The sequence below is a fragment of the Streptomyces ureilyticus genome (assembly GCF_011045025.1).
In the GTDB taxonomy this organism is placed as follows: domain Bacteria; phylum Actinomycetota; class Actinomycetes; order Streptomycetales; family Streptomycetaceae; genus Streptomyces; species Streptomyces ureilyticus.
The window spans coordinates 1-50,832 of the sequence record NZ_JAAKZX010000051.1 but is presented as its reverse complement, the minus strand read 5'-3'; the positions used below and the strand labels follow the sequence as shown (position 1 = coordinate 50,832).

Sequence of the window (50,832 nt, the reverse complement as noted above, 5' to 3'; positions counted from 1 at the left end):
CCCCCGCGCAAGAAACCCGCCCCTACGCCGGAGGCGCCCCGTACGGCCCCTGCGCATACGCATCCGGCTCAGGATCCCGCGGCCCGAACAACGCCGTCAGCCCCAGATGACCCACCAGCGCCGCCAACGACCACGCCAGCAACGCCCCCTTCGCCCCAAGCTCCAGCGGCGCCGCAAAAGTGACCCCCCGGCCCACCTCCCGCGCATGGGCCGCCACATCCTGCGTAGGCCCGAGCCAGATCCCCAGCCGCCAGGCAAGCAACGAACCGAGCACACCCCCGACCGTGAGCGCGACAACGATCGGAATCCCTCCACGCCGCCGCAGCACGAACACGACCAGCGCACTCACCAGCCCGAACCCGAGCGCAAGCAGAATGAACGTCCCGTCCACCCCGATGGCCTGCTCCCCCTCCGTGTCCTTGAGATAGACCGCGGACGAGTCCGAGACCAGTGGCACCTCAGGCGCGAGCCACCACCACAGCACCCCGAGCAACACCCCACCGACCGCCATGGCGAGCGCGATGACAGCGGCCTCCCGCACTTCGGTCTTCATCCCGGGGCCGTCCTCCTGATAACCGACGGATCCGCCCGCACCAGCGGCGGCGTGCGGCGACGCCTGCCAGGCAGGGTGCGGCGACTGGTACTCCGGAGACTGCTGATCCGGGGACTGCTGATCCGCAGAGGGACGATGCGGCGGCTGGGGCGGAGTAAGCGGTGCGGTCACCCTGACATCGTGCCAGGCTCGCGTGTCAACCGCGTCATCGGACGGCAGCCCGACGATAGGCCCAGGTCGCGATGGCCAGCGAGACCACCCCGACCCCCGCGCACACGGCGAGGTCGAGCACGACGACCCCCCAGTCGGGATGCGCCTCGAAGGTCAGCCCGAAGGCTTCGACACCGTACGTGGACGGCAGCAGGTCCCGCGCGTACTGGACGACCGTGGGCAGCCGGTCCGCCGGCAGCACCCCGAGCAGCAGAGCCGCCGACATACCCAACTGCCCGAGCAACGTGGCGAGTTCGGGCCGCGGCGCCAGCAGCCCGAGCGCAGCTCCGAGCCCGGCGAGCGCCGCGCCCGCGAGCGGGATCACGGCGGCGAGGATCCACAGATGAGCCATCGGCAGGCCGAACAGCACGCACCCGAAGACGGCGGTGACCACGGTCCCCGGCACGGTGAAGGAGGCGTACGCGCCCGCCGCACCCAGCACCACCGCCGCCGGCGGCACCGGCAACGTCGCGTAATGATCGAGCCCGCCGCTCGCCCGCAGCTGCCCGAAGTACTGGGCGAGCAGGTTCAGCGCGACGAAGGCGACGACGAGCACCGACGAGCCCGCCACCACGGCCCGCGCCTCGCCTCCGCCGTCCACCACCCCGCGCATCAGGACCATGATCCCGATCGACTGGAAGGTGGCCACGAACAGCAGCGGAATCCGCGCGACCCGCGCCCGGGACAGCTGAGCCCGGTACACGGCGCACAGCGCGGGCCACAGCCGGGCACGCGGTCCGAGCTCGGCGGCTTGTTCCGCGACGGCGTCCTCGACGGGGAGGGCGCGGCCCGGCAGGACCTCGGCGGGTACGACACTCACGTCGAGCGGCTCCTGTTCGCTTCAGCTGTCGTCCTGTTCCGTACGGCCAGAGCGGCCCGAACACTCACGCTTTGACCAACCCCCGTACATTGCCGGCGCTCCCGCCCAGCGCCAGATACACGTCTTCGAGGCTCGGTGTGGCGAGCGTGAAGTCGTCCAGGGCGGCGAACGCGGCCCCGCCGGTGACGGCGGCGACGGCCGCGCGGGCCTCCTCGGGGGCCAGGCGCAGCGCCCAGCGGCGGCCGGACTCGACGGCACGGTCGCGCAGCGCGGCGACCTCGGGAACATCGAGGGGCGCGCGCTCCCGCCAGACGAGTTCGAGGCGCACCTCGCCCGCGACCTGCTCCTTCAGCCCGGAGGGAGTGTCGCAGGCGATGACACGGCCCTGGTCCATCACGGCGACACGGTCGAGAACCGTCTCGGCCTCGATGACGTTGTGGGTGACCAGCAGAACCGTCGTGCCGTTCTCGGCCCGGCGCCGGTCGACGGCGCCCCAGACGGCACGACGGGCGATCGGGTCCATGCCGGCGGTCGGCTCGTCGAGCACGAGCAGCGGACGCTCACCCACGAGCGCGGCGGCGAAGCAGGCGAGCCGTCGCTGCCCGCCCGACAGTTTCCGCAGCGGTCGTGAGGCGAGGGCGGCGAGGCCCAGCTCCTCGAGGACGGTGTCCCGCTCGGCCCGCGCGCTGCGCACGTCCAGCCCGCGCAGCCGCCCGGTGGTCTCCGCGGCGAGCGACACCGTCAGCTCGTCGAGCGCGGTGGACTCCTGTCCGAGGTACGCGAGGATCCGCGCCGCCCGCTCGGGATGGCGCACGATGTCGTGCCCGAGGATGTCGACGCTGCCGCGGTCGGGGCGCATCAGTCCGGTCAGCTGCCGTACGAGTGTGGACTTCCCGGCCCCGTTCGGCCCGAGCAGCCCGAAGATCTCGCCACGCCGGATATCGATCCGCACGCCGTCGGTGGCCCGCACCTCGGGTGTCCCGGGTGCCCCGCGCCGTCCACGCACCGCCGGATAGGTCTTGGTCAGATCCCGCACCGCGCACACGACATCCCCACCGTGCCCCTGCCGGGCTGCCTGTGCGGTGCGCGTACTCACGAGGCACGAGCCTACGGGGTCTCGGGTACCGATTTGCGCCGGGGGCACTGCCCGAGCCCCGTCAGGGGCGCGGGGCTGTGACATCTGCGGCTCCGCCGCGATGGGGGCCCCGCTCAAGCGAAGCCGAGAGTGGGGGGGGGAGCGACCAGCCACAACGAACCCGCAGCCGCCTACGAACAAAGCGCCCGAGCTACTAGGCGCTCGTCCCCGCGCGAGCGTGCTCCGCGCCCCATCAGGGGCGCGGGGCCGTGACGTATGCGGCTCCGCCGCGATGGGGTCCCCTCGCTCGAGCGAAGCCGAGAGTGGGGGAGCAACAAGCCCCCACCCGCCCGCGGGTTTGTCACCGTTCTCCCAGCGGAGCGCTCACGCACTCACTCCCCCGCGGGCGCGTGCTCCGCAGCCGTGCGCACATCGATCTCCCGCCAGAACCCCGCCCGGATCGCGTACCGATCATGCTCATCGATCTGGTCGTCCTTGTGCGCGAGCAGCCCGAACCGCGCCGCGTACCGCAGCAACTCCCCGTCGATCCGGTGCGGCACCCGCGGATACATCGTGGACAGCTTCTGCACATGCGCCGGGTCGGACAGCCGCCCCATCCAGCGCCGCGCGAACACCTGCCCGACCTCGTACGGATCCCCGCCCACCGTCGTGATGTCCTCCTCCCGGTCGGCCCACCGCTGCTCGGCCGTGGTGAGCTGCGCGAGCGTCGGCAGCGAGGCGGCGTCCGCGGACTCGGCGGCGCCGGGCCGGTCGACCCACCCCTTGTCGGACGACCACCGCAGCGTGGCGTTCGCGGGATGCTGGGTGGCCTGCGCACCGGGCGCGCGCAAGGCCGCCAGATCCTTCGGCGTCGGCACCCCCTTCGCGGCTGGCCCCCGCTCCTGCGTGCCGTTCTCACTCGGCGCCGGCTGCGGGTGCTGCGGCTCCCGCGCGCTCCGCTCGCTACCGGAGGGCAGCCCGGACTCGGGCAGCGGCGCGGAGAGGATCGCGGCGATCTCGGGCCGCGGCGCGGGCGGCGTCGCGCAGATCCCGCCGAACTCCTTGGCCCGTACGGCCTTGGTGATCCACGTCCGGTCCAGTACGCGGCGCTCATCGGCCTCCGCGACCAGGTCCTCGGACTGGTTGTAGTCGCCGTCGGCGGCCTGCACCGCCCACAGGTGAACAGCGACGCCGTGCTCCTTGGCGGCCATCATGCCCGGCAGCAGATCCCCGTCACCGGTCACCAGGACCACGTCGGAGCAGGCCCGGTTACGCGCCAGCTCCGTAAGCTCGGCGTGCATGGCGGCGTCGACGCCCTTCTGCGCCCACCGCCCGTCACTGCGGGTCAGCGCACCCAGACGTACGGTCACCCGAGGCATTACACGCAGCCTTCGGTGCTCGGGCTGCGGCACGCGGTCGGGGGCGCCGTCGAACCAGTAGATGCGCAACAAGGGCCGTTCCGTGTCGGACTCGGCGCGCTCGCGCAGCCCCTGGATCAGGGCGGCGTGGTCGACGGTGATCCGGGACCTCGAAGGCTCCCCGGCGAGAAGACTGGCGGCGGCCCCGAGCAGATACCCGGCGTCCACCAGGACGATGCAGCGGTCCACGCGATCCACCCTCTTTCCGGGAGGTTTGCTTCGGGCTTCCTTCGAGTCTGCCCGACTGCGCGGAGGTTAACGGCCGGAACTCGATCTTCGGCGTGGCGTATCCGAGGTTCACCCTCCGACAGGCCTTACTACGCACAGTAATTCTCTGACATGCGCGGCTTCTGCGCCTATGTGAATCTGATCCCGATCCTGACCCCTAGGCAATCCCAACAGGAGGCAGATCACCATGGCCAAGAACAAGAACCGCAAGCAGACCGGCCCGAAGCAGAGTGGCGCGCACGATCAAGCCCGGCGCGGAGCCGAGGAGTTGGCGCCGGCCGCCGAGCAGACCGAATCCGCGGCGAGCGCCGCCCAGTTCGCCTCCGGCGGCGGCAAGCGGCGGAAGAAGTTCGGCCACAACTAAGCGGCCTAGGGGCGGCACAGGGCGAGAGGGGCGCACCCGGATCGGGGCGCCCCTCGTCGTTTCCGTACGCCCTGTTGCGAAAGCGGTGTTGCGTACGCGCTGTTGCGTACGTCGTTTCCGTACGCGTCTGTTCAGCCGGCCAGGCAGGACGGGCCGAGCAGGACCTTCAAGTCCCCGAAGAGCGCCGGGTCCGGCTTCACGCGGTGGCGGTCGAGCCGTAGCACCGTCGTCTTGCGCGGGCCCTGGAGCTTGATGCGTACCTCGCTGTCGCCCTTGTGATGGCTGAGGATCTCGCCGAGGCGGCTGACCATGGGCGGGGTGACCTTCAGAGCCGGAATCGTCAGGATGACGGGGGCGTTGGTGCCCGCGTTCGACAGATCCGGGACCTGGAGCTCCATCGCGACGAGGCGGGGTACGTCCTCGCGCTTGTCGAGGCGTCCCTTGACGAACACCACGGCGTCCTCGACGAGCTGGGTGGACACCAGCTGGTAGGTGGCGGGGAAGAACATGCACTCCAGGGAGCCGGCCAGGTCCTCGACGGTGGCGATGGCCCAGGCGTTGCCCTGCTTGGTCATCTTCCGTTGCAGGCCGGAGATGATGCCGCCGATGGTGACGACCGCCCCGTCACCGAAGTCGCCGCCGGTGAGCTGGGCGATACCGGCGTCGGCCTTGTCGGACAGCACGTGTTCCAGGCCGAACAGCGGGTGGTCGGAAACGTACAGGCCGAGCATCTCCCGTTCCTGGGCGAGGAGGTAGGCCTTGTCCCACTCATCGTCGGTGAACGTGACGTCCATGCCGAAGCCGGGTTCGTCGGCGGCGTCGTCGCCCATGCCACCGAAGAGGTCGAACTGGCCCTCGGCCTCCTTGCGTTTGACCTGCACCACGTTGTCGATCATCGGCTCGAACTGGGCGGTCAGCCCCTTGCGGGTGTGCCCCATGGTGTCGAAGGCGCCGGCCTTGATCAGTGATTCGGTGGTGCGCTTGTTGCAGACGACGGCCTCGACCTTGTCGAGGTAGTCAGGGAAGGAGGCGTACTTTCCCTTGGCCTTGCGCGAGCGGATGATCGATTCGACGACGTTCGTGCCGACGTTACGGACGGCCGAGAGGCCGAAGAGGATCACGTCGTCGCCCTGCGCGGCGAAGTTGGACATCGACTCGTTGACGTTCGGCGGCAGCACCCGGATGCCCATGCGCCGGCACTCGTTGAGGTAGACGGCCGACTTGTCCTTGTCGTCCTTGACCGAGGTGAGCAGCGCGGCCATGTACTCGGCGGGGTAGTTCGCCTTCAGATACGCCGTCCAGTACGAGACGAGTCCGTACGCGGCGGAGTGGGCCTTGTTGAACGCGTAGCCGGCGAAGGGGACCAGCACGTCCCACAGTGCCTGGATCGCCTCGTCGCTGTAGCCGTTCTTGCGGGCGCCCGCCTGGAAGAGGACGAAGTTCTTCGCCAGCTCGTCGGGCTTCTTCTTGCCCATCACACGGCGCAGGATGTCGGCCTCGCCGAGCGAATACCCGGCGATGATCTGGGCGGCCTTCTGCACCTGCTCCTGGTAGACGATCAGGCCGTAGGTGACGGCGAGCACCTCTTCGAGGGGCTCCTCCAGCTCCTTGTGGATCGGTGTGATCTCCTGGCGGCCGTTCTTGCGCTCCGCGTAGTTGATGTGCGAGTTCATGCCCATCGGGCCCGGCCGGTAGAGGGCCGAGACGGCGGAGATGTCCTCGAAGTTGTCGGGCTGCATCTGGCGGAGCAGCGAACGCATCGGGCCGCCGTCGAACTGGAAGACGCCGAGAGTGTCACCGCGGCAGAGCAGTTCGAAGGTCTTGGGATCGTCCAGCGAAAGGGAGAGCATCTCCAAGTCGATGCCCTTGTTGGCCTTCACCATCTTGATGGCGTCGTCCATGATCGTGAGGTTGCGCAGGCCCAGGAAGTCCATCTTCAGCAGGCCGAGCGACTCGCACTGTGGGTAGTCCCACTGGGTGATGGTCACCCCGTCGGTGTGCCGCACCCAGATCGGGGCGTGGTCGACGATGGGCTCGCTGGACATGATCACGCCGGCCGCGTGCACACCCATCTGCCGGACGAGTCCCTCGACGCCCTTGGCGGTGTCGATGACCTTCTTCACGTCCGGTTCGTTCTCGTACATCCCGCGGATCTCGCCGGCCTCGCTGTAGCGGGGGTGCGAGGGATCGGTGATGCCGTTCAGGTCGATGCCCTTGCCGAGCACGTCGGCGGGCATCGCCTTGGTGAGCCGGTCGCCCATCGCGTACGGATAGCCCAGTACGCGCGCGGAGTCCTTGATCGCGTTCTTCGCCTTGATCTTGCCGTACGTGCCGATCATGGCGACCTTGTCGGCCCCGTACTTCTCCGTCACATACCGGATCACCTCCACGCGCCTGCGCTCGTCGAAGTCGATGTCGACATCGGGCATGGAGACACGCTCGGGGTTGAGGAACCGCTCGAAGATCAGACCGTGCGGGATCGGGTCGAGGTCGGTGATGCCCATGGCGTACGCGACGATCGAGCCGGCCGCGGAGCCTCGGCCGGGACCGACCGCGATGCCCTGCTCCTTGGCCCACATGATGAAGTCGGCGACCACCAGGAAGTACCCCGGGAACCCCATCTGGATGATGACGTCCATCTCGTACTCGGCCTGCTTCTGGCGGTCCTCGGGGACACCGCCGGGGAAGCGGCGCTCCATGCCCCGGCGCACCTCCTCCTGGAACCAGGTGACCTCGGTGAAGCCCTCGGGGATCTCGAATTTCGGCATGAGGTTCTTGGCCTCGAACATGCCGGTGGTGTCGATCTGCTCGGCCACCAGCAGCGTGTTCGCACACCCCTGCTGCCAGGCGTCCGAGGAGTCGATGGCGTACATCTCGTCGGTGGACTTCAGGTAGTAGCCGGTGCCGTCGAACTTGAACCGGTCCGGATCCGAGACGTTCTTGCCGGTCTGGATGCACAGCAGCGCGTCGTGCGCGGCCGCCTCGTGCGGATACGTGTAGTGCGAGTCATTGGTCACCAGCGGCGGAATGCCGAGCTTCTTGCCCACCCGCAGCAGGTCCTCCCGCACCCTGCGCTCGATGTCGATGCCGTGGTCCATCAACTCCAGGAAGTACCGGTCCTTGCCGAAGATGTCCTGGTACTCCGCGGCCGCCTTCACCGCCTCGTCGAACTGACCGAGCCGCAACCGGGTCTGCAACTCCCCCGAAGGACACCCGGTGGAGGCGATCAAACCCTCCGACCACTGCGAGATGGTCTCCTTGTCCATCCGCGGCCACTTCTGCAGCCAGCCCTCCGCATACGCGTCCGAGGACAGCTTGAACAGGTTGTGCAGCCCGGTCTTGTTCGCCGCCCAGATCGTCTTGTGCGTGTAGCCACCGGAGCCGGACACGTCGTCCCGCTTCTGGTGCGGCTGGCCCCACTGGATCTTCCGCTTGTTGCGCCGCGACTCCGGCGCCACATACGCCTCGATGCCGATGATCGGCGTGACCCCGGCCTTCTTGGCGGAGTGGAAGAAGTCGTACGCCCCGTGCAGGTTGCCGTGGTCGGACATGGCGATGTGTGTCATGCCCATCTCGTTGCACGCGTCGAACATGTCCTTCAGCCGCGCGGCACCGTCCAGCAACGAGTACTGGGTGTGGACGTGCAGGTGCGTGAACGGCGGCTTTGACACGGCTTCGGCCTCCAAGGCGAACAGCGGTCGACGGGCTCCCGACAGGCTGCGAACAGTCTGGGGTCAGCGCCGAAGTCTATGCCTCGGCACTGACAATTCGAGGGGTCCCCCGCGTACGTTCACATGCGGAGAACGGGCACTCCCGCGTACCTTCGTCCGTTGGAAGAGGACGGGCGTTTTCCGTCCCACTTGTCATGCGTCACCCTGCACCTGGAGGCACCCCGCGATGTCGGATCCGCAGCTCAGCGCCGAGCAACGCGGCGAACAGATCCTCGCCGTCTTCGACACCGCCTTCGGCCAGTTGCTGGCCGCCGACCCGGCCGCGTTCCGCGTGAAGTTCCGGAAAATGGCGGCCTCGGCGTTCGCCTTCTACCGGGGCACGGCGTGCCTCTTCTACCACGACCTGGAGCAGGAGAACGCCGGGCGGGGTGGTGGGAGGATTCTGAGTGGACCGTACCTCGATGAGCGCACCTCGCGCGTGTGGATCCACGGCGACCTGCACGCCGAGAACTTCGGCACGTACATGGACTCCCAGGGTCGCCTGATCTTCAACGTCAACGACTTCGACGAGGCGTACGTCGGCCCCTTCACCTGGGACCTCAAGCGCCTCGCGGCCTCCGTGGCGCTGATCGGGTACGCGAAGGCACTCAGCGACGAGCAGATCACCGAGCTGGTACGGACCTACGCGGCCTCGTACCGCGACCGGATCCACGCCCTCGCGACGGGCGCCAAGAGCGACGAGGTGCCTCCCTTCACGCTGGACACCGCCCAGGGCCCGCTCCTGGACGCGCTGCGTGACGCCCGCTCGCTGACCCGCTTCGGGTTGCTCGAGTCGATGACGGAGATCCGAGACTTCGAGCGCCGCTTCGCGCCGGGCGGCGGCTCCATCGAGCTGGACGCGGCCACGCGCTACAAGGTGCTCGCGGCCTTCGACGGCTATCTGGAGACGCTGCCGGAGGCCTCCCTGGCCCGCCCGGACTCGTATCGCGTGAAGGACGTCGTGGGCCGCCGCGGCATCGGCATCGGCTCGGCCGGTCTCCCCTCGTACAACATCCTTCTGGAGGGCGCCACGGACGCTCTGGAGAACGATGTGGTGATCTACATCAAGCAGGCCCAGACTCCGGCCGTCTCCCGGCACATCACGGACCCGGCGATCCGCGAGTACTTCCAGCACGAGGGCCACCGCACGGTGATCTCGCAGCGCGCTCTCCAGGCGCACGCGGACCCGTGGCTCGGCTGGACCGAGCTGGACGGCTCGGGCCAGCTGGTCGCCGAGGTGTCGCCGTACGCGGTGGACCTGGACTGGGGCGACATCGACGACCCGGAGGAGATCGCGGCGGTCGTCGCCGACCTGGGGCGGGCCACGGCCACCATGCACGCGGCGGCGGACGACGAGAGCGGCCACTCCGAGCTGGTGCCGTTTTCCACGGAGCGGGCCATCGACGCGGCGATCGCGGCGGACGAGTCCGGCTTCGGGGACCTCCTGGTGGACTTCGCCCATGCGTACGGCGCACGCGCGCGTGCCGACCACCAGATCTTCGTGGACCTGTTCCGCAACGGACGGATTCCGGGGCTGTAGACCGGTGACCGCCCACTCACGCACAGGGAGCTTTTTAGCGCTCCCTTACAGGAGTACGTGACACACTCTCCACTGCTATGGACACATCCGGGACCCAGCTGAGAGCCGTACGCGCGGCACTGTTCACGGCACTCGTCGTGACACTGTCCGTCGCGTCGCACGTGCTGCTGTCCCGGGCCCCGCTGCCGCTGGCCACCGTGGCCGCGCTCACCGCCGCCGTCTTCGTCATCGCGTACGCGCTGGCAGGCCACGAGCGCGGCTTCGGGCGGATCGCCGCCCTGCTGATCCCGCTGGAGCTGGCCGCCGACACGCTGTTCACAGCGGGTCAGCACGCCTGTTACGGCAAGGCGGGCGGCCCAGTGGCGGGCCCACTGCGGTCGGTCGGCCTCGACTTCCTGTGCGCGGGCGAGGTCGGCACTCCGCTGGCGCAATTCAGCGGGGGCGGCGCGCAGCGCCTCTATGAGGGGCGGTGGTCGGGTGACGGGTGGGCGCGCGAAGGCGACGGTGCCGCCGCGCTTCTCGCCCACGCCGATCCGGCCGCCGCCTGGCTGCTGCTCGCCGCACACGTCGGCGTCGGCCTCCTCGCGGCCGCTTGGCTGCGGCGCGGCGAGCGGGCTCTGACCCAAGTCCTGTGCGCGGCCGTCGCGTCCACCTTCCGGCCGCTGTTGCTCGCCGTCACCGCGGTGACCGTGCGGCCCGCGCGCGTACTCCGGCTCCCGCGCCCCGTGCGGCGCACGAGCGCACCCCGCAGCCACTTCTTCGTGCACTCCCTGAGACGGCGTGGACCGCCGTGCTCGCTTGTTGCCGCCTCAATGGCGTGAACCGCAGCTGAGCACAGCAGTCCACATCCCCATGCCTTCACACGGAGAAAACGATCATGAGCAAGAGGAACAGCCAGTCGGCCAAGACGGCGGCCCGTGAGCGGCTGCGCGCCGAACGCGAGCGCCAGGCCAAGCGCGCCAAGATCAAGCGGCAGGTCATCGTCGCCTGCTCCGTCGTCGGTGTTCTCGCGGCGGCAGGCGGCATCAGCTACGCCGTCGTCCAGGGCAACAAGCCGGGCCACTGGGAGGCCGCGCAGGACGACAAGCTCGTCAAGCCCGCCCACACCACCGGAGAGAACGGCACGACCGTCGTCATCGGCAAGAGCAGCGCCAAGAAGACCCTGGAGATGTACGAGGACCCGCGCTGTCCGATCTGTGCCCAGTTCGAGCAGGCGGTCGGACCGACGGTCGACAAGGGCATCGAGGACGGGACGTACAAGGTCCAGTTCATCGGCGCCACGTTCATCGACAAGAGCACCCAGGGCGAGGGCTCCAAGAACGCGCTCAGCGCGATGGGCGCCGCCCTCAACGTCAGCACGGACGCCTTCCTGCAGTACAAGGCGGCGCTCTACTCAGCGAAGTACCACCCCGAGGAGACCGAGGACAAGTTCAAGGACGACTCGTACCTGATCGAGGTGGCCGACACCGTCGACGCACTGAAGGACAACAAGAGGTTCCAGACGGCGGTGGAGAACGGCACCTACGACAAGTGGGCGCTGCTCATGTCGGAGAAGTTCGACGACAGCGGTGTCCAGGGCACGCCGACGCTGAAGATGGACGGCAAGACGCTCACCGGCTCCGACGGCAAGAACGCGCCGATGACCGTCGCCGATTACGAGGCGGCGATCAGCAAGGCGCTGGCGGCCTGAGCCACCCGGAGAGCACTCAGGGTCCCGAGCGAAGGGCCTGAGCGAATCCGCGTCAAAGAGCGGGCGAACTTTACGAGTTCGCCCGCTCTCGCCATGTACTGATCAGTAATCTGAGCGCCTGTGACCAGTCGCATCAGATCCCACACCGATCCCAATTCTCCCAAATCCCTCAACTCGCCCGCCCCGCGCCGCCGTACGGTCGTCAAGGCGGCAGCGGCGACCGCCGCACTCGCGGGCCCTCTCGCCGCCGCGATACCCGCCCGGGCCGTAGCCGAGGCCCCCGCGTTCCTGCACGGTGTCGCCTCCGGTGACCCGCTGCCCGACGGCATCCTGCTGTGGACCCGGGTGACGCCCACACCGGAGGCCGTACCCGGCTCCGGGCTCGGCCCGAACGTCGAGGTGAGCTGGACCGTCGCCCTGGACAAGACGTTCATGAACGTCGTCGCCAAGGGCTCCACCACCGCGTCCGCCACCACCGACCACACCGTCAAGGCGGACATACGCGGCCTGAAGCCCGCCACGGATTACTGGTTCCGCTTCTCCAGTGGCGGCACCGACTCCCCGGCCGCCCGCACCCGCACCGCCCCGGCCACCGACGCAGCCGTGACCGGCATGCGCTTCGGCGTGGTGTCCTGCGCCAACTGGGAGGCCGGCCACTTCTCGGCGTACCGGCACCTGGCCGCACGCGGCGACCTGGACGCCTGGCTGCATCTGGGCGACTACATCTACGAGTACGGCACCGGCGAGTACGGGACACGCGGCACCGTCATACGCCCGCACGCGCCCGCCCACGAGATCCTCACGCTCGCCGACTACCGCACACGGCACGGCCGTTACAAGACCGACCCGGACCTACAGGCTCTGCACGCCACCGCCCCCGTCATCGCCATCTGGGACGACCACGAGCTCGCCAACGACGCGTGGTCGGGCGGCGCCGAGAACCACACCGAGGGCGCGGAGGGCACCTACTCGACCCGCCAAGCGGCCGCCAAGCAGGCCTACTTCGAGTGGATGCCGGTCCGCCCGGCGATCGAGGGCACGACCTATCGCCGACTGCGCTTCGGCAAGCTGGCCGATCTCTCGCTGCTCGACCTGCGGTCCTTCCGTTCGCAGCAGGTGTCGGTCGGCAACGGCGGCGTCGACGATCCGAACCGTACGCTCACGGGCCGGGCCCAACTCGACTGGCTGAAGACGGGGTTGGCAGCGTCCGACACCACCTGGCGGCTGGTCGGCAACTCGGTGATGATCGCGCCGTTCGCCATCGGCTCGCTCTCCGCCGAGATCCTGAAACCGCTCGCCAAGCTGCTGGGCCTGCCGCAGGAGGGCCTCGCCCTCAACACCGACCAGTGGGACGGCTACACCGACGACCGTCGCGAACTGCTCGCGCATCTGCGCAGCAACGCCATCCGCAACACCGTCTTCCTCACCGGCGACATCCACATGGCCTGGGCCAACGACGTGCCGGTCAACGCCGGTACGTACCCTCTGTCCCCCTCCGCCGCCACCGAGTTCGTCGTCACCTCCGTCACCTCCGACAACCTGGACGACCTGGTCAACGTCCCCGAAGGCGCCATCTCGGCCGTAGCCTCACCCGTGATCCGCGCGGCCAACCGGCATGTCCACTGGGTCGACACCGACCGGCACGGCTACGGCGTACTGGACCTCACCGCCGAGCGCGCGCAGATGGACTACTACGTCCTCTCCGACCGCACACGCGCCAATGCCACGGCGTCCTGGGCCCGTTCGTACCGCACGCGCAGCGGCACGCAGAAGGTCGAGCGGGTGTACGCGCCGGTGAACTGACCCTTCTTCTGCCCCTCACTTCCGTCGATCAGAGACTGTCGAGGAAGCCGAGCGCCACCAGCCAGGTGGCCTCGGCCGCCTCCTTGTCGTAGTCCGGCAGGCCGGGATCGGTGTAGAGGTGACCGGCCCCGGCGTATCTGTAGACCTCCACCTCGGCGCCCGCCCTGCCCATCCGGAGATACCAGGCGGTCAGCCAGTCGTCGGGCTCGAAGGGGTCCGGCTCGGCCACGTGCAGCTGGACCGGCAGCTCGTCCACCGACGCGTTCTCCGCGATGTCCGAGGTGCCGTGCAGCAGCAGGAGCCCTCGCGCCTTCTCGTCGCCGAGCGCCAGCGTCTGCGCGGTCGCGGCGCCGAGGGAGAACCCGGCGTAGACGAGACCTCGCTCCGAGTAGGGCGCGGCGGCCAGGATCGCGCGCTTGAGCAGCTCGTCCTTGCCTATCTCGTCCTTGAAGGCCATGCCTTCCTCGACGGTCTCGAAGGTCCGCCCCTCGAAGAGGTCGGGGGTCCACACCTCGTGGCCCGCCGCGCGCAGTCGATCCGCCGCGTCGCGCACCGCGGGCCGCAGCCCATAGGTCGAGTGGAAGAGCATGATGTCCATGAGGCCATCGTGCCAGCCGGCACTGACAACGGCGCCGGACCGGAGCTGGGACCCGGACTGCGGCTGGGCCCGGAACCATGACCGGGAAACCGGAGCCGCATGTCCATGGCGGACCGGAGCCGGTTACCGTCGAGGGCATGGAGAACGTACTGCGCCCGCTGATCGTCGTCGGCGGCTCCGTCGTCCTCACCCTGGTGATCGGCTGGGCCGTGGACCGGCTGATGCGACGCATCGACGAAGCGCACAGCGAAACCCCGCTATGGGGCCTGCTGCGCCGCGCCCGCATCCCCTTCCAGGTCGTGCTGCTCACGGCGTTCCTCAGAGGCTCGTACGACCAGGCGCGGATCTTCCCGTCCTACTCCGCCGTGATCGGCCGGACCCTGACACTGGTACTCATCGGGTCCGCCGCCTGGCTGGTGGTGCGGATCGCGGCGGCGATCGTCGAGACGTCGTACGCCCGTTACGCGTCCGCCCACCGAGATCCGGCCCGGCTCCGCCGTGTGCGGACCCAGGTGTCGCTGATCATGCGCGTGGTCACGGCGATCGTCGGCGTGGTGGCGATCGCCGCGATGCTGTTCACGTTCCCCGCGATGCGGGCGGCCGGGGCCTCGCTGCTCGCCTCGGCCGGCATCCTCGGCATCGTCGCCGGTGTCGCCGCGCAGTCCACGCTCAGCAATCTCTTCGCGGGGCTGCAGATCGCCTTCGGCGACATGGTGCGGCTCGGCGACGTCGTGGTGGTGGACGGCGAATGGGGCACGGTCGACGAGATCACGCTGACCTTCCTGACCGTACGCACCTGGGACGAGCGCCGGATCACCATGCCGGTCTCCTACTTCACGTCCAAGCCCTTCGAGAACTGGTCCCGCGGCGGCGTCCAGATGACCGGCACGGTCTTCCTGCACGTCGATCACAGCGCGCCCCTGGAGGCGATGCGCGAGCGACTCCGCGACATCCTGCGCGAGTGCCCGGCCTGGGACGGCCGCCACTACGACCTGACCGTCACCGACTCGACGCCCACCACCATGGAGCTGCGCGCCCTGGTGACCGCCAAGGACCCCGACGACCTGTGGACGGTCCGCGTCACGGTCCGCGAGCACCTCCTCCGCTGGCTCACCGAACACCACCCCTACGCACTCCCCCGCGTCAACACGGCCGACGCGATCCTCCCCCCGGGCTCCCTCCTGCCGGACGGCTCGCTACCGCGCACGAACCGGGGCCGCTTCCACGCTCCGCCGCGAACGGAACGCGCCCCTTAAGGGGCGCGGGGCTGTGACATCAGCGGCTCCGCCGGGGGCGCGAGCAACCACCTACGCACCCGCACCCAAAAACGAACCCAACCTGCCCAACCGTCGGAGGCTAATGTCCGCGTTCCGCGCCGCCGTTGACCTGGATGATCTGGGCGGTGATATGTGCGGCCGCCGGCGAGGCCAGCCAGTGAAGCGTCGCGGCGACGTCACCAGGCGTCCCGGCACGACCCGTCGACGTTTCGGCAATCAACCGCTCGCGCCTCGCGTCATCCATGGTCTCGCCGAAGAACCCGGTGTCCTCGACATAACCGGGCGCCACCACGTTCACGGTGACGCCGCGCGGCCCCAACTGCCGGGCCAGGTCGAAGGCGTACGGGTGCAGCGCGGCCTTGGACGCGGCGTATGGCCCGCTCCCGGAACCTCGATAGGCGGCGATCGAGCTGAGGAACAGCACCCGCCCGCCGGGCGACGCGAGCCGGTCCCGCAGCGCCTCGGTGAGCAGCGCCGCCGTCAGCGTGTTGAGCCGGAAGTTGAGCGTCCAATTGTACGCGGCGATCACCAGTGGATCGTCGCTGCCGACCTTCGGCTCCAGATACCCGGCACCACCCGCGCTGTGGACGAGTACGTCGACGGTGCCCAACTCGGCGGCGACGAACCGTTCGACCCCACGCACCCCTTCGACCTCGCTGAGATCAGCCGCGTACGTGAGCGCTCTGGGCACCTCCGCCTTCTGAAGCACCTCGGCCCGGCGCCCGAGCAGCAGCACCTGATCCCCGTCCGCCGCGAAGGCCCGGGCCGCCGCGAGCCCGATCCCCGTACCGCCACCGCTGATCACCACGTTGCGCGCCATGAGATCGATCCTACGAAGACTCAGCTGTGGCGGCAGTCGAAGCTGACGGACGCCAAAGCGAAGACTCAAAGCCGAGACGGCAACTAAAGGGAGCTAAAGAGAGCGCCTCATCGCCTGATGCGGAATCCCCGCCTCAAGATATTCCGGTCCATACGCCACATACCCCAGCCGCTCATAGAACCCCAGCGCATGCGTCTGCGCGTGCAGATCGACCGCCGTCAGCCCACGCGCGCGTGCCGCGTCCTCGATACCCCGAACGAGCGCGATGCCGACACCGAGCCCGCGCGCGGGCTTCAGGACGGCGAGCCGCCCCAGGGACCCGACACCGGGATCACCACCGGTCTTGGCGGCCGCCGCCTCGCCGAACAGCAGGCGCCCCGCGCCGATCGGCACCCCGTCCTCGCGGACGGCGAGGACATGCACGGCATCGGTGTCGTACGCGTCGTACTCCAGATCCTCGGGGACCCGCTGCTCGACGACGAAGACCTCCTTGCGCACCGCGAAGCAGGCCTCGCGGTCGGCTGGGTCCTCGGCCACCCGCACCGCGTACGACGCGCTCATGCGTAGGTCTCCTCCCGCACCTGGTCCAGCGCCTGCTGCAGGTCCGCGGGGTAGTCGCAGGCGAACTCGGCCCACTGCCCGTCCCCGGGGTGCTCGAAGCCGAGCCGCACGGCGTGCAGCCACTGCCGGGTCAGCCCGAGCCGCTTGGCGAGCGTCGGGTCCGCGCCGTACGTCAGGTCGCCCACGCACGGATGCCGGTGGGCCGCCATGTGGACGCGGATCTGATGCGTGCGCCCGGTCTCCAGCTTGATGTCGAGCAAGGAGGCCGCGCGGAACGCCTCGACCAGGTCGTAATGCGTCACGGAGGGCTTGCCCTCGGCCGTGACCGCCCACTTGTAGTCGTGGTTCGGGTGCCGTCCGATGGGCGCGTCGATGGTGCCGCTGGTCGGGTCCGGGTGGCCCTGCACCAGCGCGTGGTAGCGCTTGTCGACCGTGCGCTCCTTGAACTGGCGCTTGAGCGACGTGTACGCGTACTCCGACTTGGCCACCACCATCAGGCCCGACGTGCCCACGTCCAGGCGGTGCACGATGCCCTGGCGCTCGGCGGCGCCCGAGGTCGAGATGCGGTACCCGGCAGCCGCGAGCCCGCCGATCACCGTGGGGCCCGACCAGCCGGGGCTGGGGTGCGCGGCGACCCCGACGGGCTTGACGATCACCACCACGTCATCGTCGTCGTGCACGATCTCCATGCCCTCGACGGGCTCGGCGACGATCTGCACGGGCGCGGGCGCCTGCGGCATCTCGACCTCCAGCCACGCACCGCCCTGCACGCGCTCGGATTTGCCGACCGCAGTGCCGTCGACCAGCACCTTGCCTGCCGCGGCCAGCTCGGCCGCCTTCGTACGGGAGAAGCCGAACATGCGTGATATGGCGGCGTCGACGCGCTCGCCCTCCAGGCCGTCGGGCACGGGCAGGGTACGGATCTCGGGAACTGTGCTCACCCGTCGAGTATGCCGGACGGGACTGACAGCACCGTCGGCGAGGGAGCACGGTCCAAGGGGGCGCGCTCAGTTCAGACCCAGTTCCTGTCCTGCGGGCTCAGCTTTTGTGGACAGTGCCGTCCGGGTCGAGGCCGCGGAACGACAGCAGCACGATCAGGATGCCGCCGCAGACGATCGCCGAGTCGGCGAGATTGAAGACGGCGAAGCCCTTGGGGGCGATGAAGTCGACGACCGCCCCCTCGAAGACGCCCGGCGAGCGGAAGATCCGGTCCGTGAGGTTGCCGAGCGCCCCGCCGAGCAGCAGGCCGAGCGCGAAGGCCCAGGGCAGGCTGTAGAGCTTGCGCGCGAGGCGGGCGATCACCACGATCACGGCCGTCGCGATCACCGTGAAGATCACCGTGAAGGCCTCGCCGAAGCCGAAGGCCGCGCCCGCGTTGCGGATCGCCTCGAACCTCAGCCAGTCCCCGATGATCTCGATCGGCTCATGGTGCTCCAGCTTCGCGACCACGATGATCTTGCTGATCAGGTCCAGGGCGTATGCCAGGACGGCGACCGTGAACAGCACGGCGATCCGGCGCTTGCCCCTGGGCCGCTCGGCCTGCGCCGCCTTCTCCTCGGAACCTGAGTCGGATCCGGATGCCTCGGCCAGTCCGTCCGACTCCCTCGCCTCCCGGGAGTCGGACCGCTCGCCCGACGCCGCGCTCTTGTCGGTGTGCTCCGGCTCGGCCCCAGCCGCCTCCGGGATATCCGGCGTACCGATGATGCGCTCCGCCTCTGCCACGTGTGTCCCTCAACCTAGGTGCCTGACTGAGGACGAGAGTACGGCACGCTTCCAGGCACCCATGTGCCCCTTGGGCGCACCGGACCGCTCAGGAGCGGCGCTCCGTCTTCTGCTTGCATTCGACGCACAGGGTGGCGCGCGGGAAGGCCTGCATACGGGCCTTTCCGATGGGATTGCCGCAGCTCTCGCAGAGGCCGTACGTGCCCGCGTCCAGGCGCTCGAGGGCGCGCTCGGTCTGCTCCAGCATCTCCCGGGCGTTGGCCGCGAGCGCCATCTCGTGCTCACGCGTGATGTTCTTGGTGCCGGTGTCCGCCTGATCGTCGCCGGCACCGTCCCCGGAGTCGCGCATCAGACCCGCCAGCGACTCCTCGGAGTTGGTGATCTCGGCGCGTAGTCGCACCACCTCCGCGAGCAGCTCCGCACGCGCCTCCGCGACCTCTTCCGGGGTCCAGGGGTCCTCTCCGGGGCGTACGGCGAGCTCGCCAGGCTCTGCAGCGGCAAGCCGCGCCTTGGGAACCGCGGTGGCCTTGCCCGCCGCCGTGGCCGTACCAGGAGTCTTCTTCGCAACCACCGTCGTGGCTCCCGTCGTCTTCGCGGCCTCGGCCGCACCCTCGGCCGCGCAGGCGACCGCTTTCTTGGCCGTACGTGTGCGCGTGACGCTGCGCTTCTTACCAGCGGCCCCCTTGCCGGGAACCTCCTTGCCGCCGTCCCCCTTCCCGGGAATCTCCCTGCCGCCGGCCTTCCCTGCCGCGGCCTCGGCGGCCACGCCGGTGGTCTTCCTCACCGCGGTCTTCACCGCCGCCTTCTTGGCCGGTGCCTTCTTGGAGGCGCCCTCCTTTGCGGCTGCCTCTTTGGCGACTGCCTCTTCGATGGCGGCCTTCTTGGTGACCCCTTTCTCGGCAGCCCCCTTCTTGGCGACCGCCTTCGAAGCCACCTCCTTCTTGGTGGCCGTTTCCTCACCGGCCGCCTTCGTAGCCGCCGTCTGCCCAACGGCTGCCTTCGCGGCCGCCGCCTGCCCAGCGGCCGATTCCTCAGCGGGCGTCTTCGTGCCGCCGGCTTTCGGACGAGCCGTCCCTGAAGCAGCCTTCCTGGCAGTCACCCTCTTCGAAGCGCCGGCTCCCGAACCAGCCGTCTTCGTAGCGGCCGTCTTCTTGCTCACGGCAGCCGCTTTCGTACCCTCCGGCTTCCCGCCACCGGCAACACCGCCGGCACGGGAACCGACACCCGCCCCCGCAGCGGAGCGCCCCCGCGTGCTCTTCTTCCCGTTCACATCCTTGGCCGCCGCTCCGGCACCGCCCGCCGCCCCCGTGGTTCTCCTGGACGCCGACTGCGGTACGGCCGTCTTCTTCGCCACCATGGCCGCGGCCCCTTCACATATTGTGATCTTGTTCGCGAATCGTGCTGGGACGATAAATCGACTTCTGGCCCGCGGCAACGGGGCACGCTGCCCGATTCACCCGCCTCTCAGGTGCCACGTGGCGAGCCTGCAAGCGTTGTGCCCAGCTCCCCGCCAGGTAATCCGCCGAGTCCCCCGTACCGGGAGGCGAACCACGACCGCTGGCCATTCGGGTCAGTCCGTGCGCCTCCCCCACGCCCTGTGAGCCCCTGCCCATGGGTCCCGGAAAACCGGTCGGCCGCGGTCTGTCCGGCGCCGTACACTGGGCGGAGCGAAAAGCGTGGATGGGGACGAGTAGCGACGTACGCAGCCATGAGCGACCCGGGAACGGTGCGAGCCCGGGGGCGAGCGCGACGTGAAGATCACCCCGGAGCCGCCGGAAGAAAGCCGCAGCGACCAGCCGCGGCCGGTAGAACCGGCATCGCGACCCCAATGAGGGGGCTCACCGGAGCACAGCGCCCCGGAGGGCCAAGGAGGGTGGTACCGCGGGAGCGCGCCGCACACGGCGCAGGTGGCAACACGACTCTCGTCCCTCCGACGGAAGGCAGAAAGTCCGCCGGAGGAAGCTCGCCGATGAAACCGACGCAGTACCGCCAGGTGCCCGCCCAGGTCGACCTGCCCGCCCTCGAGCACGCCGTGCTCGACTTCTGGCGTGAGCAGAAGATCTTCGCCAAGAGCCTGGAGCAGTCCGAGGGCCGCCCGGAGTGGGTGTTCTACGAGGGCCCGCCCACCGCCAACGGCATGCCGGGCACCCACCACATCGAAGCCCGCGTCTTCAAGGACGTCTTCCCCCGCTTCCGCACCATGCGCGGCTACCACGTGGCCCGCAAGGCCGGGTGGGACTGCCACGGCCTGCCCGTGGAGCTGGCGGTGGAGAAGGAGCTCGGCTTCAACGGCAAGAAGGACATCGAGGCGTACGGCATCGCGGAGTTCAACGCCAAGTGCCGCGAGTCCGTGACCCGCCACACCGACGCCTTCGAAGAGCTCACGACCCGCATGGGGTACTGGACCGACCTCAGCGACCCGTACCGCACGATGGACCCGGAGTACGTCGAGTCGGTCTGGTGGTCGCTCAAGGAGATCTTCAACAAGGGCCTGCTGGTCCAGGACCACCGCGTCGCCCCCTGGTGCCCGCGCTGCGGCACGGGCCTGTCGGACCACGAGCTGGCACAGGGCTACGAGACGGTCGTTGACCCGTCGGTGTACGTCCGTTTCCCGCTCACCTCAGGTCCGCTCGCGGGCGAAGCCGCGCTCCTGGTGTGGACGACCACCCCGTGGACCCTGGTGTCCAACACCGCGGTCGCCGCCCACGCCGAGGTCACCTACGTCGTCGCGACCAACGGCGAGGAGAAGCTCGTCGTCGCCGAGCCGCTCGTCGCCAAGGCCCTGGGCGAGGGCTGGGAGACCACCGGCCAGACCTTCACGGGCGCCGAAATGGAGCGCTGGTCCTACCAACGTCCGTTCGAGCTCGTAGAGTTCCCGGCCGACGTCGAGACCCACTACGTCGTCAACGCCGAGTACGTCACGACCGACGACGGTACGGGTCTGGTCCACCAGTCCCCCGCCTTCGGTGAGGACGACCTCAGGGTCTGCCGCGCGTACGGCCTTCCGGTGGTCAACCCCGTCCGTCCCGACGGCACCTTCGAAGAGGACGTCCCCCTCGTCGGCGGCATCTTCTTCAAGAAGGCGGACGAAAAGCTCACCGAGGACCTCCAGCGACGCGGTCTGCTCTTCAAGCACACCCCGTACGAGCACAGCTACCCGCACTGTTGGCGCTGCCACACCGCGCTCCTCTACTACGCGCAGCCGTCCTGGTACATCCGCACCACGGCCGTCAAGGACCGCCTCCTCCAGGAGAACGAGAAGACCAACTGGTTCCCGGAGACGGTCAAGCACGGCCGCTACGGCGACTGGCTGAACAACAACATCGACTGGGCCCTGTCCCGCAACCGCTACTGGGGCACGCCGCTGCCCGTCTGGCGCTGCGAGAACGACCACCTCACCTGCGTGGGCTCCCGGGCCGAGCTGACCGAGCTGACCGGCACGGACCAGTCGAACCTCGACCCGCACCGCCCGTACATCGACGAGGTCACGTTCGCGTGCCCCCAGGACGGCTGCGGGCAGACGGCCACGCGCGTGCCGGAGGTCATCGACGCCTGGTACGACTCGGGTTCGATGCCGTTCGCGCAGTGGGGCTACCCGTACAAGAACAAGGACCTCTTCGAGTCCCGCTACCCCGCGCAGTTCATCAGCGAGGCCATCGACCAGACGCGTGGCTGGTTCTACACGCTGATGGCCGTCGGCACGCTGGTCTTCGACAAGTCCTCGTACGAGAACGTCGTCTGCCTGGGCCACATCCTCGCCGAGGACGGCCGCAAGATGTCCAAGCACCTGGGCAACATGCTCCCGCCGATCCCGCTGATGGACCAGCACGGCGCGGACGCGGTCCGATGGTTCATGGCGGCCGGCGGCTCCCCCTGGGCGGCCCGCCGCGTCGGCCACAACACCATCCAGGAGGTCGTCCGCAAGACGCTCCTGACGTACTGGAACACGGTCGCCTTCCAGGCCCTGTACGCCCGCACGTCGAACTGGGCGCCCAGTGACGCGGACCCGGCTCCGGCCGACCGCCCGGTCCTGGACCGCTGGCTCCTGTCCGAACTCCACGCGCTCACCGACCAGGTGACCCAGTCCCTGGAGGCGTACGACACCCAGCGCGCCGGAAAGCTCCTGTCGGCATTCGTCGACGACCTTTCCAACTGGTACGTACGCCGCTCCCGTCGCCGCTTCTGGCAGGGCGACAAGGCGGCGCTGCGCACCCTGCACGAGGTCGTCGAGACGGTCACACGTCTGATGGCCCCGCTGACACCGTTCATCACCGAGCGGGTCTGGCAGGACCTGGTGGTGCCGGTGACGCCGGGCGCCCCCGAGTCCGTACACTTGTCGTCCTGGCCCGAGGCGGATCTGTCCGTCATCGATCCGGAGCTGTCGAAGCAGATGGTGCTCGTACGCCGTCTCGTGGAGCTGGGCCGTGCCACGCGAGCGGAGTCGGGCGTGAAGACGCGTCAACCGCTGTCGCGTGCGCTGGTCGCGGCGAACGGCTTCGAGGCGCTCGACGCCGAGCTGCACGCGCAGATCACGGAAGAACTGAACGTTTCCTCGCTGGCGTCGCTGAGTGACGTGGGCGGCTCGCTGGTCGACACGACCGCCAAGGCCAACTTCCGTGCGCTGGGCAAGCGGTTCGGCAAGCGTGTCCAGGACGTGGCCAAGGCCGTCGCGAACGCGGACGCGGCAGCGCTGTCCCTGGCCCTGCGCGAGGGTACGGCCTCGGTCGAGGTCGACGGCGAGACCGTACCCCTCGCCCCGGACGAGGTCATCATCACGGAGACCCCGCGCGAGGGCTGGTCCGTCGCCTCGGACTCCGGCGCGACGGTCGCCCTCGACCTGGAGATCACCGAGGAGCTGCGCCAGGCGGGCCTGGCCCGTGACGCGATCCGCCTGATCCAGGAGGCCCGCAAGAACAGTGGCCTCGACGTGGCCGACCGCATCGCCCTGCGCTGGACCTCCACGGACCCGAAGGTCACCGCGGCCCTCACGGAGCACTCCGCCCTCATCGCGGACGAGGTCCTCGCCACGGACTTCGACTCCGGCGAGGCGGACGACACATTCGGCGCCCCGTTCACGGACGAGTCGCTGCAGCTGACGTTCCGCCTCCGCAAGGCGTAAGCACGCACAGCACGCGCAAAGGCCCGGGCCCGCCGAACTTCCTTGGCGGGTCCGGGCCTTCGGCGTTGCGTGCCCACGCACAGACGCTCGCCAGGTCAGCACAAAAGGGCGAGACAAAAGGCGAGGCCCCCGGAAATCCGGGGGCCTCGCCCTGAACGCTGCCGACGCCTAAGGCGTATTAGAGGCCGTCAGTTGTCGTCCTCGTCGATCAGGAACCCACGCATCGGCGAAGGAGCCTGGCCCATCGGCGACGGGCCCTGCGGCCGTACCGGCGCCATCGGCTGGGTCATGGCCGGGGACATCTGCTGCTGGCCGCCGTAGGACGGAGCAGCGGGGGCCGGGCCACCCATCGACTGGTTGCCGCCGTACGACGGCGCGCTCGCACCGGCCGGCGCCATGGACGGCGACGACGACGGCAGCGAGGCGGCCGCGGGCTGACGCGGCGGAGCCAGCGAGTCGTCCGCCTGAGTCTCCAGCTGACGCAGCTGGGACTCGAGGTAGGACTTGAGCCGCGTACGGTACTCGCGCTCGAAGCCGCGCAGATCCTCGACCTTGCGCTCCAGCGTGGCGCGAGCGGACTCCAGGGAGCCCATCGCTACGCGGTGCTTCTCCTGCGCGTCCCGCTCCAGGGCGTCCGCCTTGGCGCGGGCGTCCCGCTCCAGACCCTCGGCACGGCTGCGCGCCTCACCGACGATCTTGTTGGCCTCGGAACGCGCCTCGGCGATCGCCTGGTCGGCGGTCTGCTGAGCCAGTGAGAGCACGCGGGCCGCGCTGTCGCCACCCGGACCACCCTGGCCGGGGCCGCCCATCTGCTGCGGAGGACCGCCCATGGGGCCACCCATGGGACCGCCCATCGGGCCACCCATCTGCTGCGGCAGCTGCCCCTGCATCGGGCCGGGGCCCTGACCCATCTGACCCTGCCCCATCGGCCCCTGGCCCATCTGGCCGGGACCACCGGGCCCCTGCGGACCGCCCTGTCCGCCGGGGCCGGCAGGCAGCTGCGGTGCACCGCTCGGCAGCGCGGGCGGACCACCCATGGGGCCACCCATCTGCTGCTGCGGCGGGCCCGATATGCCGGCGGGTACGGGACCGCCCGGACCACCGCGCATACCCTCCGGACCACCGCGCATACCCTGCGGCGGCCCCTGTTGCCCCTGATCCTGGGGTTCAGGCGGCTTGCGCATGCCCTGCTGCTGGTTCTGCGCGGCGGCACGCGTGGCGGCGGCCAGCTTGGCGCGCAGGTCCTCGTTCTCGCGGAGCAGGCGGGTCAGTTCGGCTTCGACCTCATCGAGGAAGGCATCGACCTCGTCCTCGTCATAGCCTTCTCGGAGGCGGACGGTCGTGAACTGCTTGTTCCGCACGTCCTCGGGGGTCAACGGCATCTCTTCACCTCAACGTAGTCGTCGGCATCGTCGGCGTTCGGCAAGACCGTATCGTTCACAGCCGGCTCACAACGGAGATCAGGATGTAGACGATGATCATCAGTACGAAGAAGGACAGGTCGAGCGCCACGCCCCCGAGACGCAGCGGCGGGATGAACCGCCGCAGAAGCTTGAGCGGTGGATCCGTGACAGTGTAGGTGGCCTCGAGAACGACCACCATCGCCTTGCCGGGTTGCCATGAGCGGGCGAACTGGAAGACGTAGTCCATGACAAGCCGGAAGATCAACACGATGAGGAAACACATCAGCGCGATGTAGACAACATCCAAGACCACGCTCATGATCCGCGCTTCCCTCTCCCCTGTTGCTGTGCTCTGTCCGGTCCTACGTATCAGCTCTGGTTGAAGAACCCGCCCTCTGCGATGCGGGCCTTGTCCTCCGCCGTGACATCGACGTTAGCAGGCGACAACAGGAACACCTTCTGCGTCACCCTCTCGATACTCCCATGAAGACCAAACACCAAACCGGCAGCAAAGTCGACAAGTCGCTTGGCATCGGTGTCATCCATCTCGGTCAAGTTCATGATCACCGGGGTGCCTTCACGGAAGTGTTCCCCGATGGTACGGGCCTCGTTGTAGGTCCGAGGGTGCAGTGTGGTGATCCGGTACGGCTCTCGTTCCGACACGACCTTGGGCATGATCACCGGTGCGTTCTTCTCCAGGCTTTGACGTTCTTGTGTGATGGACGCCACGGGGGCGATTCGCGCCGGACGTCCGGATTCCGCCGATAGCGAAGGGGAATGTGACACGGGATCACGCTGCACCGGAGGCTGCACCACTCGTACCGATTCGTCCCGTTGGGACTGATGCGACTGGTGCGACTGATGCGGCGGCTCGTGCCGCCGGCGGTCCCGCTCGGGCTCGGGATCAAGCTCGGGCTCGAAGTCGTCGTCGGGGTCGAAGCCCCTGCCGTCGTACCCATCGTCCTCCACGAGGCCGAGGTAGACCGCCATCTTGCGCATCGCGCCGGCCATTGCTCTGAGTCCTCCGCTCTGTGGTGGATCGGCTGACTATTGCCAAGTGCCCGCGATCCACGAGGTCGTTATGCCGCTTTCGGCGGTAATGACCATATTTTCTGCTGTGGTCCGACTTCTTGGCGACGTTACCCGAGCCCGGGACGGACTCCGAGTACCGCGGTGCCGACGCGTACATGTGTCGCTCCGGCCGCCACGGCCTGTTCGAGGTCCGAACTCATCCCTGCCGAGACCATGTTCGCAGCCGGATGAGCCCTGCGCAGGTCAGTCGACAAATCCATCAACCGCTCGAACGCCGCCTGTTCACGCCCCGCGTACGGTCCGGTGAGCGGAGCGACGGTCATCAGTCCGTCAAGTCGCAACCCCGGAGCCCTCACGACAAGTTCGCCCAACTCTTCGACTCCGTCCGGCCCTACGCCCCCGCGCGCCCCCCGGCCGCTCGCGTCCGCGTCGAGCGCGACCTGGATGAGACAGCCCACCTCGCGCCCGGCACGTACGACTTCCTTCGACAGAGCCGTGACGAGCCGGGACCGGTCGACCGACTGCACAATTCCCGCATAACCGACCACGGAACGCACCTTGTTGGTCTGCAACTGACCGACGAAGTGCCAGGTGAGGGGCAGATCCGAGCACTCGGCGGCCTTGGGCGCCGCGTCCTGGTCCCGGTTCTCGGCGACGTGCCGCACACCGAGTTCCGACAGGATGCGCACATCGCTCGCGGGGTAGGTCTTGGTGACCACGATGAGGGTCACCTCTTCGCGCTTGCGGCCCGCGGCCACACAGGCCGCAGTGATGCGTTCCTCAACTTGTGCGAGATTTCTGGCGAGTTGCGCCTTACGGTCCGTCATGTCCCATCAGTCCAGCCACACATAGCCCGCGAGCCGACCGGTGGTGCGATCGCGACGGTACGAGAAGTGGTCGCCCGATTCGAGCGTGCACACCGGCGACTGCTCCCGGTCGCGCACCCCGAGCCGCTCCAGCTGGGCGTGCACTCCCGCGGTCACGTCGACCGCCGGAGTTCCCCAACTGGTCTCGGCGTACGCCGCCGGCTCGACGGCGGCGACCTCGGCGCGCATCGCGTCCGGCACCTCGTAGCAACGGCCGCAGACGGCGGGGCCGGTGCGGGCGACGATCCGGCCCGGCTCCGCGCCGAGGCCGACCATCGCCGCGACGGCGGCGGGCACGACCCCGGCGACCATGCCGGGCCGTCCCGCATGAGCGGCGGCGACGACTCCGGCGTCGGGATCGGCGAGCAGGACGGGCGTGCAGTCGGCGGTGAGGACGGCGAGGGCGAGACCACGGCGGTTGGCGACGACGGCGTCGACCTCCGGCACGGGACGGTCCCCCCAGGGTTCGTCGACCACCGCCACGTCCCGCCCGTGCACCTGGTTCATCCAGACGACCCGGGCAGGATCGAGGCCGAGCGACTTGGCAGCCAGTTCGCGATTGGTGCGTACGGCGTCGGGGTCGTCGCCGACGGCTCCGCCGAGGTTGAGCTCCTCGTACGGAACGGCGCTCACCCCGCCCCACCTGTCGGTGAAGGCGAAGTGGGCGCCGCCCACTGTGCTCGTTTCGGAGCGATGTCCTATCACTTGAGGAAGTCCGGCACGTCCAGTTCCTCGGCCGCGCTGTCGGAGTAGGTCCGCGACGGCGGGACGGGCGGGGCGACCGGCAGTTCGTTCACCGGCTCGGGGGCGGGCTCCTGCGTCTCCTCGCGCGGCGTGACGCTGCCGAGCGAGCCGAAGGACGGGCGGCTCTCGGAGGGCCGTACCGACGAGGACTCCTCGCGCTTGGCGGAGGAGCCGAGGACGTTGTCCCGCTTGGACGGGGGCTGTCCGCCGTCGAAGCCGGCCGCGATGACCGTGACCCGGACCTCGTCGCCGAGGGCGTCGTCGATCACCGCGCCGAAGATGATGTTGGCCTCGGGGTGTGCGGCCTCGCTCACCAGCTGGGCGGCTTCGTTGATCTCGAACAGGCCGAGGTCGGAGCCGCCGGAGATGGAGAGCAGTACGCCACGGGCGCCGTCGATGGAGGCTTCCAGGAGCGGCGAAGAGATCGCCATCTCGGCGGCGGCCACCGCACGGTCGTCGCCGCGGGCGGAGCCGATGCCCATGAGCGCCGAACCCGCTTCGGACATCACGGACTTGACGTCGGCGAAGTCGAGGTTGATGAGACCGGGGGTGGTGATGAGGTCGGTGATGCCCTGGACACCGGAAAGCAGCACCTGGTCGGCGGACTTGAAGGCGTCGAGCACGCTGACCTGGCGGTCCGAGATGGACAGCAGCCGGTCGTTCGGGATGACGATGAGGGTGTCGACCTCTTCGCGGAGCTCGGCGATGCCGTCCTCGGCCTGGTTGGCGCGGCGCCGGCCCTCGAAGGTGAACGGGCGCGTGACCACGCCGATGGTGAGGGCGCCGAGGGAACGGGCGATGTTGGCCACGACGGGCGCGCCGCCGGTGCCGGTGCCGCCGCCTTCACCGGCCGTCACGAAGACCATGTCGGCCCCCTTGAGGACCTCCTCGATCTCCTCGCGGTGATCCTCGGCGGCCTTGCGGCCGACGGCCGGGTTGGCTCCGGCGCCGAGTCCGCGGGTGAGTTCACGGCCGACGTCGAGCTTGACGTCGGCGTCGCTCATCAACAGGGCTTGCGCGTCGGTGTTGATGGCGATGAACTCGACGCCCTTGAGACCGACCTCGATCATCCGGTTGATGGCATTGACACCACCGCCGCCGACACCGATGACTTTGATGACTGCGAGGTAGTTCTGCGGTGCTGCCACGTCGAAGGCCTCTCGCCTCGAGTTACGTGTCGCCGCCTCGCGGTTGCCCGCGATCCGACGACTGATGCCGAATGGGACGGTCCGAACGCCGACCCGAACCCTAACGCTGAAGTTTAGGGTTACCAGTGTGTCCGTTGCTGGTTTTCGTCTGACCCTTCCGAACAGGACACTAAGTCGACAAGTGGCGCACGTTCAACGAACACGCCGAACCTCCCGTTTTTCTTTTCACCCTATGTGATCAGCCGTAGCACTGCCCAACCAGGGTGCTGGCCTGCGCGTATGTGCGTCAACTCCCTGATGACGCAGGGGCGGTGGGAACACTGACATCGAAGTGCCTTGCGTCGGATGCGGCTTTCATGAGAGCGGTCAGCGTTCTGGCCTTGGCGCGGCCCTTCTCGGCACTGCCCCACGCGACGGTCCGGTTTCCGCTCAACTCCAGCGAGATGGAGTCGTACGAACGGACCTTGACGGTACGGGTCTCGCGCGCGACGGCGGCCGGAAGGGCACCCGCGACGCGTACCGCCTCGAGCACCAGCCGGCCGGTTCCGAAGCGTCGAAGGCTCGCGGACTGCGCGGTTCCCGAGGAAGACTGAGGCACCGTCAATTTCAGTTCGGGCACCCCACTCGGAGCGCGGGAAACCGTGGCGTATCGCACTCCCCCGGCGTCCACTTCGACGAACTTTCCACCTTTTTTCACCACCAGAACCGGAGTACGTTCTTTCACTTTCAGCCCGATTTCGTCGGGCCAGGAACGGGTGACATCAACCGAGTCAATTCGGGGCAATTTCGTACGCAGTCTTGCCTCAATGGCATCGGTGTCGATGGAAATCAACGGCGACCCGCGCGGCACGTCCGCCGCCGCGAGCACCTGCTCGTCCGTCAGGACCCGCATCCCCGAAGGCGATACGCGCTCCGCGCGCAGCCACGCCGAGCCGTAGAGCAGCCAGACGCCGCCCACGGCGAGGAGTACGACGCAGACGAGCAGGACGAGGAGCCTACGAGGCCGGGACAGCCTCCTGAGGCGGGGCGGCCGGGGCGGGCCGGGCCGAAGTCTCTCGCGGTCGCCGCGCTCTGCGGTCGTCGGTCCGGCCACGCTCCCCTGCCTTCTGTCACGCGTTAGCGGCGTGACGCGATCGCCTCGTACACCATCCCGACGAGCAGCTCGTCGGCGTCCCGGCGGCCGAACTCCGTGGCGGCGCGGGACATCTCGAACAGCCGGTGCGGATCCGCGAGCACGGGCAGGACGTTGGACTGGACCCACTGGGGCGTCAGTTCCGCGTCGTCGACGAGGAGTCCGCCGCCCGCCTTGACCACCGGCTGGGCGTTCAGCCGCTGTTCGCCGTTGCCGATCGGCAGCGGGACGTAAGCGGCGGGCAGTCCGACGGCGGCGAGTTCGGCGACGGTCATCGCGCCCGCCCGGCAGAGCATCATGTCGGCCGCGGCGTACGCGAGATCCATCCGGTCCACGTACGGTACCGGGATGTACGGGGGCATCCCCGGCATCTGCTGGACCTGCGGCAGCTCGTTCTTGGGGCCGACCGCGTGCAAGACCTGGATGCCGGCCTGCTGGAGGTACGGGGCGACCTGCTGGACCACCTCGTTGAGGCGGCGGGCGCCCTGTGAGCCGCCGGAGACCAGCAGGGTCGGCAGGGCGGGGTCGAGACCGAAGGCGGCGCGGGCCTCGGGGCGTACGGCGGCCCGGTCGAGGGTCGAGATGGAGCGGCGCAGCGGGATGCCGATGTAGCGGGCACCGCGGAGCTTGCTGTCCGGAGTCGAGACGGCGACCTGGGCGGCGTACCTCGAACCGATCTTGTTGGCCAGGCCTGGCCGCGCGTTGGCCTCGTGGATGACGATCGGGACGCCGAGGCGCTTGGCCGCGAGGTAGCCGGGCAGGGCGACGTAGCCGCCGAAGCCGACGACGGCGTCGGCCTTGGTGCGCTCCAGGATCTGCTCGGCCGCCTTGATCGTGCCGCGCAGCCGCCCGGGGACGGTGATCAGCTCGGGGGTGGGTTTGCGGGGCAGCGGGACGGCGGGGATCAGCGCGAGCTCATAGCCCCGCTCGGGCACGAGCCGGGTCTCGAGTCCGCGCTCCGTGCCCAGGGCCGTGATGCCCACGGTCGGGTCCTGCCTGCGCAGGGCGTCCGCGAGGGCGAGCGCGGGCTCGATGTGACCGGCGGTCCCTCCGCCGGCGAGTACGACATGCACCGAAATTCACCGCTCTCCGGACGAACGCGCCGAGGCACGCCGTCGCATCGTGTTCCAGCTCCGAGGTCTCCGACTGGTTCCGGAACCTCCAGCCCGCTTTCTACCAAAGCGTGGTTGTCGCATCGCAAGCGCCATCCGCGCAGCGGGATCCTCCCGCGCGAAGGCGATCAGGAGCCCGATGGCGAACATGGTCGGCAGCAAAGCGGAACCCCCGTAGGAGAACAGCGGGAGCGGGACTCCGGCGATCGGCAGCAGACCGAGCACCGCACCGATGTTGATCACGGCCTGGGCCGTGATCCAGGTGGTCACGCCTCCCGCGGCATACCTCACGAAGGGGTCCTCCGTGCGTCCGGCCACGCGGATACCCGCATAGCCTAGAGCGGCGAAGAGGGCGAGTACCGACAGCGTCCCCGCCAGGCCCAGTTCCTCCCCGGTGATGGCGAAGATGAAGTCTGTGTGCGCTTCTGGGAGTTGGCCCCATTTCTCCACGCTCGCACCGAGGCCGGAACCGAAAATTCCGCCGGAGGCGAGGGCGTAGATTCCGTGCACGGCCTGCCAGCACGTGTCGTTCGGTCCTGGCTCGGTGGCGCCGATGCAGGCCAGCCGCGCCATACGGTTCTGGCTGGTCGTGATCAGCATCAGACCGATCGTCCCGGCGATGGCCAGTACGCCCGCGAAGAGCCGCGTCGGAGCTCCGGCCAGCCAGAGCAGCCCGAACAGGATCGCGGTGAGGATGATCGCCGTGCCCATGTCGCCGCCGAGCATGATCAGTCCGAGCAGCATGAAGGCCACCGGCACGAGCGGCACGAGCATGTGCTTCCACTGGGTCAGCAGCCGCTTGTCCTGTTTACGGGCGAGCAGATCGGCGCCCCACAGTACGAGCGCGAGCTTGCCGAACTCACTGGGCTGGAGCTGGAACGGGCCGCCGATGGAGATCCAGTTCTGGTTGCCGTTCACCGCCACCCCTATCCCCGGAATCTGCACCAGGACCATCAGGAAGACGGAGCCCAGGAGCATCGGATACGCCAGCGCGCGGTGCAGCTTGGACGGCATCCGGGAGGCGATCAGCAGCAGGACCGTGCCCAGCACGGCCGCCAGGAACTGCTTCCGGAAGAAGTACGTTCCCGGCAGCGACAGTTGCAGCGCCTTGATCTGGGAGGCCGAGTACACCATCACGATCCCCAGCACGGTGATCAGCATGCTGCTGCCGAGGATCAGGTAGTACGCGGTCAGCGGCCGGTCCCAGGCACGGCGCGCACGCGTGTAGAGGCGGCGCACGGGGTTGTCGCCCGGCGGACGGGAGACGGCGGGGCGCCCGGTGACGCGCGGCGCGACGGGCCGGCCGGTGCGGTTACTCGGCATCGGCACCGTCCAGCGGCCCACGATGCACCGGCCACGATGGCGTCACGCGTCCCTCCCAAGGGTCCCGAGCGCCCGGACCGGCCCGCCCCGCTGTCAGGCGCTCGCGGCGCCGAGTTCGCGGACGGCCTCCGCGAACATGTCGCCGCGCTGGTTGTAGTTGGTGAACATGTCCATGGAGGCACAGGCGGGAGCCATGAGCACCGTGTCTCCGGCGTGGGCGAGCCGCGTCGCCTCCTGGACGGCCTCGAGCATCGCCCCAGTGTCGGTCCGGTCGAGGTCGACGACCGGTACCTCGGGCGCGTGTCGCGCCAGCGCCTGCCGGATCAGGGCCCGGTCGGCACCGAACAGGACGACGCCCCGAAGTCGCTTTGCCGACTTGGCGACCAGTTCGTCGAAGGTCGCTCCCTTGGCGAGCCCTCCGGCGATCCACACGATCGACTCGTACGCCGCCAAAGAGGCTTCCGCCGCATGCGTGTTGGTGGCCTTGGAGTCGTCGATGTAGGCGACCCCGCCGACGTCGGCGATGTGCTGGATGCGGTGCGCGTCCGGGCGGAAGGCCCGCAGCCCGTCGCGTACGGCCGTGGCGGGCGCTCCGTAGGCGCGCGCGAGGGCCGCCGCCGCAAGGGCGTTGGCGATGTTGTGCGGGGCGGGCGGCTGGACGTCGCCGACCTCGGCGAGTTCCTGGGCCTGCTTGTGCCGGTCCTCGACAAAGGCGCGGTCGACCAGGAGGCCCTCCACGACGCCGAGTTGGGACGGCCCGGGCGTGCCCAGCGTGAAGCCGATCGCCCGGCAGCCCTCCTCGACGTCCGCCGCGCGCACCAGGTCCTCGGTGGCCTTGTCCGCGACGTTGTAGACGCAGGCGACCCGATTGCCCTCGTAGATACGGCCCTTGTCGGCGGCGTAGGCCTCCATGGAGCCGTGCCAGTCGAGGTGGTCGGGCGCGAGGTTGAGCACGACGGCGGAGTGGGCGCGCAGGGAGGGCGCCCAGTGCAGCTGGTAGCTGGAGAGTTCGACGGCGAGGACGTCATACGGTTCCTCGCTCAGCACGACATCGATGATCGGCGTGCCGATGTTGCCCACGGCGGCCGTACGCAGGCCCGCGGCGCTCAGGATCGACGCGAGCATCTGCGTGGTGGTGGTCTTGCCGTTGGTGCCCGTGACGGCGAGCCAAGGGGCTGCGTCGGGGCCACGCAGAAGCCAGGCGATCTCTACGTCACCGACTACGTCCACGCCCGCCTTCGCGGCCGCGGCGAAGAGCGGCGAGGTGGGCTTCCAGCCCGGCGAGGTGACCACGAGGTCGGTGCCCTCGGGAAGGTTCTCGGCGTCCCCGAGACGTACCGAAATGCCCTCTGTCTCAAGGGATTCGGCCCGCTCCCGGAGTGCCGGGGAGGAGCCCCCGTCGACGACCGTGACGGACGCGCCGAGGCCGGCCAGGGCGCGGGCGGCGCTGATGCCGCTCACGCCGAGGCCGGCCACGGTGATGTTCCGGCCCTGCCAATTGGTCACTTGTCGGCCGCCCACCCTGCGTAGAAGAGACCCAGCCCCACGATCACGCACATGCCCTGGATGATCCAGAAGCGGACCACGACAAGGACTTCGGACCACCCCTTGAGTTCGAAGTGGTGCTGGAGCGGGGCCATGCGGAAGACGCGCTTGCCGGTCAGCCGGAAGGAGCCGACCTGGATGACGACCGACATGGTGATCAGGACGAAGAGACCGCCGAGCAGCGCGAGCAGCAGCTCGGTGCGGGAGCAGATGGCGAGTCCGGCGAGCGCGCCGCCGAGCGCCAGCGAGCCGGTGTCGCCCATGAAGATCTTGGCGGGTGAGGTGTTCCACCACAGGAAGCCGAAGCAGGCGCCCATCAGTGCGGAGGCGACGACCGCGAGGTCGAGTGGATCTCGTACTTCGAAGCAGGCGGTCGGGTTGGTCAGCGTGTCCCCGTTGGCGCAGGACTCCTGGAACTGCCAGACACCGATGAACGTGTAGGCGCCGAAGACCATGACGGAGGCGCCGGTGGCGAGGCCGTCCAGACCGTCGGTGAGGTTCACGCCGTTCGACATGGCGAGGATCATGAACAGCGCCCAGACCACGAACAGCACCGGTCCGATGGTCCAGCCGAAGTCCTGTACGAAGGAGAGCTTCGTGGAGGCCGGCGTCTGGCCCCGGCTGTCCGCGAACTGCAGCGAGAGCACGGCGAAACTGATGCCGACGATCAGCTGGCCGGCCATCTTGGCCTTGGCCCGCAGACCGAGCGACCTCCGCTTGACGATCTTGATGTAGTCGTCGAGGAAACCGACCAGGCCCATGCCGCCCATCAGCCCGAGCACCAGCACCCCGGAGAACGTCGGCGGCTTGCCGGTGATCACCTTGCTGAGGAAGTACGCGATGATCGTGGCCAGGATGAAGGCGATGCCGCCCATGGTCGGCGTACCGCGCTTGGCGTGGTGCTCGCGCGGGCCGTCGTCGCGGATGTACTGGCCGTAGCCCTTGCGGGCGAGGAGTTTGATCAGCAGCGGGGTGCCCACGAGAGTCAGGAACAGGCCGATGACTCCCGAGAACAGGATCTGGTTCATCATCGGGCGGCGACCTCACCCTCGGCACCCTCGAGCAGTGCCTGGGCCACCCACTCGAGCCCCACCGATCTGGACGCCTTCACGAGCACGACGTCCCCCGGGCGCAGCTCATTGCGCAACAGGTCGACAGCCGCCTGTGCGTCGGACACGTGCACCGACTCCTCACCCCACGAACCCTCGTTATATGCGCCCAGTTGGAGCCAGGACGCTTCCCTGCCCCCGACCGCGACGAGCTTGCTGACGTTGAGCCGGACGGCGAGCCGTCCGACCGCGTCGTGCTCGGCGAGCGCCTCGTCCCCGAGCTCGGCCATCTTGCCGAGCACCGCCCAGGTCCGGCCCCCCCGTGCCCGTGAGGCTCCGCCCATGGCAGCCAGCGCGCGCAGAGCCGCCCGCATGGATTCGGGGTTCGCGTTGTAGGCGTCGTTGACGACCGTCACGCCGTCCGGGCGCTCGGTGACCTCCATCCGCCAGCGGGAGAGGGAGCCCGCCTCGGAGAGCGCGACGGCGATCTCGTCTGCGGACATGCCCAGCTCATGGGCGACGGCGGCCGCGGCGAGCGCGTTCGACACGTGGTGCTCACCGTACAGGCGCATGGTCACATCGCTTGCACCGGAGGGTGTGTGAAGCCTGAACGCGGGCTGTCCGCTCTCCGTGAGCCGCACGTTCTCGGCCCGTACGTCCGCTTCGCCGGACTCCCCGAAGAGGATCACGCGTGCCTTCGTACGGGACGCCATGGCGCGTACGAGGGGATCGTCGGCATTGAGAATCGCGGCGCCCCCTTCGGGGAGCGCCTCCACCAGCTCGCCCTTGGCCTGGGCGATCTGCTCCCGTCCGCCGAACTCGCCGATGTGCGCGGTGCCGACGTTCAGGACGAGGCCGATCTTCGGCGGGGTCAAGTCCGCGAGGTAGCGGATGTGGCCGATGCCGCGGGCGCCCATCTCCAGGACGAGGAACTTCGTCTCCTCGGTGGCGCTGAGCGCGGTGAGGGGCAGCCCGATCTCGTTGTTGAGCGAGCCCGGCGTGAACACGGTCGGGGCCTTGCGCCGGAGTACCTGCGCGATCAGGTCCTTGGTGCTGGTCTTGCCCGCGGAACCGGTGAGGGCCACGAGGGTCGTGCCGAGTCGCTCGACGACGTGGCGGGCGAGGGCGCCGAGGGCCGCCTGGACGTCGTCCACGATGATCGCGGGCACGCCGACGGGCCGGGACGCCAGAACGGCGGCGGCGCCCTCCTCGACGACCTGTGCGGCGAAGTCGTGACCGTCCACGCGCTCGCCCACGAAGGCGACGAACAGACTGCCTGGCTCCACCTCACGGGAGTCCCTGACGACCGGTCCGGTGATCTGGACCGACGGATCCGGTATGTCGTACGTCTGCCCGCCGACGACTGAGGCGATCTCGGCGAGAGAGAGGGCGATCACAAGTTCATCCCTGGGTCTTCTGGATAGCTTCGCGAAGTACCTGGCGGTCGTCGAAGGGACGGACCACCCCGGCGATGTCCTGGCCCTGCTCGTGGCCCTTACCCGCGATCAGCACGGTGTCGCCGGGTTCGGCGCGGGCGACGGCCGCGGCGATCGCGGCGGCCCGGTCCTCGAAGACCGCGACCTCGCCGCGCTCGTGCGCCGGTACGTCTGCGGCGCCCGCGAGCATGGTGGCGAGGATCGCGAGGGGGTCCTCGGAGCGGGGGTTGTCCGACGTCAGTACGGCGGTGTCGGCGAGGCGGGCCGCGGCGGCGCCCATCGGCATCCGCTTGGACTTGTCACGGTCTCCGCCGCAGCCGAGCACGATGTGGATCTTGCCCTCGGTGACCTTGCGCAGGGCGCGCAGCACCGATTCCACGGCGTCCGTCTTGTGCGCGTAGTCGACGACCGCGAGGTACGGCTGGCCGGCGTCCACGCGTTCCAGGCGGCCCGGCACACCCGGTACGGCGGCGATGCCGTCGGCCGCGGTCTGGGCGTCGAGCCCGGCGGCGGCCAGGGCGACGACCGCGGCGAGGGTGTTGGCGACGTTGAAGGGGCCCGCGAGCGGCGACTTGGCGCTGATCCGCTCCCCCTTGGGGCCGATCGCGACGAACGTCGAGTCCAGCGGACCGACCTCGACGTCCTCGGCACGCCAGTCGGCGTCCGGGTGTCCCTCGGCGGAAAACGTCACCACAGGGACGGTGGCTTCCTTGACGAGCCTCCGTCCGTACTCGTCATCGAAGTTGACCACGCCGAAACGGCTGCGTTTCGGCGTGAACAGCTGCGCCTTGGCCCCGAAGTAGTCCTCCATGTCGGAGTGGAACTCCATGTGCTCCGGACTGAGGTTGGTGAAGACGGCGATGTCGAAGACACAGCCGTCGACCCGGCCGAGGACCAGTGCGTGGCTGGAGACCTCCATGGCGACCGCGTCCACGCCGCGCTCACGCATCACCGCGAACAGCGCCTGGAGGTCGGTGGCCTCGGGAGTCGTCCGCTCCGACTTGATGCGCTCGTCGCCGATACGCATCTCGACCGTGCCGATGAGTCCGGTGCTACGGACCGTCTTCAGGCCGCCCTCGATGAGGTACGCCGTCGTGGTCTTGCCCGAGGTACCCGTGATGCCGATCTGGAGGAGATCACGGCCGGGGTGACCGTAGATCGTGGCCGCCAGCTCGCCCATCCGTCCGCGCGGATCGTCGACGACGAGGACCGGAAGGCCGGTCGCGGCGGCCCGCTCCGCGCCGGTCCGGTCCGTGAGCACCGCCGCCGCGCCCAGGCCCGCGGCCTGCGTCACGAAGTCGGCTCCGTGCAGCCGGGCGCCGGGCAGGGCGGCGTAGAGGTCGCCGGGGCGTACGGCCCGGGAGTCGTGGGTGATGCCCGTGACCTCGGCCGCAGCGAGGGCGGTGACACCCAGCTGATCGGCGAGGTCCGCCAGGTCCGTGGCGGAGACCTGAACCGGTCGCGGCGGCCCCGGAAATGTCACAGGTACGCCCTTCTGGGTGGTTTGGGACTGATCAGCGTGTGGCACGGCGGTGAGCGTACCGGGCGCGCCCCCGGCTCTGCGAAGCGAGGGGCGGGGCTCCGGATGTTTCCCCGGGTCAGAAGTGATCGTTGTCACGAATTGGTTCCTGCTCGGTGTTCCGGGTGACTGGACATGTCCGGTGCTGATCAGGGATTGAAGGTGACCGGAAGTCGGGCGGGCGCCTCCCCGGTGGGCGGCACCTGGAGGGTCTTGAGGGCGAACTCCAGGACCTCCTTGTAGACGGGTCCGCAGATCTGGCCGCCGAAGTAGCTGCCCTTGGTGGCGTTCTGGATCGCGCAGTACACGGTCACGCGGGGGTTGTCGGCGGGCGCGAAGCCGGCGAACGAGGAGGTGTAGCCGCGGTAGCGGCCGGTGGCCGGATCCACCCGGTTGGCGGTGCCTGTCTTCCCCGCGACGCGGTAGCCGGGGATACGGGCCTTGGTGCCGGTGCCCTCCTCGTCGTCCACGACGGACTCCAGCATCTGGGCGAGGGTCTTCGCCGTCTTCTGGCTCACGACCCTTGTCTTCTTGGGCTTCGGGGCCGGTGTGAAGCGGCCGTCGGCTCCCTTGGTGCCCCGTACGAGGGTCGGCTCGACGCGTACGCCGCCGTTCGCGATCGTCGAGTAGACGGAGGCCGCCTGCATCGCGTTGATCGACACGCCCTGGCCGAAAGGAATCGTGTACTGCTGCGAGGTCGACCACTTGTCGGCGGGTGCGAGGATGCCGTTCGTCTCGCCGGGAAAGCCGAGTCCGGTCTCGCGGCCGATGCCGAACTTGCGCAGATACGAGTAGAGGACCTGGTTGGCCTGCTTCTGGGTCTTGCCGAGCTGGCCGGTCGCCAGGATGGTGCCGATGTTGCTGGACTTGGCGAGGACGCCGTTGAGCGTCAGATACCAGGTCGGGTGGTCGATGTCGTCCCGGAAGAGCCGGTCGCCCCGGTGCAGCCGGTTGGGCACGACCACATGCGTCCCGGGCGTGGCGGCGTCCTCCTCCAGAACGGCCGCCATCGACATGACCTTCGCGGTGGAGCCGGGTTCGTACGCGTCCTGGAGAGCCGCGTTGCCGAGCGCCGCCGAGCCGGCCTGGGAGAGGTCGTTGGGGTCGAAGCCGGGCGAGTTGGCCATCGCGAGGATCTCGCCGGTCTTGTTGTCCTGCACGATCACATAGCCGCGGTCCGCCTTGGACTCCTTCACCTGCTCCGTAATGGCGTTCTGCGCGGCCCACTGGATGTCACGGTCGATGGTCAGCTCGACCTCGGAACCGGCCACGGCGGGCGTCTCCGTACTGCCCGCGGTCGGGACCCGGTGGCCGCCGGCCTGGGCGTAGCGGATTTCGCCGTCCTTGCCGGTCAGTTCCTTGTTCAGCTGCTGCTCGACACCGCCGCCGCCCTTGCCGTCGGCGTTGACCCAGCCCAGTATCCCGGCGCCGAGGCCGCCGTTCGGATAGACCCGCTTGCTGGTGGGCTCCTGGAAGACGCCCGCCAGCACGTTCACGGCCGTCCTGTCCTTCTGGGCCTTCTCGGCGAGCGTCGTCTTCAGGTCGTTGATCTGCGTCCAGACCTGGGGGGTCTGGCGACGGGCCAGCAGGACGTACTGGGTGCCCTTCGTCCGGAGCTTCTCGGCGAGCTCGGCGGGTTTCTTGCCGAGGATCGGGCCGAGCAGAGCGGCGGCCTGCTCGGGGGCGTCGTCGGTCTTCGTCGCCTTCCGCGTGAACATCGTGGGGTCGGCCGTGATGTCGTTCGCGTCCACGCTGGTGGCCAGCTCGACGCCGTTGCGGTCGGTGATCCCGCCGCGCTCGGCGGCCAGGGTGCGGCTGAAGTACCGGTTCTGCTCGGCCTTGGCCGAGTACACGCTCGCGTCGACCGCCTGCACCTGAAGCAGCCGCACCACGAAGGCGATCATCACCAGCGTCAGCGCGAGGCTGACCAGGCGCAGCCGGGGCCGGGGGCTGCCCAGCCGGATCATGCGTGGCCCCGGTGTCCGCCCCGCGCGGAGCGTGGCCGGGCGGCGCGGGGGGCGGGCGCCGGGCCCCGGACGCCGACTGGCGGGTCGTACGGGCCTGCCGGGCGACGGCACTCGGCGGCGCGGCGGTTCCTTGTCGGACACTTCCGTCACCTGCCGGGGGGCGTAGGGGGCTGCGTGGGTTTCGGCTTCGGCGTGGAGTCGGGCTTCTCGGGCGACAGCACCAGGGGGACGCGTACCGAGGACCGCTGGGCGGCCTCAGGAACCCCTCTTATCGTGCCGTCGGGATTGAGGAAGGCGGGGTCACCGCCGGGCACCATGCCCAGCTCGCGGGCGCGGCGCTGGAGGGCGTCGGGGGCGGAGTAGGAGTCCACGTCCCGCTGTAGGGCCTGCTCCTCGTCGGTGAGGCTCTTCGTGTCGTCCTGGAGGTCGTCGAGCTTGAACGCCCCCTCGCTGAGAGCGGAGTTCAGGACCAGCAGCCCGATGAGGCCGCCGCCCAGGAGGAGCACGACGAGGAGGACGAAGGGCGTACGGCCGGCCTGTCCGGAACCGGACGGGATGAGGCGGGCGAGCCGGGCGGCCCGACCCCTCAGTTGGGGTTTCCTACTCACTCAACCGCCCCCTTCTTGCGCCTTGCGCCCCTCATTCGACGGACTCCCGGATGCGCTGTGCCCCGCGCAGCCGCGCCGGTGCGGCACGCCTGTTCTGAGCGATCTCCTCCTCCGTGGGGAGCTCCGCACCGCGCGTCAGCAGCTTCAGCCGGGGCTGATAGCGCTCGGGCACCACCGGCAGGCCGGCCGGCGCGGTGGTGGCGGCACCGGCCGCGAACACTTGCTTGACCAGCCGGTCCTCCAGCGAGTGATACGACAGCACGGCGATCCGGCCACCGACGGCGAGCGCCTCCACTGCCGCGGGAATCGCCCTCTCCAGGACGGTGAGTTCGCCGTTGACCTCGATACGCAGTGCCTGGAAGGTTCGCTTGGCCGGATTGCCCCCGGTGCGCTTGGCGGCCTGCGGCAGCGCGTCCCGGATCAGCTCGACGAGACGCGCGCTGTTACTGAAGGGCTCCTTCGCGCGCTCCCGCACGATCGCGGACACGATCCGCTTGGCCTGCTTCTCCTCGCCGTACACCCTGAGGATCCGGACGAGTTCGCCCGGCGCGTACGTGTTGAGCACCTCGGCCGCACTGACCCCGGTCGACTGGTCCATCCGCATGTCGAGCGGGGCGTCCTGGGCGTACGCGAACCCGCGCTCCGCCTCGTCGAGCTGCATGGAGGAGACGCCGAGGTCGAAGAGGACGCCCTGGACGCGCGGGAGGCCGAGCCGGTCGAGTACGTCCGGGAGCTCGTCGTAGACGGCGTGCACCAGAGTGGCCCGGTCACCGAAGGGGGCGAGCCGCTCTCCGGAGAGACGCAAGGCCTCCTTGTCGCGGTCCAGGGCGACGAGGCGAGCCTCGCGGAACCGGGTGAGCAGAGCCTCGCTGTGGCCGCCGAGGCCGAGGGTGCAGTCGACGACGACGGCTCCGGGCCGCTCCAGAGCCGGGGCCAACAGGTCCAGGCACCGCTGGAGCATCACCGGAACATGTCGACTGCGGCTCAAGGGGGCCCTCTCAAATCCGACGCGGCCGTACGCACCGCCGGGTCCCCGACCGACCGGGAGCGGGAGGAGGCCGAGCCGTACGTACGCGCCGCGCACGCGGGGAGATTCCGGCACGTCGCCGGGTCCTCCGGGGGACAACAGTCCAGTTGGGAGACTCTCGCCTCCCAGTTCGCGTCACTTTAGTCCACCGTGTCCCGCGGTCAATCAGCCGCCCTGCGCGTCGCGCGACCCCGCCTCCATTGACGCGGCACATCGCGGAGAACCACCCTTACGGGCACCCACGCAACACCCATGTGGGTTAGCTCACAACAACGCTTGTTGATGTTCTTTGTCCGCTCTCACAGCACGCGTGTACGGACTGTGACGATTACCGTCATGGGTATGACGACTTCCGCATCCGTTCCCACCGAACCCGAAGCCGCCATATCCAGCGGCGACACCGTCACCGACCGTCTCGTCGAGGCCAACAAGCGGTACGCCGCCGCATTCAGCGACCCGGGCATGGATGCCCGCCCGGTGCTCGAGGTAGCCGTCGTGGCCTGCATGGACGCCCGTCTCGACCTGCACGACGCGCTCGGCCTGGAACTGGGCGACTGCCACACGATCCGCAACGCGGGCGGCGTCGTCACCGACGACGTGATCCGCTCCCTCACCATCAGCCAGCGGGCGCTCGGCACCCGCAGCGTCGTCCTCATCCACCACACCGGCTGCGGCCTGGAATCCCTCACCGAGGAGTTCCGGCACGAGCTGGAGATGGAGGTCGGCCAGCGTCCAGCCTGGGCGGTGGAAGCCTTCCGGGACGTGGACCAGGACATACGGCAGTCCATGCAGCGGGTACGCACTTCTCCGTTCCTTCTCCACACCGACGACGTACGTGGTTTCGTGTTCGATGTGAAAACGGGACTGCTGCGTGAGATTGACCCCACCTGACCCCACCCAAAAGGCGTAAGCCCCGACATATCACAGCCAGTTGTCCACAGGCGAGTGACACGAACCGGTAACGGCAACAAGAATGCGGGTGTGGCGTCACGCGGAACTTTTCACGCGTGGTGTCCGTGTTCGAGGTGGGCCGGTTCGCGTCGTGCGCGTCGGCCCGGAGAAAGAACGGGCCGAGGAGGGCCGGGTGACGACCTATGACGATCGAGCGAGCCTTACGGATCTGACCACCACTGTGGAGCGAGTCCGCAGTTCGGTGGAGGGAGTGATCGAGGGCAAGCCTGAGGTCGTACGGCTTTCGCTGACCGTACTGCTCGCCGAGGGACATCTTCTGATCGAGGATGTTCCCGGCGTCGGCAAGACCATGCTGGCCAAGGCACTGGCGCGGTCCATCGACTGCTCGGTGCGGCGAATCCAGTTCACACCCGATCTGCTGCCCTCGGACATCACCGGGGTGTCCATCTGGGATCAGCAGCGCAGCGAATTCGAGTTCAAACCGGGCGCGATCTTCGCGCAGATCGTGATCGGCGACGAGATCAACCGCGCGTCGCCCAAGACGCAGTCCGCGCTCCTGGAGTCCATGGAGGAGCGCCAGGTCACCATCGACGGGCATACCTACGAACTGCCCAGCCCTTTCATGGTGGTGGCCACCCAGAACCCGGTCGAGATGGAGGGCACCTACCCGCTGCCGGAGGCGCAGCGCGACCGCTTCATGGCACGTGTCTCCATCGGCTATCCGAGCGCGGAGGCCGAGTTGGAGATGCTGGACATCCACGGCGGTGTCTCACCGCTGGACGACCTCCAGCCGGTGGCGCACGCGCACGACGTCGTGAAGCTCATCGACGCGGTCCGCACGGTCCATGTCGCCGACCCGGTGCGGCGTTACGCGGTGGACCTGGTCGCCGCCACCCGCACCCACCCCGACCTGAGGCTGGGCGCCTCCCCGCGCGCGACGCTGCACCTGCTGCGTGCGGCAAAGGCTTCCGCGGCGCTCAGCGGCCGGGACTACGCCCTTCCGGACGACGTCCAGGCGCTGGCGGTGGCGGTCCTCGCCCACCGTCTGCTGCCGACCGCCCAGGCGCAGCTGAACCGTCGTACGGCCGAGCAGGTCGTGCTGGAGATCCTGCAGCGCACTCCTGTGCCCGCGGCGCCTGTCTCGCAGAGCGGTCTGACGATGGGCCGGCCGGCTCCGGAGTTCGGCCAGCAGCCGCCCCGGAGGCTGTGATGACCACCGGGGGCATGCCGGCGGCGCAGGCCGAGGAGGACAAGGGCGGCCTGCGTACGGCACTCGCCGGGCTCACCACGCGCGGGCGGTCCTTCCTGGCGGCCGGCGTGGCGGCCGCGGTGTGCGCGTACGTCCTGGGGCAGAGCGATCTGCTCCGGGTCGGGCTGCTGCTGGCCGTGCTGCCGCTGGTGTGCGCGGCCGTGCTGTACCGCACGCGCTACCGGGTGGCGGGCAGCCGCCGGCTTTCGCCCGGGCGCGTGCCCGCGGGCTCCGAGGCCCGGGTCCATCTGCGGATGGACAACGTTTCTCGGCTGCCCACGGGACTGCTGATGCTCCAGGACCGCGTGCCGTACGTGCTGGGGCCGCGGCCCCGGTTCGTACTGGACCGGATGGAGGCGGGCGGCCGGCGCGAGGTGTCGTACCGCGTGCGCTCCGACCTGCGGGGCCGTTATCCGCTGGGTCCCCTCCAGCTGCGGCTCAGCGACCCGTTCGGGATGTGCGAGCTGACCCGCTCCTTCTCGACGTACGACACCCTGACGGTCATCCCGCGCGTGGAGCCGCTGCCTCCGGTGCGGCTGACCGGCGAGGCCAAGGGGTACGGCGACGGGCGGAACCGCTCACTGGCACTGGCCGGCGAGGACGACGTGATCCCGCGCGGATACCGCTACGGCGACGATCTGCGCCGGGTCCACTGGCGCTTGACCGCGCGGTACGGCGAACTGATGGTGCGCCGCGAGGAGCAGCCGCAGCGGGCCCGTTGCACGGTGCTCCTCGATACCCGGGGCATCGCCTTCGAGGGCGCGGGACCGGACTCGGCCTTCGAGTGGGCCGTGTCCAGCGCGGCGTCCACGCTGGTGCACATGCTCGAACGTGGCTTTTCGGTACGGCTGTTGACGGACACCGGCAATTCGGTGCCCGGCGAGGGGGCGGACGGGTTCGCGGGCGCCAACCAGGAATCGGCGGACGCGGCGGGTCTGATGATGGACACCCTGGCGGTGATCGACCACTCCGACGGTACGGGCCTGTCCCGGGCGTACGACGTGCTGCGCGGGGGGAACGAAGGGCTTCTGGTGGCTTTTCTGGGCGACCTCGACGAGGAGCAGGCGACGGTGCTCGCCAAGATGCGGCAGCGCAGCGGCGGGGCCGTCGCCTTCCTGCTGGACAGTGAGTCGTGGGTGGAGGGTGAGGCCCACGAGGACAGTGAGGACCGGCTCCGGATGCTGCGGGAGGCGGGCTGGACCGCTGTGTCCGTGCCGCCGGGCGCGGGTCTCGCCGATCTGTGGCGGGAGGCGGACCGGCAGCGCAATCAGGTCACGCCGGCCGGCAGCACGGCGGGAGGCGGCTCATGAGCGGGGGCGCGCGACTGGCGCTGTGCTCCATGGCGGCGACGCTGCTGGCGGCGTGCGCACTGCTGCCGCTGGTCACTCCGGCGACCTGGCTTCTGCAGGCGGCGTTCCTGCTCGCGATCCAGACCGGTGTGGGCGCGGCGGCCCGGCGGGTTCCGCTGGCCCGGCCGTTGACGATCGCGGCGCAGGCCCTGGTGACCCTGATACTGCTGACGCTGACGTTCGCCCGTGAGCAGGCCATCCTCGGCATCATCCCCGGCCCGGAGGTGTTTGAGCAGTTCGGGCTGCTGCTGCAGACGGGCGGGGAGGACGTCGGGCGGTTCGCGATCCCCGCGCCGCTGTCCGAAGGCATCCGGCTGATGATGGTCGGCGGTGTCCTGGTGATCGGGCTGGCGGTGGACGCGCTCGCGGTGACGCTGCGCAGCGCCGCCCCGGCCGGGCTGCCGCTGCTCGCGCTGTACTCGGTCGCGGCCGGCCTCTCGGACGGCGGCGCCGGATGGCTGTGGTTCCTGCTGGCGGCCGCCGGTTATCTGCTGTTGCTGCTGGCCGAGGGCCGTGACCGGCTCTCGCAGTGGGGCCGGGTCTTCGGCGGCGCACCCCGCACGCCGGGCCCCGACCCGTCGCCGGGCGCCGTCGCGCCGGTCCGCACAGGGCGGCGCATAGGTGCCGTCGCGCTCGGCATAGCCCTGGTGGTGCCGCTCGGTCTGCCGTCCCTCGACGGCGGCCTGCTGGACGGTACGGGGACAGGTGTCGGCTCGGGCTCCGGAGGCGGCGGCACGATCTCCGCGGTGAACCCGTTGGTCTCGCTCCGCGACAGTCTGAACGTGGACGAGGACCGCCAGGTCATGTCGTACAACACCAACTCCGAGGACACGCAGGACCTTTATCTGCGGATCGTCTCGCTCGACGAGTTCGACGGCACGGCATGGAAACCGTCCAAGCGCAACATCGAGGATGTGCCGGGGACCTTCCCGACGCCGCCCGGTCTCGGGGGCGAGGTCCGGCGCACGGAGGTCGAGACAAGGATCTCGGCGGCTGACTCGTACGCGCAGGACTGGCTGCCCATGCCCTACCCGGCCAGCCAGGTGGGGATCAGCGGCAAGTGGCGGTACGAGCCCGTGGGGCGCACGCTCGTCGGCGACCACGGCCAGACCACGCGCGGCCTGGACTACTCCGTCAAGAGCCTGATCGTGCAGCCGACCGCGGAGCAGCTCGCCGACGCTCCGGAGCCGCCCGGCTGGCTGCGGCGCGAGTTCACCGATGTGCCCGAATCGCTGCCCTCGGTGGTGTACGACACGGCGCGACAGGTCACGGCGGGTTCGAGCAACAACTACGAGCGCGCGGTGAAGCTCCAGGACTGGTTCTCCCTGGAGGGCGGCTTCGTGTACGACACGGAGGTGCAGGTCGGCAGCGGTTCGCAGGCGATCGAGCGCTTCCTGAGGGACAAGGAGGGCTTCTGCGTCCACTTCTCCTTCGCGATGGCCTCGATGGCCCGCACGCTGGGCATACCCGCCCGTGTGGCGGTCGGCTTCACACCTGGCTCGCCGCAGTCGGACGGCACGATGTCCGTGGGCCTGCGGGACGCGCACGCCTGGCCCGAGCTGTACTTCGAGGGCGTGGGCTGGACCCGCTTCGAGCCGACGCCGAACCGCGGCACGGTTCCGGAGTACACCCGCTCGGACACTCCGGGCACCACGCTCCCCGAGCCGGGTACGTCGGAGGAGGCCGCGCCTCGGCCTTCCGCGGCCGCCCCGTCGACCAGCGAGAGCTGCACGGCAGAGCAGAAGAGGCTGCAGGAGCCTTGCGCCAGCGAGTCTCCCGAGGCGGCGATCACGGCGCCGGACGACGGCTCGCCGTGGCCGCAGATCCTGCTGTGGGCCCTGGCCGGTCTCGCCGTGCTCGCGATACCACTGCTGCCGATGATGTGGCGGATGAGAGTACGGGCCGTACGGCTCGGCACGCATGGCCGCACCGAGGCGGACGCGGCGGCTCACACGCTGGCCGCGTGGCATGAAGTGACCGATACGGCCTGGGACTTCGGTATCGCGCCGGACGAGTCCCAGACACCCCGCAAGGCGGCCGCCCGGATCGTCCGGCTGGGTCACCTGGATCCGGCGGCCGCGACGTCCGTGCACCGGATCGCGGACGCCGTGGAGCAGGTCCTGTACGCGCCGCGGCCCCGGCCGACGCCGGGGCTGGCCGACGACGTCCGCAGGATGACCGACGGCCTGCGCGCCTCGGTCAGCACCGGCACCCGCCTGAGGGCCCTGCTGGCGCCCCGCTCGGCTGTACGGGTGGCGTGGGCGGTCTCCGAGAGCTGGGCATCGCTCACGTCCCGGGCGACGGCTCGCGTCACGACGCTGATCCGGCGGCCCTCGGCAGGAGAAGGCAGCGGCTGAGGACCCTGTGGCCCTGGAAGGGGGCGCCTGCCCGGTCGGGGTGGGCGCCCTCGGTCGTTTCGGCAGGGTGCGACGTCGTAAACAGGTGAGGCACGCCGATGAGGTTCGGCGTCGTACAGCGGTAAGGTGCGGCCCTCGCAGGGCGGTGAAGTCCAGTGTCGTGCGTCAGCGAGGCTCGCCTGCCGTACGGAGGTCAGGTGCCGGACTCCGGTGACGTTCCGAGCCGTACGCCTTGTGAGCGAGGGCCCGTGAGCGTCACGTGGGCGAGCTGCTCAGGGCCGGAGGCGCACGCAGGCATGCCGAAGGGGCGGCCACCAGCAGGTGGTCACCCCTTGCGCGCTGTACTGGCTCTCCGCCCGGGGGCTAATGGCCTTGTTCGTCGCGGCGCCGCTGCCAGCGCTCCTCTATGCGGTCCATCATGGAGCGCCGCTGCCGGCCCTGACGGCGGGCTTGCGGTGCGCTCGGCGCACCGGCACCCGCAGCGGGCTGCTCGCCCGGCTTGGGGGCTTTGCGCCAACCGGTGACGGCGAGCACCGCGCAGCCCAGCATGACGAGAAATCCCACCACGCTGACCCAAATCTGCTGTGCGACCATTCCGGCCATGAGGAGCGCGATACCAACCAGGAAGCCCACGACCGCCTGGTAAACCCGTTTCCGGGTGTACGTACGCAGCCCGCTTCCCTCAAGCGCTGTCGCGAACTTGGGATCTTCGGCGTACAGCGCTCGCTCCATCTGCTCGAGCATTCGCTGCTCGTGCTCCGAGAGCGGCACGGAGTCCTCCTCATCGTGCAGTCGCCGGGGCGACCGGGGGTCCCCTTCAGGATAGGCAGGGAATCGCCCCCGTGAAACCCGCCCCTCTACGCCAATTAGCCAACCGGATTCCGCCATGGCACCCCGGTTCACTGAAGCGTGCATTCCCCAGCGACCGGCCCGTCATGCCGGACGGTCTCCTCCGATCATACGGCTCCGAGCGCTCGATCGGGGCCGCTGTGGCGTACTCCATCTGCCGTCGCGCTCCTGATCAGCGGCAGGGCCACGGGAGTCGGCTCAGGCCTCGGCGGCATCCCGGGTCTCGCCGAGCACATGAAGCTGGGTGGCCACGGAGTGGAAGGCGGGCAGCTCGGCCGCCGCGGCCTCCAGCTTGAGCAGGGCGTCCAGGGCGCCGGGCTCGGTGTCGACGAGGACTCCGGGGACGAGGTCCGCGAAGACCCGTACGCCGTGCACCGCGCCCACGCGCAGACCGGCGCCCTCGACGAGAGCGGTGAGCTGCTCGGTGGTGAAGCGCCGGGGTACGGGATCGCCCTCGCCCCAGCGGCCGTCCGGGTCGCCGAGTGCGTGCCGGGCCTCGGTGAAGTGCCCGGCCAGGGCGCGCGCGAGCACCGCGCCCCCCAGTCCGGAGGCGAGCAGGCTGAGGACTCCCCCGGAGCGCAGCGAGGCCACGGCGTTGGCGACGCCTTCGGCGGGGTCGTCCACGTACTCGAGCACGCCGTGGCACAACACCACGTCGTAGCCGCCTCGTTCGACGACGTCGAAGAGGCCGTGGGCGTCGCCCTGGACGCCTTGGACCCGGTCGGCGACTTCGGCCTCGGCGGCCCGGCGCTCCAGCGCGAACAGCGCGTTCGGGCTGGGGTCCACGACGGTGACGCGGTGGCCGAGGCGGGCGGCGGGCACCGCGAACTTGCCGCTGCCGCCTCCTGTGTCGAGCACGTCGAGCGACTCCCGGCCGGTGGCCTTGACCCGGCGGTCGAGGGCATCCTTCAGGACGTCCCAGACCACGGCGGTACGGAGAGAAGCGCGGGGGCGCGACGGGTCCGACACAGCAGTTGACTCCTCGGCGCGGCACCGCCTCGGCTACGGCGGAGCGATAGGGATGCCTTCCCCGGACCTGTGCGGCCAGGGGAAGGTGCAGGCGTTGCCAACCCTATTGCCTCCGGCCCCGTGTCCGGCTCTCCGTCTCGCGCGACGGACGGCAGTGCCTGGGCGGACAGCCGTACCGAATCGGCCCCGGGCGGACGCTGCCTCACTCATCCCGCTTCTGTGTCGTTCATCCCGCATCCGGTACCTCCGGTACGTCTGGTTCTTCCTGGTCGGCGTCCTGCCGGGGCTGGGGCAGCACGGGCTGCAGGACGAGCATGCGCTCGACGAGGCGCAGGAACATCGCCACGTCGCGCAGCAGGTCGTCGGCGTCGCGGCTGCTGGCCGCGCCCTGTATGCCTGCCTCCGCGCGGGCACGTCGGCGAGCTCCGGAGGCGAACAACGCGCTCCACTCGGTGAGTTCGGGCGCGATCTCAGGGAGCACTTCCCAGGCGCTCCGGATCTTCGCCCGGCGCCTCGGACTGGATTCGGGGCGGCCCCGGGCGGCGAGCACGGCGGCGGCGGTGCGCAGGGCCGCGAGGTGGGCCGTCGCGTAGCGCTCGTTGGGCGTTTCCAGCAGGGCCGCCTCGTCGAGTCCGGCGCGGGCCTGGGCGAGCAGGTCGAGCGCGGCGGGCGGGGCCGTGGCCCGGCGGAGCACGGGGTGTACGTCGCTCGCCGGGCCGGTCAGTGAGGGGGCAGGGCCGGTGGCGCGGCGCCGGCGGGCGGCGGCTGCGTGGTAGCTGGCCATGACGAACCTCCTGTCGTCTGTGTGACGGCAACGGCATGTCAGGTGATGCCGTATGTGCCCATCGTGAGGTATGCCACTGACAACGCGTTCTGACCTGGGCTTTTGATTCGATCTAGCGTTCGGGGTAGTGAGCGAGGGGCCGCCTGGATCAGGGCGTAGGTGAGCTGAGCCTGTGAGAATCAGGGCCATGGAAAGCAGCAAGGCCGTGGACAGCGGCAGCAGCCGGAGACAGCTGACCCGGCAGAAGCTCTACGAGGCGGCCGTGACGCTCATCGCGGAGCAGGGCTTCTCCGCCACCACCGTGGACGAGATCGCCGAGCGCGCCGGCGTCGCGAAGGGCACCGTCTACTACAACTTCGCGAGCAAATCCGTTCTCTTCGAAGAGCTGCTCCGGCACGGCGTGGGACTCCTCACCGCCTCCCTCCGGGAGGCGGCCGAGAAGACCGCTCAAGACGGTGGCGGCAAGGTCGACGCGCTGGACGCGATGATCCGGGCGGGACTCGTCTTCATCGACCGCTATCCGGCCTTCGCGCAGCTGTACGTGGCGGAGCTGTGGCGTACGAACCGGGCCTGGCAGTCCACCCTGCTGGTGGTCAGGCAGGAGGCCGTCGCGGTGGTCGAGGGAGTTCTGCGCGACGGCGTCGCGAACGGCGAGCTGAGCGACGAGATCGACATCCCGCTCACGGCGGCGGCCCTGGTGGGCATGGTCCTGGTGGCCGCCCTGGACTGGCAGGCCTTTCAGCCCGAGCGCTCCCTGGACGACGTCCACGCGGCGCTGTCGCGGCTGCTTCAGGGGCGGGTGAGCGGCAACCGCTGAAGCACAGAGGAGCACAAGGGGCCGAAAAAGCGAGCGCCGGTCCGAGGTGGCCGCGTCCCCCGCGGGCCACGCCGGACCGGCGCCCTTCTTGCTCCCCCGTACTCCCCCGTTTCGGTCTCCCCCCGGG

Annotated in this window: 43 protein-coding genes; 13 read left to right on the top strand and 30 right to left on the bottom strand. The window is 69.6% G+C overall.

What is annotated here, in order from left to right:
- Positions 1–22: 22 nt before the first annotated feature.
- The 4 genes from G6048_RS18280 to G6048_RS18265 all read right to left on the bottom strand — a co-directional run bounded on the left by G6048_RS18280 (position 23) and on the right by G6048_RS18265 (position 4,265).
- The gene (locus G6048_RS18280; RefSeq protein WP_165340623.1) at positions 23–724 is read right to left on the bottom strand and encodes an AAA family ATPase; all 702 of its coding nucleotides are present in this window, start codon (positions 722–724) and stop codon (positions 23–25) included.
- Between the two features lie 34 nt (positions 725–758).
- On the bottom strand, positions 759–1,583 hold the full coding sequence (locus G6048_RS18275; protein ID WP_165340622.1) for an ABC transporter permease: 825 nt from the start codon (positions 1,581–1,583) through the stop codon (positions 759–761).
- Positions 1,584–1,647: 64 nt separating this feature from the next.
- Positions 1,648–2,628, bottom strand: coding sequence for an ABC transporter ATP-binding protein (locus tag G6048_RS18270; protein ID WP_165340624.1), 981 nt, complete (start codon positions 2,626–2,628; stop codon positions 1,648–1,650).
- Between the two features lie 422 nt (positions 2,629–3,050).
- A complete protein-coding gene (locus G6048_RS18265) occupies positions 3,051–4,265 on the bottom strand; it encodes an NYN domain-containing protein (RefSeq protein ID WP_165340621.1) in 1,215 nt (404 codons plus the stop codon).
- Positions 4,266–4,491: 226 nt separating this feature from the next.
- Here G6048_RS18265 and G6048_RS18260 point away from each other — a divergent pair, with 226 nt between their 5' ends.
- Positions 4,492–4,668, top strand: coding sequence for a hypothetical protein (locus tag G6048_RS18260; RefSeq protein ID WP_165340620.1), 177 nt, complete (start codon positions 4,492–4,494; stop codon positions 4,666–4,668).
- Between the two features lie 131 nt (positions 4,669–4,799).
- On the opposite strand, the gene dnaE is transcribed toward G6048_RS18260, so the two are convergent.
- The gene (gene dnaE, locus G6048_RS18255) at positions 4,800–8,339 is read right to left on the bottom strand and encodes a DNA polymerase III subunit alpha (protein ID WP_165340619.1); all 3,540 of its coding nucleotides are present in this window, start codon (positions 8,337–8,339) and stop codon (positions 4,800–4,802) included.
- Positions 8,340–8,565: 226 nt separating this feature from the next.
- Between dnaE and G6048_RS18250 the strand changes: the two genes are divergently transcribed.
- The 4 genes from G6048_RS18250 (at position 8,566) to G6048_RS18235 (ending at position 13,411) form a co-directional block, all read left to right on the top strand.
- The gene (locus G6048_RS18250; protein WP_165340618.1) at positions 8,566–9,918 is read left to right on the top strand and encodes a DUF2252 domain-containing protein; all 1,353 of its coding nucleotides are present in this window, start codon (positions 8,566–8,568) and stop codon (positions 9,916–9,918) included.
- A gap of 77 nt (positions 9,919–9,995) precedes the next feature.
- A complete protein-coding gene (locus G6048_RS18245) occupies positions 9,996–10,739 on the top strand; it encodes a hypothetical protein (protein WP_165340617.1) in 744 nt (247 codons plus the stop codon).
- A 56-nt stretch (positions 10,740–10,795) separates the two neighbouring features.
- Positions 10,796–11,608, top strand: coding sequence for a thioredoxin domain-containing protein (locus G6048_RS18240; RefSeq protein ID WP_165340616.1), 813 nt, complete (start codon positions 10,796–10,798; stop codon positions 11,606–11,608).
- Positions 11,609–11,728: 120 nt separating this feature from the next.
- Positions 11,729–13,411, top strand: a complete 1,683-nt coding sequence (locus G6048_RS18235) for an alkaline phosphatase D family protein (protein WP_165340615.1) — start codon at positions 11,729–11,731, stop codon at positions 13,409–13,411.
- A gap of 28 nt (positions 13,412–13,439) precedes the next feature.
- On the opposite strand, the gene G6048_RS18230 is transcribed toward G6048_RS18235, so the two are convergent.
- Positions 13,440–14,009, bottom strand: a complete 570-nt coding sequence (locus G6048_RS18230; protein WP_165340614.1) for a dienelactone hydrolase family protein — start codon at positions 14,007–14,009, stop codon at positions 13,440–13,442.
- Between the two features lie 137 nt (positions 14,010–14,146).
- On the opposite strand from G6048_RS18230, the gene G6048_RS18225 reads away from it, so the two are divergent.
- Positions 14,147–15,265, top strand: coding sequence for a mechanosensitive ion channel family protein (locus tag G6048_RS18225; protein ID WP_165340613.1), 1,119 nt, complete (start codon positions 14,147–14,149; stop codon positions 15,263–15,265).
- Positions 15,266–15,365: 100 nt separating this feature from the next.
- Here G6048_RS18225 and G6048_RS18220 read toward each other — a convergent pair whose 3' ends face one another.
- The 5 genes from G6048_RS18220 to G6048_RS18200 all read right to left on the bottom strand — a co-directional run bounded on the left by G6048_RS18220 (position 15,366) and on the right by G6048_RS18200 (position 19,746).
- Positions 15,366–16,106: an SDR family NAD(P)-dependent oxidoreductase gene (locus tag G6048_RS18220; RefSeq protein ID WP_165340612.1), complete on the bottom strand. Its 741-nt coding sequence runs from the start codon at positions 16,104–16,106 to the stop codon at positions 15,366–15,368.
- Between the two features lie 93 nt (positions 16,107–16,199).
- Entirely contained in the window at positions 16,200–16,667 is a 468-nt protein-coding gene (locus tag G6048_RS18215) for a GNAT family N-acetyltransferase (RefSeq protein WP_165340611.1), read from the bottom strand.
- Positions 16,664–17,608 carry an RluA family pseudouridine synthase gene (locus G6048_RS18210; protein WP_165340610.1) on the bottom strand — a complete coding sequence of 315 codons (945 nt, stop codon included), beginning with the start codon at positions 17,606–17,608 and terminating at the stop codon, positions 16,664–16,666. The genes G6048_RS18215 and G6048_RS18210 overlap by 4 nt, the downstream gene beginning before the upstream one ends.
- A gap of 97 nt (positions 17,609–17,705) precedes the next feature.
- Positions 17,706–18,389 (bottom strand): signal peptidase II, encoded by a 684-nt coding sequence (gene lspA, locus G6048_RS18205; protein ID WP_165340609.1) that lies wholly within the window; start codon positions 18,387–18,389, stop codon positions 17,706–17,708.
- An 88-nt stretch (positions 18,390–18,477) separates the two neighbouring features.
- The gene (locus tag G6048_RS18200) at positions 18,478–19,746 is read right to left on the bottom strand and encodes a TraR/DksA family transcriptional regulator (RefSeq protein ID WP_165340608.1); all 1,269 of its coding nucleotides are present in this window, start codon (positions 19,744–19,746) and stop codon (positions 18,478–18,480) included.
- A 612-nt stretch (positions 19,747–20,358) separates the two neighbouring features.
- On the opposite strand from G6048_RS18200, the gene ileS reads away from it, so the two are divergent.
- Positions 20,359–23,508 (top strand): isoleucine--tRNA ligase, encoded by a 3,150-nt coding sequence (ileS, locus tag G6048_RS18190; protein WP_165340607.1) that lies wholly within the window; start codon positions 20,359–20,361, stop codon positions 23,506–23,508.
- 188 nt (positions 23,509–23,696) lie between these two features.
- Here ileS and G6048_RS18185 read toward each other — a convergent pair whose 3' ends face one another.
- From G6048_RS18185 to rsmH, 16 genes are all read right to left on the bottom strand, one after another.
- Positions 23,697–24,890 carry a DivIVA domain-containing protein gene (locus G6048_RS18185; RefSeq protein WP_165340606.1) on the bottom strand — a complete coding sequence of 398 codons (1,194 nt, stop codon included), beginning with the start codon at positions 24,888–24,890 and terminating at the stop codon, positions 23,697–23,699.
- A 55-nt stretch (positions 24,891–24,945) separates the two neighbouring features.
- Positions 24,946–25,230, bottom strand: a complete 285-nt coding sequence (locus tag G6048_RS18180; protein ID WP_033318070.1) for a YggT family protein — start codon at positions 25,228–25,230, stop codon at positions 24,946–24,948.
- A gap of 50 nt (positions 25,231–25,280) precedes the next feature.
- The gene (locus G6048_RS18175) at positions 25,281–25,922 is read right to left on the bottom strand and encodes a cell division protein SepF (protein WP_165340605.1); all 642 of its coding nucleotides are present in this window, start codon (positions 25,920–25,922) and stop codon (positions 25,281–25,283) included.
- Positions 25,923–26,050: 128 nt separating this feature from the next.
- Complete coding sequence (locus tag G6048_RS18170; protein ID WP_165340604.1) at positions 26,051–26,770, bottom strand: YggS family pyridoxal phosphate-dependent enzyme; 720 nt, start codon at positions 26,768–26,770, stop codon at positions 26,051–26,053.
- A 6-nt stretch (positions 26,771–26,776) separates the two neighbouring features.
- Positions 26,777–27,484 carry a peptidoglycan editing factor PgeF gene (gene pgeF, locus G6048_RS18165; RefSeq protein WP_165340603.1) on the bottom strand — a complete coding sequence of 236 codons (708 nt, stop codon included), beginning with the start codon at positions 27,482–27,484 and terminating at the stop codon, positions 26,777–26,779.
- Between the two features lie 26 nt (positions 27,485–27,510).
- Positions 27,511–28,701, bottom strand: coding sequence for a cell division protein FtsZ (gene ftsZ, locus G6048_RS18160; RefSeq protein ID WP_165340602.1), 1,191 nt, complete (start codon positions 28,699–28,701; stop codon positions 27,511–27,513).
- Between the two features lie 286 nt (positions 28,702–28,987).
- Entirely contained in the window at positions 28,988–29,794 is an 807-nt protein-coding gene (locus G6048_RS18155; RefSeq protein WP_165340601.1) for a cell division protein FtsQ/DivIB, read from the bottom strand.
- A 23-nt stretch (positions 29,795–29,817) separates the two neighbouring features.
- Positions 29,818–30,906 (bottom strand): undecaprenyldiphospho-muramoylpentapeptide beta-N-acetylglucosaminyltransferase, encoded by a 1,089-nt coding sequence (gene murG / locus G6048_RS18150; RefSeq protein WP_165340600.1) that lies wholly within the window; start codon positions 30,904–30,906, stop codon positions 29,818–29,820.
- A gap of 6 nt (positions 30,907–30,912) precedes the next feature.
- Positions 30,913–32,268 carry a putative lipid II flippase FtsW gene (ftsW, locus tag G6048_RS18145; protein ID WP_165340599.1) on the bottom strand — a complete coding sequence of 452 codons (1,356 nt, stop codon included), beginning with the start codon at positions 32,266–32,268 and terminating at the stop codon, positions 30,913–30,915.
- Positions 32,269–32,361: 93 nt separating this feature from the next.
- Positions 32,362–33,774, bottom strand: coding sequence for a UDP-N-acetylmuramoyl-L-alanine--D-glutamate ligase (gene murD, locus G6048_RS18140; RefSeq protein ID WP_328826273.1), 1,413 nt, complete (start codon positions 33,772–33,774; stop codon positions 32,362–32,364).
- On the bottom strand, positions 33,771–34,844 hold the full coding sequence (mraY, locus tag G6048_RS18135) for a phospho-N-acetylmuramoyl-pentapeptide-transferase (protein WP_165340597.1): 1,074 nt from the start codon (positions 34,842–34,844) through the stop codon (positions 33,771–33,773). The genes murD and mraY overlap by 4 nt, the downstream gene beginning before the upstream one ends.
- A complete protein-coding gene (locus G6048_RS18130; RefSeq protein ID WP_165340596.1) occupies positions 34,841–36,259 on the bottom strand; it encodes a UDP-N-acetylmuramoyl-tripeptide--D-alanyl-D-alanine ligase in 1,419 nt (472 codons plus the stop codon). Before G6048_RS18130 ends, mraY begins: the two co-directional genes overlap by 4 nt.
- Before the next feature lie 4 nt (positions 36,260–36,263).
- On the bottom strand, positions 36,264–37,781 hold the full coding sequence (locus tag G6048_RS18125) for a UDP-N-acetylmuramoyl-L-alanyl-D-glutamate--2,6-diaminopimelate ligase (RefSeq protein ID WP_165340595.1): 1,518 nt from the start codon (positions 37,779–37,781) through the stop codon (positions 36,264–36,266).
- 185 nt (positions 37,782–37,966) lie between these two features.
- Positions 37,967–39,925 carry a peptidoglycan D,D-transpeptidase FtsI family protein gene (locus tag G6048_RS18120; protein WP_328826270.1) on the bottom strand — a complete coding sequence of 653 codons (1,959 nt, stop codon included), beginning with the start codon at positions 39,923–39,925 and terminating at the stop codon, positions 37,967–37,969.
- Positions 39,926–39,930: 5 nt separating this feature from the next.
- A complete protein-coding gene (locus G6048_RS18115) occupies positions 39,931–40,392 on the bottom strand; it encodes a septum formation initiator family protein (RefSeq protein WP_165340593.1) in 462 nt (153 codons plus the stop codon).
- Between the two features lie 31 nt (positions 40,393–40,423).
- A complete protein-coding gene (rsmH, locus tag G6048_RS18110; RefSeq protein ID WP_165340592.1) occupies positions 40,424–41,380 on the bottom strand; it encodes a 16S rRNA (cytosine(1402)-N(4))-methyltransferase RsmH in 957 nt (318 codons plus the stop codon).
- On the opposite strand from rsmH, the gene G6048_RS18105 reads away from it, so the two are divergent.
- From G6048_RS18105 to G6048_RS18085, 5 genes are all read left to right on the top strand, one after another.
- Positions 41,363–41,563, top strand: a complete 201-nt coding sequence (locus G6048_RS18105) for a hypothetical protein (RefSeq protein ID WP_165340583.1) — start codon at positions 41,363–41,365, stop codon at positions 41,561–41,563. The two genes, rsmH and G6048_RS18105, sit on opposite strands and share 18 nt — an antisense overlap.
- A gap of 198 nt (positions 41,564–41,761) precedes the next feature.
- Entirely contained in the window at positions 41,762–42,310 is a 549-nt protein-coding gene (locus tag G6048_RS18100) for a beta-class carbonic anhydrase (RefSeq protein WP_165340591.1), read from the top strand.
- A gap of 193 nt (positions 42,311–42,503) precedes the next feature.
- Positions 42,504–43,541, top strand: coding sequence for an AAA family ATPase (locus G6048_RS18095; RefSeq protein ID WP_165340590.1), 1,038 nt, complete (start codon positions 42,504–42,506; stop codon positions 43,539–43,541).
- Positions 43,541–44,890 (top strand): DUF58 domain-containing protein, encoded by a 1,350-nt coding sequence (locus G6048_RS18090; RefSeq protein WP_165340589.1) that lies wholly within the window; start codon positions 43,541–43,543, stop codon positions 44,888–44,890. Before G6048_RS18095 ends, G6048_RS18090 begins: the two co-directional genes overlap by 1 nt.
- Positions 44,887–47,286 carry a transglutaminase TgpA family protein gene (locus G6048_RS18085; protein ID WP_165340588.1) on the top strand — a complete coding sequence of 800 codons (2,400 nt, stop codon included), beginning with the start codon at positions 44,887–44,889 and terminating at the stop codon, positions 47,284–47,286. Before G6048_RS18090 ends, G6048_RS18085 begins: the two co-directional genes overlap by 4 nt.
- 363 nt (positions 47,287–47,649) lie before the next feature.
- Here the strand turns inward: G6048_RS18085 and G6048_RS18080 are convergent, their stop codons facing one another.
- The 3 genes from G6048_RS18080 to G6048_RS18070 all read right to left on the bottom strand — a co-directional run bounded on the left by G6048_RS18080 (position 47,650) and on the right by G6048_RS18070 (position 49,888).
- Positions 47,650–48,057, bottom strand: coding sequence for a DUF3040 domain-containing protein (locus G6048_RS18080; RefSeq protein WP_165340587.1), 408 nt, complete (start codon positions 48,055–48,057; stop codon positions 47,650–47,652).
- A 276-nt stretch (positions 48,058–48,333) separates the two neighbouring features.
- Entirely contained in the window at positions 48,334–49,104 is a 771-nt protein-coding gene (locus G6048_RS18075; RefSeq protein ID WP_165340586.1) for a class I SAM-dependent methyltransferase, read from the bottom strand.
- A 226-nt stretch (positions 49,105–49,330) separates the two neighbouring features.
- Positions 49,331–49,888, bottom strand: a complete 558-nt coding sequence (locus G6048_RS18070; RefSeq protein ID WP_165340585.1) for an SAV_6107 family HEPN domain-containing protein — start codon at positions 49,886–49,888, stop codon at positions 49,331–49,333.
- Between the two features lie 187 nt (positions 49,889–50,075).
- Between G6048_RS18070 and G6048_RS18065 the strand changes: the two genes are divergently transcribed.
- A complete protein-coding gene (locus tag G6048_RS18065; protein ID WP_165340584.1) occupies positions 50,076–50,705 on the top strand; it encodes a TetR/AcrR family transcriptional regulator in 630 nt (209 codons plus the stop codon).
- Positions 50,706–50,832 lie beyond the last annotated feature (127 nt).

Coding starts and splice junctions, on each gene's coding strand:
- G6048_RS18260 (WP_165340620.1), top strand. CDS start 4,492: ATGGCCAAGAACAAGAACCGCAAGCAGACCGGCCCGAAGCAGAGTGGC.
- G6048_RS18250 (WP_165340618.1), top strand. CDS start 8,566: ATGTCGGATCCGCAGCTCAGCGCCGAGCAACGCGGCGAACAGATCCTC.
- G6048_RS18245 (WP_165340617.1), top strand. CDS start 9,996: ATGGACACATCCGGGACCCAGCTGAGAGCCGTACGCGCGGCACTGTTC.
- G6048_RS18240 (WP_165340616.1), top strand. CDS start 10,796: ATGAGCAAGAGGAACAGCCAGTCGGCCAAGACGGCGGCCCGTGAGCGG.
- G6048_RS18230 (WP_165340614.1), bottom strand. CDS start 14,009: ATGGACATCATGCTCTTCCACTCGACCTATGGGCTGCGGCCCGCGGTG.
- G6048_RS18225 (WP_165340613.1), top strand. CDS start 14,147: ATGGAGAACGTACTGCGCCCGCTGATCGTCGTCGGCGGCTCCGTCGTC.
- G6048_RS18220 (WP_165340612.1), bottom strand. CDS start 16,106: ATGGCGCGCAACGTGGTGATCAGCGGTGGCGGTACGGGGATCGGGCTC.
- G6048_RS18215 (WP_165340611.1), bottom strand. CDS start 16,667: ATGAGCGCGTCGTACGCGGTGCGGGTGGCCGAGGACCCAGCCGACCGC.
- G6048_RS18200 (WP_165340608.1), bottom strand. CDS start 19,746: ATGGTGGCGAAGAAGACGGCCGTACCGCAGTCGGCGTCCAGGAGAACC.
- ileS (WP_165340607.1), top strand. CDS start 20,359: ATGAAACCGACGCAGTACCGCCAGGTGCCCGCCCAGGTCGACCTGCCC.
- G6048_RS18185 (WP_165340606.1), bottom strand. CDS start 24,890: ATGCCGTTGACCCCCGAGGACGTGCGGAACAAGCAGTTCACGACCGTC.
- G6048_RS18180 (WP_033318070.1), bottom strand. CDS start 25,230: ATGAGCGTGGTCTTGGATGTTGTCTACATCGCGCTGATGTGTTTCCTC.
- G6048_RS18175 (WP_165340605.1), bottom strand. CDS start 25,922: ATGGCCGGCGCGATGCGCAAGATGGCGGTCTACCTCGGCCTCGTGGAG.
- G6048_RS18170 (WP_165340604.1), bottom strand. CDS start 26,770: ATGACGGACCGTAAGGCGCAACTCGCCAGAAATCTCGCACAAGTTGAG.
- ftsW (WP_165340599.1), bottom strand. CDS start 32,268: ATGCCGAGTAACCGCACCGGCCGGCCCGTCGCGCCGCGCGTCACCGGG.
- mraY (WP_165340597.1), bottom strand. CDS start 34,844: ATGATGAACCAGATCCTGTTCTCGGGAGTCATCGGCCTGTTCCTGACT.
- G6048_RS18105 (WP_165340583.1), top strand. CDS start 41,363: ATGTCGACTGCGGCTCAAGGGGGCCCTCTCAAATCCGACGCGGCCGTA.
- G6048_RS18100 (WP_165340591.1), top strand. CDS start 41,762: ATGACGACTTCCGCATCCGTTCCCACCGAACCCGAAGCCGCCATATCC.
- G6048_RS18090 (WP_165340589.1), top strand. CDS start 43,541: ATGACCACCGGGGGCATGCCGGCGGCGCAGGCCGAGGAGGACAAGGGC.
- G6048_RS18085 (WP_165340588.1), top strand. CDS start 44,887: ATGAGCGGGGGCGCGCGACTGGCGCTGTGCTCCATGGCGGCGACGCTG.
- G6048_RS18070 (WP_165340585.1), bottom strand. CDS start 49,888: ATGGCCAGCTACCACGCAGCCGCCGCCCGCCGGCGCCGCGCCACCGGC.
- G6048_RS18065 (WP_165340584.1), top strand. CDS start 50,076: ATGGAAAGCAGCAAGGCCGTGGACAGCGGCAGCAGCCGGAGACAGCTG.